Below are 57,671 nucleotides of genomic sequence, written 5' to 3' on the forward strand. Positions count from 1 at the left end.
TTTGCTAGTAAATCGATAGCACTAAAATTGGAATTAGGAACTTCATGCTGTACATCGTTAATCAACTGCTCTAAAATAATAGACACCTCACTTTCCGGGACATTTAAGGGCACTCCTGTTATTTCTACCGATTCATTTGCGATTTTAGAAAACACAAAGCCCGTATGTTCCAAATCCTCCTTCAATTGTTTAATAATTTCAATTTCTTGTGATGAAAAGTGTAATTCTAAGGCAAACAGTAATTGCTGGCTTACAGCCTCTTTAACCGTCATATTTTGAAGAAAATCTTCGTATAATACACGTTGATGTGCGCGATATTGGTCAATCACCAACATTCCTGATTTAATTGCACTAATGATGTATTTATTGTGAAGCTGATAAGTCATGTTCACCTGTTCATTTGATTCAAATAGTGAGCCATCCGACGCTTCACCTTCAAATTTCATATCACTATTCCCTTGTGGCGTGATATTTTTGGAATCTAATCCCACATACAGACTATCCCAAGAATCTGAAGGTCGCTTATTAAACGACGAGGTCTGTCTTTTAAAAGACTCCGAATCTTGAAAAGGATTATAATTTCTATCTATTTCAATCTTAGGTGCACGAACTGTAGATTTAGAGTAATTATAGGGCGTATCTAAATTTGAATCACGTTCAAAATCAAGAACAGGAGAAATATTAAACTGCCCAAGGCTATGCTTTACTGCAGAACGTAAAATAGCATAAAGTGTATGTTCATCATCAAACTTTATTTCCGTCTTTGTAGGATGAATATTAATGTCTATCGTTTGAGGGTCTACTGTTAAATTCAAAAAATAACTAGGATGTGTTCCCGTTTTTATTAATCCTTCAAAGGCTGATAATATGGCATGGTTTAAATAGGCACTTCTTATAAATCGATTGTTAACAAAAAAATATTGTTCTCCTCTCGTCTTTTTGGCAAACTCAGGTTTCCCGACAAAACCAGAAATTTTTATTACTTCGGTTTCTTCTTCTACAGGCACCAATTTTTCATTGGTTTTACTTCCAAAAATATTCACGATGCGTTGCCTGTAATTACTAACAGGTAGATTGAAGGTTTCACTCCCATTATTATACAGTAAAAAATGCACCTTGGGATGCGCCAATGCTACCCTGTGAAATTCGTCAATAACATGGCGCAATTCAACAGTATCAGACTTTAAAAAATTACGTCGTGCAGGAATGTTGAAAAACAAGTTTTTTACAGATACAGAAGTACCAATAGGGGTAACAACAACCTCTTGAGATACCATATGACTTCCTTCAATGCAAATAGAAGTTCCAGTTTCAACCTGCTCCTGCCTGGTTTTAAGTTCGACATGAGCAATAGCTGCAATGCTTGCCAATGCTTCTCCTCTAAACCCTTTGGTATTTAAATGAAATAAATCGTCAGCTGTTTTTATTTTTGAAGTGGCATGGCGTTCAAAACTTAAACGGGCATCAGTTGTACTCATACCCTTACCATTGTCTATTACCTGAATTAAAGTTTTACCTGCATCCTTGATAATTAATTTTATCGTTGTAGCCTCTGCATCTATTGCATTTTCCAAAAGTTCCTTTACAACTGAAGCAGGACGTTGCACCACTTCTCCCGCGGCAATCTGGTTGGCAACATGATCGGGTAATAGCTGAATGATATCTGCCATGAATTACTTTGAAAAGAATATGGAAAGATCGAAATCAATGATAATTAGAAACACTAAAATCAATATAGCTATTATAATTAAAATGCGTCTATTTGCATCTCGATCAGGATTATTTTTAAAATCATCGAAAGCATTATTAATCTTCGTCTTTAAACCGGAGTTACTACCTACGGTTTTCCTGTAGGCATCAAATTTATGTTTCATTTGGAAAGGACTTCCCTCACCCTTATCGTCATAAAAACGCGGTGTATAATTATACCTTTTATTCTTGCGCAACTTTAAAAGTCCCATAATGTAAAAGTTTCGGTTTACATGTATTTCTTGTCCAACAAATACATACAAAGCAATAATAGTACCAAAAGTAAAATTAAAATACTCAGTTTCATACCACCTTTAAACTTGCGTTTACCCCTGGCTTGGGCTTCTTTCCACTTAGGGATAAAATCGGTTTCTTTCGAAGCGTTTAAATGCGATTCGTCTTCCTTATTTTTTATAAACCTGGGCTTATATTTAAAGGTTTTATGCCTGCGTTGTTTGAACAAAGTTTAAGTAATGCTTATCTCTCAAAAATACAAACTATAGTTTGAAGTTAAAAAGTTTAAAGGAATAAGTTATCAAAAACACATCTATCTATCATACGAAGTTTAAGCACGGAGAATGAGTAACTTTCAACTTAATAGTTAGAATAACAATAAAATAACTATAAATCAAATGATGCTAACTGTTCTTACGCAGCTCTGCCATCTTAATTGCTGCAATGGCAGACTCTATACCTTTATTGCCATGTTTTCCGCCTGAACGATCCAAGGCCTGCTGCATGTTATTATCGGTAAGGACACAAAAAACTACAGGTGTTTCACTGTTTACATTGAGGTCTTTTATACCCTGTGCAACAGCTTCACAAACAAAATCGAAATGCTTAGTTTCTCCCTGAATAACACTTCCTATAGCTATAACCGCATTAACCATTTGCTTCTGCATCTTTTTACAACCATAAATAAGTTCAAAACTACCGGGCACATGCCATGTGATTATGTTTTTAGGTAAAACCCCATGTTCTAAAAGGGTGTTATACGCTCCTTCATAGAGATTTCCTGTGATGGTATCGTTCCATTCTGAAACAACAATCCCAAACCGAAATTTATTCGCGTTTGGGATTGTTGATTTATCATAATTCGATAAATTTTTATTTTCAGTAGCCATGTTATTTGCTTGATAGCACCTGGGCCTTACCTATAAAAACCTCTATATTAGACGCTTCTGAGGCATCAGGGTAGTCGTTCTTTATTCTTTCAAAATAATCTAATGCTTTATTTGCCTGACCTAGGTCTAGGGCAATCGTTCCAGCCTTGAATAAATACATTGGGGTGGTATAGGTATTATCCCGCATTTCAGCAGCTTCCTCATAATAATCCAATGCATCTTCCGGTTGATTTAACTGGACAAATGCATCACCTATATTCCCTTTGGCCAAAGGTGCCAATATTTCATCATCACTATCAAAATGACTCAAATAGGCCACAGCATTTTTATAATCCTTTAGTCTTAAATATGCAGTACCCGCATAATAATTGGCCAAATTTGCCGCAGGGGTTCCATCATATTCATTTACAATATCCAACATGCCATACTTTCCTTCACCACCATTCAAAGCCAAATTGTATAAAGAATCCTTTTCTACTCCATTCACAGCTTCTTCAAAATATTTCTGGGCCTGAAACATTTCGTTCATTGCTTCAACTTGTTTAGGTTTAGCAATGAACTCGTTGTAGCCCAAGTATCCCAAAACAACAACAGCAACAATACCAATAATTATAAAAATGAACTTTTGGTTTTTTTCAACAAAAGCTTCAGTCTTGGACGCCGTTTCGTCTAATGTATTAAAAACTTCTGCAGTAGTTGATCCCTCCTCAATATTGTGTTGCTTTTCTGCTTTAGTTTTTGGTTTGAAACCCTTTTTATTATAAGTTGCCATATGTATTAAATTAATGCGCCGCAAAAATATGATTTTTCTTTATAACTAAAAGGGTATTTATTTGATAATTTTCAATATTTTGCGCATCTTAAAGATTTTCGAAATACCAGGATTAAATTCTTTTTAAGTTACTATTTTATATGGTTTTGAAATCCCTTTCCTTAGTCAATTATAAAAATTTGGGCAATAAATCCTTTGAATTCAATACCAAAATAAATTGTATTGTAGGAAATAATGGCATAGGTAAGACAAACATTCTAGATGCGATCTATCATCTGTCTTTTGGTAAAAGTTATTTTAACCCTGTTGCCACACAAAACATAAAACACGGTGAAGATTTTTTTGTTATTCATGGAGACTATATCAAGCAAAATAAACCGGTGAAGGTAGTAGTTAGCCTAAAACGCGGGCAAAAAAAAATAATGAAGTGTAATAATAAACCTTACGATAAGCTTAGTGATCATATTGGCTTATTACCGTTGGTCATAATTTCGCCTGCCGATAGGGATTTGATTATTGAAGGTAGCGATACCCGCCGTAAATTTATTGATAGCGTTATTTCGCAAAGCGACAAATCCTATCTTTCGGCATTAATTAAATATAACAAGGTGTTAGCACAGCGGAATGCCCTTTTGAAATATTTTGCGTTAAACCATACCTTTAATCCAGACACTATTGCCGTTTATAATGAACAACTAAATCAATATGGTTCAGTAATTTTTAAAAAGAGACATGAATTTTTAAAAACCTTTATCCCCATTTTTAAAGTGCGATATCACACCATTAGTAATGGTCATGATGATGTCGATTTGATTTACAACAGTGATTTATTTGAAAAGGATCTTAAGGTTTTACTCGAACAACAGATACACAAAGACAAAACACTACAGTATACTAGTGTTGGCATCCATAAAGATGATTTAACTTTTAACATAGGGGAACATCCCATTAAGAAATTTGGAAGTCAGGGGCAGCAAAAATCTTTTTTAATAGCATTAAAATTAGCGCAATTCGATTTTATAAAAATGCATAATGGCACTAACCCCATTTTGTTATTAGATGATATTTTCGATAAATTAGATGAGCATCGTGTAGCACAAATCGTTAAATTAGTTGGTGAGGATAGTTTTGGACAAATTTTTATTAGTGACACCCATGCTGAACGTACTGAAAGCATAGTAAAACAAGCACATCAATCTTATGAGATTTTTAAATTGTAAATACAGACATCGTGCCTAAGAGACATAACGAATATATAAGTATAAAAGAAGCATTAAAAGAATTTGTAGAGACCAATAAATTAAATAAAGGGCTAAACAAAGTTAATGTTGCAGAGGCTTGGGCCAAACTTATGGGTAAGGGTGTAAACAATTACACAACTGGAATTCATCTGGAGCGTCATACGCTTTATATTCATTTAAGTTCCAGCGTACTGCGTGAAGAATTAAGTTATGGAAAACAAAAGATTATTCGTATGCTCAATGAAGAACTGGGTGAAGAAATTGTTACAAAATTGATTTTACGCTAGTTTCATTTTTTTCCAAAAAAAAGAAAAAAGACATCCAAATCCAAAAAAATATAATTATTTACATTACCTTTGCAACTTAATTATTTTAATACAAATACAATGAGTAAAGGTACAGTTAAGTTCTTCAACGACTCCAAAGGATATGGGTTTATTGTTGAAGAAGACAACAACAAAGAGCATTTTGTTCACATTTCTGGATTAATTGATGAGATTCGCGAAGGTGATGAAGTTGAGTTTGATTTACAGGAAGGTAGAAAAGGTTTAAACGCAGTAAACGTAAAAGTTATTTAATCTTAATTATATATACTTTAACATTACAAAAAAAGCCTATCAAATATTTGATAGGCTTTTTTAATTGATATATACTTGATTATAAAGTTTAAAACCATATCGAATTCCTTTCAAAAAACTTCTGTTATTCATTGAAAACCTTATATGTAACCGTATAAGAACTGTATTAAAACATTTCTCTACCGGAAAAATGAAATGCACTTTCTATTGCAGCATTTTCATCACTATCACTACCATGAACCGCATTTTCGCCCATTGAAGCGGCAAATAATTTACGTATTGTACCTTCTGCAGCATCAGCAGGATTCGTGGAACCAATTAAAGTTCTAAAATCCTCAACAGCATTATCTTTCTCCAATACGGCTGCCACTATAGGTCCACGTGTCATATATGCAACCAATTCCCCAAAGAAAGGACGTTCATTATGAATAGCGTAAAACGTTTGTGCATCCGCTTTAGACATTTGGGTCAATTTCATTGCCACGATCTTAAATCCAGAAGCAATAATTTTTTCTAATATTGCGCCAATGTGTCCTTTTTCAACCGCATCCGGCTTAAGCATAGTAAATGTTCTGTTTGTTGCCATTTCTCGTTTAAATTTTGTGCAAAAGTAATTTATTTCCATTTAAAAACAAGCCTTGGCAATTTTAAAAAAATTGTATCTTCGTTTCTTATGAATAGTCAAGAAATAGAAGGCTTAAAGCAATTGCTCTCAACATCAAAAAAAATAGTAATTGTATCCCACTTAAACCCCGACGGAGATGCGGTCGGCTCAACCTTAGCACTTTATCATTATCTATTAAAATACAATCATGATACAACCGTTATTTTGCCTAATAATTTCCCTAACTTTTTAAAATGGATTCCAGGAGCTGATAACATCTTAATCTACGATTACCTATCTGATGTTTCTAATGTCAAAATAAAAGAAGCAGAAGTTATTTTTACTTTGGATTTTAATGCGTTACACAGAACCGGTAATATGGAAAAGCCTTTAAAAGAAAGTCAAGCATTAAAAATAATGATTGATCATCATCAAACTCCGGAGGGCTATGCAAATTTTACTTTTTCTGATGTAAGTATGAGCTCCACCTGTGAAATGATTTATCATTTTTTGGACATGTTGAAAGACACCGATAGTATAGATTCTACAATTGCCACATGCTTGTATGTGGGTATTATGACAGATACCGGTTCTTTTAAATTCGACTGTACTTCAAGTACTACTCACCATATTATTGCACAACTTATTGACAAAGGTGCCAATAATTCAGAAATTCACAATTTCGTATACGACACGAACAGCTACGAACGTTTGCAGCTCTTGGGCTGCGCCTTGAAAAACCTTAAGGTATTACCTGAATATAGAACAGCATATACCAGTTTGTCGCAAAAGGAGTTAAATCGGTTTAACTATAAGAAAGGAGATACAGAAGGTGTTGTAAATTATGGTTTATCCATAGATAATGTAGTACTGGCAGCTATTTTTATTGAAGACAGCCAGGAAGGAATTATTAAAATTTCGTTGCGTTCTAAAGGACAACTTTCAGTTAACGAATTATCCAGAGACCATTTTAATGGTGGTGGACACAACAATGCTGCTGGAGGAAAGAGCTATTTATCATTAAAAGATACCATTGAAAAATTTATTAGTATATTGCCTAGTTATAAAAAAGCCCTGAACAATGAATAAATTAAAACCAATTATTTGGGTAGCGCTCTTGGTTTTTTGCTGTAAAACTCCAGAAGCCCGAAAGCCCATTTCTGTAAAAACAGGTTCTTTTATTGATGCTTCTGTAGAACGCAATAAAAAACTAAATGCACAGGAACAATCACATATTCTTAAAATTATTAAACAACAACCCGATAAAAGCTTCATCGCTTCTGAAAGCGGTTTCTGGTACTATTACAATACAAAAACAGACGTTGATTCGTTGCATACACCTCACTTTGGAGATATCATAGATTATAATTACGATGTAAAAAATCTAAGTGGAAAGACGATTTATTCCAAGGAAGACATTAATGCACAACGCTATGTTATGGATCAACAAGAGTTGTTTACTGGATTGAGAGAAGGACTAAAACTTATGAAAACCGGGGAGACAGTCACATTTCTATTTCCTTCCCAAAAGGCATATGGTTATTACGGCGATCAGAATAAAATAGGGAGTAATACCCCTTTAATTTGTGAAGTTACAGTGTTTTCAATAACCGAAAACAATAATTAATCATTATATGTTATCAAAAAGAGCTTACTTAAAGTTTTTTGCAATCGTATTACTCATTTTTAACTTAACGTCTTGCAAAGTTCAATACCCTGAATTAGAAGATGGAATTTATGCAGAAATAATTACCGAAAAGGGTAACATGATTGCCAGGTTAGAACTCGAAAAAACACCGGTTACTGTAGCTAATTTTGTGTCGCTTGCTGAAGGTAACAATACCATGGTCGATGAAACCTATAAAGACAAGCCGTTCTACAACGGACTAAAATTCCATCGGGTAATTTCCGACTTTATGATCCAGGGTGGTGACCCCAAAGGTGACGGCTCAGGAAATCCAGGTTATCGATTTGATGACGAATTTGATATCCGTTTATCGCATGATAAAAAGGGTATTTTGGCCATGGCAAATTCGGGGTATGGAACCAATGGCAGTCAGTTTTATATCACTCATAAAGCAACACCCTGGTTGGATGCCTATGATGAAGAAGGAAAACTTAAAAATTGTGAAAATAGACGCGTGAGTTGTCATACCGTATTTGGCGAAGTCATTATGGGACTTGAGGTTATTGACTCTATAAAACAAAACGATATTATTGAAGCAATTAACATCATTAGAAAAGGAAGACCTGCAAAAAATTTTGATGCCCCAGCTATTTTTAAGGATCATTTTATTGAAGCCAAACGTATCAAGGAGGAAAAAGAAGCCAAAGCCCATGCCATTATAAAATCAACCCTTGAAAAATTCGAAAAGCAACGATCTAGCGCCGTAACTCTTCCTTCTGGATTACAATATGTCGTGACCGAAAATGGTAATGGTGCAAAAATATCTGAAACCTCCAAAGTATTAGCACATTATGCGGTATACTTTGAGAATGGAAAGCTAATACAAACCAGTAAATTAGAAATTGCTAAAGCCTTGGATGCTATAGATGAACAACAAAAAAATGCGGGAAGATATGAACCTATTACCTGTGATATTGGTCCTGATGCCAGAATGATTCCTGGGTTTAAAGAAGGGTTAAGACAATTACATGTTGGTGATAAGGCCACCTTGTTTATTCCTTACCATTTAGCCTATGGTGAAGCCGGCGGTAATGGTATTCCTCCAAAATCTAACATTATCTTTGAAGTTGAAATTCTTAAACTTGTAAATTAGTTAACTAAAGACACGCATATGCACGTATTAAAATTCGATTGGAACCCCATTACCGGGATAGACATTGTTGGCAACTTCAAACTCCATTTCTATAGCCTTATGTGGGTAATCGCTTTTATTGTGGGTTGGTACATAATGAAGCGCATTTTTACTAAAGAAAAAGTGTCACTAGAATATCTGGATCCACTTTTTATTTATACAGTACTCGCTACCATGATTGGTGCCCGCTTGGGTCATGTCCTTTTTTATCAATCAGAATTAATAACCCAAGATTTTTTCAGCATATTTCTGCCCTTTAAATTTAAAGGAGGCTTCCAGTTTACCGGTTTTCAAGGTTTGGCAAGTCACGGTGCGGCAATAGGGATTATTATAGGCATGTATTTATATCGAAAAAAATACCGATACAAATCGCTACTCTGGGTTTTGGACCGAGTTGTAATTTCAGTTGCATCCGGGGCCGTTTTCATAAGGATAGGAAACTTCATAAATTCAGAAATTATTGGAAAAACATCGGGTGATTTCCCTCTTGGAGTTCGTTTTGTCCAGGATTACTATAGTAAATATGAAATTGTAAGGGAAACGGGTATAAAGAATGTACAGAAAGCCTATAACGCTGTGATTGATAACCCTCAATTTTCTGAATTATTAGAAGTCGTACCGTATCGTCATCCAGCTCAGTTGTACGAGTCGTTTTGTTATATTTTTGTCTTTTTAATACTGTGGTATGTATACTCTAAAACGTCTAAAAAGGATCAAGGTGGATTCCTATTTGGATTGTTTTTAGTACTGCTTTGGACGATACGCTTTTTTATAGAATTTGTAAAGGAACCTCAAGGAGAAGAATACATTAACTGGTTGGGCTTGCAAACGGGTCAATGGCTAAGTGTTCCTTTTATTGGGATTGGTCTATACTTTATGTTTGTTTATAAAACAAAATCCAAAGTGGGCTAAAATGTGGTTTAGACGAATTGCTTTTTTATTTCTGTGTTGTAGTTTCATTATTGCTTCCTGCAAGAATGAAAAAAGAGTCATCAAACAAACTGAAATCACATTTAATAAAGAAGGGGAACTAACCATAATTAAATCTGATTCTTCCTTAGTTGTACTGGACATTGAGATTGCAGATACTGAATTTGACACCCAAACGGGATTGATGTATCGAAATAGCATGGAGGATTCCCAAGGGATGCTCTTTATTTTTAAGGATGAAGCCCCTCGTTCATTTTATATGAAAAATACGCATATCCCCCTGGATATCGTATTTATATCGGAAAATAATAAGATTGTTAGCTTTCAAAAAAATGCCAAACCATTTGACGAATCCTCTATCCCATCACATGCTCCTGCAAAATATGTTTTAGAAATTAATGCGGGCCTGGTTGATAAATGGGATTTAAAAATTGGTAATACCATTAATTACACGCAGTAAAGGAAGACTCTTATGATAAGACTTGTTGTACTATACATGTTTCTTATGTCCATAATTGGTTATGCACAGGACAAAAAGTATAATGTTTTGTTTCTTATTTCTGATGACTTATCGGCAACGGCTGTTTCCGCTTATGACAATAAGGTCTGTCATACCCCCAATATAGATCAATTGGCTTCTGAAGGCATTCTTTATACTAAAGCTTACAGCCAATTTCCCGTTTGCGGTCCTTCAAGGGCGTCCTTCATGTCCGGATACTACCCCAGTGCCACAAAAACTTATGGGTATGTCAGTGGGCGCAAAAATATTGGTCCTCAACGCCAAACTTGGTCCCAATTATTTAAGGATAATGGCTATTATACGGCTAGGGTGAGTAAAATATTCCATATGGGAGTTCCTATAGACATAGAAACAGGGTCTAATGGTCAGGATGATCAGGCTTCCTGGACGGAACGTTATAATAGTCAAGGTCCCGAGTGGAAAGCCATCGGTGAAGCCGAATTGGTTCAAAACAACCCTAATGGAACGATAGATCGTAAAGGGGGTAATGTTATGACTATTGTAAAAGCTGATGGAGGGGAACACATTCATTCTGACGGTAAAACCGCGATAAAAGCTATAGAACTCATTAAAACCCATAAAAATGAACCATTCTTTCTAGCTGTGGGTTTTGTGAGGCCACATGTCCCCTTCGTGGCCCCAAAGTCTTATTTTAAACCTTACCCTTATGAAAACATAACTTTGCCAAAAAAAATAGAAAATGATTGGGACGATATTCCTGAACGCGGTATAAATTATGTGACAAGCGTAAACGGTGAAATGTCATTAGAACAACAAAAAAAAGCTGTTGCGGCTTATTATGCGAGCGTATCCTACATGGATTCTCAGGTTGGTAAGGTATTACAAGCACTTAAAGCTGAAGGATTAGAGGATAATACCATAATTGTGTTTACATCCGATCACGGGTTTCATTTGGGTGAACATGACTTTTGGATGAAGGTAAGTCTTCATGAGGAATCCGTGCGTGTACCCTTAATTATAAAAGTTCCGGGTAGTCCTCCAAAAATATGCCATTCATTTGTTGAGTTAATAGACCTTTACCCCACCATTTCTGAATTGGCTGGACTAGACTATTCGAAACACCTACAAGGTAAAAGTTTGGTTAAAACCCTTAAAAATCCTGAACACCAAGTTAGAAATATGGCCTTTAGTGTGAGTCAGGGAGGACAATCATTTTTATTGAGAAGCAACAAATGGGCCTATATTCAATACAACGAAGACGCCTCGGCGGGCATAGAATTATTTGACATGCAAAGCGATCCTAAACAGTATACCAATTTAGCCAATGACAAAAAATATGGTAAAACGGTTACCTATTTTAAAAGGCAACTTAAAAAGAAATTAAAACTGGTTAGAACCAATGATTTAGGAATTCAATATGATTAAATTTGCTTATTTTTAAATCGATTAACGACGTTCCTCTATCCCCCAAAGGATTGAACGTTTCGTATATTATGAATCCTAACTTTAACATAACAGAAAGACTTCTATCCTAAATTCCAGCTCCCTTTTTTAGCACTTGGAATGGATAAGGGGAAAACCCATTAATTGTTTGTTTACTATAAAAAAAAGCCTACCAGCTAGATGCTAATAGGCCTTTAGAAAAGAAAAAAATTTGAGTTAGTTATTTTTCTTCTTTTTATCATCCAATTTTTGCACCGAATCGAACATTATGGGTGTGGCAATAAACAATGATGAATATGTACCAACAATAACACCGATTATAAGAGCGAACATAAACCCTCTAATTGAATCACCACCAAATATAAATATAGCCAAAAGCACTACCAAAGTCGTCAACGAAGTGTTTAAGGTCCTACTCAGAGTGCTGCTTAAAGAAACGTTAACCACACGGTTAAATTCCCAACTGGTATGCTCATTAAAGTATTCCCTAATCCTGTCAAAAACCACCACAGTATCGTTAAGTGAATACCCAATTACAGTTAATATGGCGGCAATAAAGGCCTGATCAATTTCCATGCTAAAGGGCATGAACTTATAAGTTAATGAGAATATCCCTAATACAATTAGCACATCGTGAAACACTGCTGCAACTGCTCCCAACGAATATTGCCATCTTTTAAAACGCATTAAAATATAAAGGAACACCACGATAAGAGAACCTAAAATCGCCCAAAATGAAGCCTGTTTGATGTCATCCGCTATAGTAGGACTCACCTTAAAAGATTCCAACAAGCCAACTTGCTTATTCTCATCATTTAAATCGATAAACTCTTCATACGTCTGTCCTGACAATTGTGGTTGTAAGGTATTATAGAGCATTTCCCTAATTTCCTCATCAACCTCCGTGCTTGCTTCATTTACTTTGTACTTCGTAGTAATTTTCAATTGATTGGCACTACCAAAAGTCTTCGCATCTGCACTGCCAAAAACATCAGCTAAGCCTGCAGAAATTTCAGTGGCGTTTACATCATGTTCAAAACGCACCTGATAGGTTCTTCCTCCAACAAAATCGACACCTTGATTCAAACCTACGGTAAATAAGGACCCCAAACCAACAACTATCATGGCACCGGATATTACATAAGCAACTTTACGCTTTTGCAGGAATTCTATACTAATATTTCTGAATAGATTTTTAGTAATTTTTGTTGAAAAGTCTAATTTACCACCTTTATTCACATACCAATCGACTAACAATCGCGTAATAAAAATAGCCGTAAACAAGGATGTACCAATACCAATCAGCAAGGTTGTGGCAAACCCTTTAATGGGTCCTGTTCCAAATATAAATAATATTAATGCGGTTAAGCCCGTTGTAATGTTAGCATCCAAGATGGAGGATAATGCATTACTAAATCCATCCTGAATGGCTTCTTTCTGTCCTTTCCCTTTTGCTATTTCTTCACGAATCCGTTCGAAAATAAGGACGTTGGCATCAACGGACATACCAATGGTTAATACAATACCGGCAATACCGGGTAAGGTTAATACAGCTCCTAGTCCAGAAAGAATTCCAAAAATCAAAAGGATATTCAATAGCATTGCAATATCTGCAAAGCCTCCGGATTTACCGTAGTACAGGATCATCCACAATAATACCAATATCAATGCAATCATAAAGGACATGGTACCGCTCTCAATGGCTTCCTGACCTAAAGAAGGTCCAACAACTTCACTGGATATAATATCTGCCGACGCGGGTAATTTACCTGCACGTAATACATTGGCTAAATCTTCAGCTTCATTTAATGTAAAACTACCAGAAATGGATGAGTTGCCACCGGCAATTGGTCCAGAGGTAACTCCCGGTGCAGAATAAACAATATCATCGAGAACAATAGCAATCTGGCTACCTTGTGAAAAAGCCTCGCCAGTCATTTGCTCCCAAATCTTGGCTCCTTTCGAATTCATTTGCATGGAAACTTCAGGTTTTCCTGTTGGACCAAAATTTACACGAGCATCGGTTACAACCGCCCCACTAAGTTGAGGAATATTATCTCTGTTACCTTCTAAGGCGTATAAGTCAACAATTTCACTATTACTTTCTGGTTTACCAAAAACAAACTTTGCATAACGTTGCTCAACCGGCAACAATGCCCTGATTTCCGGTTTGTTTAAGTATTCTAAAACCGTTTCCTTATCCTTAAGTTCAAATCTTGCAATTATGGGTCCTCCCTGATACCCCGGACCTCTTATTAAATCCAATAGCGGATTGACCGTAGCTACAGTAGTTGAATCTGTCTCAGCTTCACCCAAGAGGTCATCAATTGCGGAATCTTGGGCATTTTCTTGGTCTTGTGGTTCAGTATCGGCAACTTCTTGAGAATCTTCTACATCGACCAATTCTTTTAAAGTCTCATTAGCTTGAGATAAAAACCCGAAAAATTGTTCACCCTTATAAGCATCCCAGAATTCTAATTGGGCTGTACTTTGCAATAAACTTGTTGCACGTTCTACATCTTTTACACCAGGTAATTCTACTAAAATACGTCCTGAAGTTCCCAATCGCTGGATATTCGGAGAGGTTACCCCAAATTCATCTATACGTTTACGTAAAACCTCAAAAGCAGAAACGATGGATTCATCAATTTTGGTTCCAATAATATTCTGAACTTCCTCATCAGACATATTACCATCTATTTCACCATCTAGTGCCTTAGTGTAAAATATATCCGGAGATGCCAATTTGGTATCCCCTTTTATTGCATCAAAAGCAATGAAAAAATCCTCTAAATAGGTATTCTGACTGTTTTTTTGAAGCTCGGTAGCATCTTCTAATGCCTTATTGAACACCGGATCTTTGGTGTTATTTGCTAAGCCCTTCAAGATATCTTTTACCGAAACTTGAAGAATAACGTTAATCCCACCTTTTAAATCCAACCCAAGGTTCATGGCCTTTTCCTTCACCTCATTATAAGTGAATTTGGCTATCCCTATATTAAATACGGTATCCGTTGCAATAGACTCCAAATAATCGGCTTCTTCTTGACTTCGCTTAGCCCGGTAATCATCTTCGGTATCAGGAATTTTATTAATGGCCAACTCCTGAGCTTCCTCTTCTATTTGATTGGCCTTAAATGTAAATGATAATTGATAAATACTTACCAATCCAAATAACAGCGCAAATAGTTTTACTAATCCTTTATTTTGCATTTTTTATTATTTTTAATTTCGTATAATTTGAAAATTTACGGCATAATTAAATTTACCGCTTGAAAATTAAGTATGTTATGATTTTTTTTTGATGAAAGTTAATTAAACATGAGTCCATTTGAAATTTGTTTCATCTCATGAAATTCTTAAATGATTTTTCGCTTAAATAATTTTTAATCACCCGCGAGAGTTGTAAACAAATAAAATTGAATAAACTTTAAACCCTTTATGATTCTGATCAGCAAAAAGGACCAGCTCTCACTTCCGGAATAATGTGTAAAGGGTCTTGTATTTCAAGTACAAGTTGTTGATATCGTTTATGGTTAACACGACAATCTTCCGCATTACATGGTTTCCAATAATTGCAGAAGTTATAAAAATCCGGACAATTATAGCGATCTCCTTTATAATTGACTGTCAGGACTGATTTTCCACTAAAATCGGATGCTGAACCATCATCATTATGTATTTCGTATATATCAAGATTACAGCTAACTTTATGGTCTTCTGAAGGTACATGAGACCCTTTTTGCTCTGATCCGTTCGTAGAATATTCAAATACGAAGGCATTGTTCTTGGAAAGCGCATTTTTTACTTTTGTGACATTAATGGCGCTATGATAACTTATCCTTAACTTTCCTTGCCGGCCTTCCTTAACTTGAATGTTTTTCGCACCTAAACTCTGCAATTGGTCCTTTACCAGGGCAATGGTACTTTGAGTATCGTTCGGGGTTATTTCAGAATCTGTGAATTCAAGCACAATTTCTTGATTAGGCAAGATAGATTGCTGCTGAACAACAACACCTAAAAAAGTAAGAAATACTATTAATGCTCCTACGTACTTTCTAAAATTCATGCGCCAAATATATAAAAATAAAGACTGTATTGCTACAGTCTTTACATAAATATGATTTATGGCTACCCATCCTTAAAATTCAAGTAATCCATTTGTTTTCCGCACACCTTCGGCACTGGCCTTCATGTGTTCTTTTTCGGCCTCGCTAATTGGGACATTTACAATGTCCTCAATACCGTTCTTACCCAAAATTACGGGTACACCAATGCAAATATCGTTCAACCCATATTCGCCCTCTAAAAAAGTTGAACAAGGAAACATTTTCTTTTGGTCACAGGCGATTGCTTGCACAAGGCCACTTACCGCAGCTCCGGGAGCATACCACGCCGAAGTCCCTAAAAGTTTTGTAAGTGTAGCACCTCCAACTTTGGTGTCTTCCTTAACTTGATTTAACCGTTCTTCACTTAAAAATTCCGAAACCTTTACACTGTTTCTTGTGGCATGACTGGTTAGTGGTACCATACCGGTATCACTATGACCTCCAATTACCATACCATCTACGTCACTTATTGGAGCCCCTAGAGCTTCAGCTAATCTGTATTTAAATCTTGCCGAATCTAAAGCTCCTCCCATACCGATTATTCGGTGCTTGGGTAAATTCGTCGATTTATGAACCAAATAGGTCATGGTGTCCATCGGGTTACTCACCACTATTAGTATCGTATTAGGAGAATGTTCTATTAAATTGGTTGCTACCGTTTTCACAATGCCAGCATTAATGCCAATCAATTCTTCACGGGTCATCCCAGGTTTACGGGGTATTCCTGAAGTAATCACGCAAATATTACTATTCGCGGTTTTATTGTAATCGTTTGTTACTCCTGTAATTTTGGTGTCAAACCCATTTAAGGAGGCACATTGCATAAGATCCATGGCCTTACCTTCGGCATAGCCCTCTTTTATGTCCAACAATACAACTTCGGATGCGAAATTCTTAATAGCAATGTATTCAGCACAGCTTGCACCAACTGCTCCTGCTCCAACGACGGTAACTTTCATAATGTTATTTTTAAATTATTTTTTTATACGTTTTATTTTGGCAAAATTCTGGAAAACCAGTGGTTTAAAAAATGATTTCTGTTGGTTTTTCTTAAATATTTTAAATAGCAAATGTAAGAATAAATTGCACTTAAATAAAAAAGCACAAGGATTAATTCCCGTGCTTTTTTAAGGATGTGTGATTAAACGTATTTTATCTAAATCCAAAATTTATCCCCACGGAAAAGGCATTAAAATCCGACAAGTGATATTCAGCATTAAGTCTAAAAAATCCCAATTTTAATTTGGTGCCTATGGTTCCACGCACATTTGAAACTTTACTGGACACTGTAAATGGATCTACAAGGGTTTCATTCAAAAGAGGTCCGCTAGAAATAATATACGTCCCCAACAAATCGGATTCAGATTTTCCTTTAATGTAGCCTAAACCTCCATAAAAGTTAATCACCGGTAATTTGGTTGAAGCAATCAATTGGATTAACCAAGTATTGGTGTCCGACTCTAACCGTTGATTATCGCCGTCTATTCCAGAATCTTCAAGGTTATAGGTGCCATTTAAATGCGTGTAAGCCACTAATCCCGATATAGCAACAGGCAAGACCTTATCTGCGGGTAACCATTTGGTGAACTCCATTTGCAAACCCGCACCGTACATGCTTATGTCAACTTCATCCGTCTTAATTTCAGGCACAAAACGTGCTTTTATTTCAAACCCTTTACTCAATCCCAATGCCCCTTGTATAAAAGCGGTTGGCAATAAATTTGCTGTTGCATCTCCAATCCCGGAGGGCAAAGTAATAGTCTCTTGCTGCTGTCCTAAAATAGGGTCATCATAAGTAACAACAATATCTATATCTGAATCATTTTCACCTAAGGCAGAGGCTACCCTTTTTTCACTGGATTGGTCGGCGAATTCAACCGTAAAATCCTGACCGGGATCACTATTATAATCGGCAATATTCATTAAAAATGATTTATGCTCATTCTTAACCGATGCTGCATTTGCTATAATGGAAATTTCAAAACCGCCTAAAGGTTTAGCATCAGCTGTGTTAAACCAATTGGCATTCATACTATGCATTAAACCGCTTGTACCCGACATTAAATAATCGTTAGCAAATTTTTCAGCATTATCAACTCCTGCCTCCAATAGACCATCGATATCTTGGGCGGATGAGATTATTGTTGCTAAACATAGCAACATAAGTGAGGTTTTCCTTTTCATTTTTATGTTTTTAATAAATTTGAGACACACAAAGCTATAAAATATTTCATACAAAAATACTTTTAATCGTATATTTTTAACTTTTAATCGATTAATTGACTAATATTGTAGCATATTTAGGCCTTTAGTTGTTTATATTACATATTAAACCACTATTTAAATTAAAACCTGTTATTGCGTTATTTTGTTAGTGAAAAAATAATATCATATGCTTAGCCCCATGCTTAAAATTAAAATCCTGTCCCTGATCTTTGTTTTCTTTTTAACCAGTGCGTGTTCAAAAGATGAATCAGTTGACCCGAACGATTCTAATAACGTTAATGTATTCGATAACAGACAAAGTACAGGAAGTTCTGCTCACGATATATTATCAGACAATACCTTTACTAGTATGCGTATTGAATTGGTTTATGTTGAGGGATATGAACCAACAGAAACTGCGGTCAATAATTTTATTTCGTTTTTAACAGATCGTATTCATAAACCTCTAGGTATTAGCTTAAACAAACGTGCCATTACTTCCCCCGGGAAAACCACCTATTCCATCGAAGACATTGCCCAAATTGAAAGAGAACAGAGAGAGATCTATAACAATGGCAGCATAATTGCCATTTGGGCTTATTTTACTGATGGTAAATCTGATAAGGACACTGCAGATAATATCACACTAGGCACTGCTTATTGGAATACTTCCTTTGTGATTTTTGAAGAAACCTTAAGAGGATTGAGCAATAGTCCCCTGGAACCCAATCGAAATCTTTTAGAAACCACTGTTATTAATCATGAGTTCGGACATTTACTGGGTCTTACGAACTTAGGTTCTCCAATGCAAACGGCACATGAAGACAGCGAACATGAAAATCATTGTAACGTTAACAATTGCCTCATGTATTGGGCCACGGAATATGCCGTCGGTATTGGCAATATGACTGGGGTACCACAATTAGATGCCCAGTGTATTGCTGATTTAAAGGCTAATGGTGGCAAATAAACTTTATGCCAAGCTAAAAGAATTACAATAAAAGATGCAAATTACACCAACTTATTTGTTTTAAATGGGCATACGAAAGTTATGCGTCAATATTGGCATAAACGGCATTTTTCTCAATAAAATCGCGCCTTGGAGGCACCTCATCTCCCATAAGCATGGAGAAAATCCTATCGGCTTCTGTACCATTATCTATTTGTACCAATCTTAAAGTTCTAAACTCAGGATTCATTGTAGTATCCCATAGTTGTTCTGCATTCATTTCTCCTAAACCTTTATAACGCTGTATACTGGCACTGCCACCGAAAGATTCTACAACTACATCCCGTTCCTTATCGGTCCACGCATATTGTTTTTTGTTTCCTTTCTTTATCAAATACAATGGCGGTGTGGCAATATAAACATGCCCTTCCTCAATAAGTTCTTTCATATAACGAAAGAAGAATGTGAGTATTAAGGTCGCAATATGACTTCCATCAATATCAGCGTCACACATAATTACAATTTTATGGTACCGTAATTTCGACAGGTTTAAGGCCTTACTATCATCTTCGGTTCCAATGGTTACCCCTAAAGCCGTAAATATATTTTTGATTTCTTCATTTTCAAAAACCTTATGGGTCATGGCCTTTTCAACATTTAATATTTTCCCCCGAAGCGGTAAAATAGCCTGAAATGCGCGGTCTCGTCCTTGCTTAGCCGTACCACCTGCAGAGTCACCCTCTACTAAAAACACTTCGCATTTCGCAGGATCTTGTTCAGAACAATCACTTAACTTACCAGGTAAACCGCCAATACTCATAACCGTTTTACGCTGAACCATTTCGCGCGCTTTTTGAGCCGCATGACGTGCTTGTGCCGCCAAAATAACTTTTTGCACTATGATTTTTGCGTCGTCCGGATGTTCTTCCAGATAATCCGTTAGCATTTCTGAAACGGCCTGGCTAACACTTGCAGACACCTCCCTATTACCCAATTTGGTTTTGGTCTGTCCTTCAAACTGTGGCTCTGCAACTTTAACAGAAACAATAGCGGTCAGACCCTCACGGAAATCGTCTCCTGAAATCTCAAATTTTAATTTATCCAACATTCCAGATTCATCCGCATACTTTTTTAACGTATGGGTCAATCCACGACGGAATCCCGTTAAATGCGTCCCTCCCTCATGGGTATTGATATTGTTCACATAGGAATGTAGATTCTCTGCATAAGATGTATTATAAGCCATAGCCACCTCTACGGGAACTCCATTTTTATCTCCTTCAAAAGCAATGATATCTTTCATTAAGGGTTCTCGTGTAGCATCCAAATACCGTACAAATTCCGTTAAACCTTCTTCCGAATAAAAGGTTTCTCCCTCAAACTCACCTTCATCATTTTTAGACCTTTTATCAGTTAAAACTATAGAGATTCCTTTATTTAAGTAGGATAACTCACGCATACGACTGGCTAAGGTATCATAGTTATATTCTAAGGTTTGGGTAAATATCATTGGATCAGGTTTGAAAGTGACTATAGTTCCCCTTTCGTGAGTCTCCCCTATTTGTTTCACAGGATAAAGAGGCTTTCCGCGCTCATATTCCTGTTCCCATATTTTTCCATCGCGATGAACGGTGGCCCTTAAATGTTGAGATAGCGCATTAACACAGCTTACACCAACACCATGCAGTCCACCAGAAACCTTATACGAGTCCTTATCAAATTTACCTCCAGCCCCAATCTTTGTCATTACCACTTCCAGGGCTGAAACACCTTCTTTTTTATGCAAATCTACCGGAATACCACGTCCATTATCTTCTGTGGTTATCGAGTTATCTTCATTTATAGTCACCTTGATCGTATCACAATGCCCTGCCAGTGCTTCATCTATGGAGTTATCAACCACCTCATATACCAAATGATGCAATCCTCTGGTTCCTACATCTCCAATGTACATGGAAGGACGCATGCGCACATGCTCCATACCTTCCAACGCCTGTATACTATCTGCCGAATAATTCTGTTTTTTTGCCTCGTCACTCATAAATTATGATTTGATTTAATATTATTTTTTACCTTAATGGTTTCTGTATTCAATTAAACTTTGACAATGATTTTAATTGACTTTGACTGTCCTTGTGAATTTCAAATTTCTCTTACATAAAAAAATGACGCATCAGCATCATTTTTCAGTACTAACAAATATACGAAATATTAGGGCCGTTAAAAACCATTTTAGTGCGTTTACTTAATAATTATCAACAATTGTTAATTAATTGAAAGTGTCTTAAATCGCCTAAAAACCGCCTTAAAATCGATTTTACATGTTTTAAGGTGTCTTTAAAACTGGATAAAATACACAAAGGTCTTAAAATCGATATTCTTTGCTTTAATCCTTAAAATTTTTTTATAAAAAGCAGGCCCATTTTACATCTGAGAAACAGTTTTTCAACAAAAAAATAGTACAACAAAGCATAAAATTTAAATAACATCAATCATTCACCTCATTTTTTAATAATTTGACAATACAGCAAACGATATGGAAAAAAATAGTGTTTAGTTTGTTATTTCTCTATATATTTGGGGCATATAATTTTTATGGCAAGTAATAATAACAATAATAATTTCAATAATCCTAGCATATAGGACTGGAAGGTTATTGTTTAAAAATATGATTTAAGCCTTCCGATTTCGGAAGGCTTTTTTTAATTAAAACCTATTATGACATGAGTAAAATTATGACGGTCGACATTTTGTCTAGTATTAAAGGGGCACAGCCCAGTAAGGCTGTAAACAAACTTTTTGAAGTTATTAAAAAGGCTAATCCATCCCACAATAATGCTTTTAACAGTACCCTTAATAGTGTTGCGTCATTGGATCATTTGAGAGACGATGTGGTTATTGAAAGTTCTGAGTTGGAAAAACAAATTATCATACAAAACTTTCCGAAATCCAAGAATAACTACCTGGTCGTTTCTAAAGTCATTGAAGAATAATTATGGACTCTCAAATAGAAAAACTCCACCAGCAATTGGTAGACCAAGACATATCCTGTAAATCATTGGTACAGGAAAAACTGGATGTTTTAAAACCGAATACTCACAATACGGTAAACACCTTGTTAGATAAAATGGCACTGGATTTAGCTGAAAAGGTTGATGCCAAAATTGCCAGTGGGGAGCCAATCGGTTTGCTCGAGGGCATTCCTTTTGGTGTTAAAGATGTATACATGGTTCAAGGGACAAAGACTACCGCGAGCTCCAATTTATTGAAACACTATACATCGGCATATACGGCGACAGCCATCCAAAAATTATTGGATGCAGGGGCTATTCCTATTGTAAAAGAAAACTGTGACAGCTTTGGTCATGGTTCTTCCAGTGAAAACACCATTTTTGGTGCGGTTAAAAATGCGATTAACCCGAATTTGGTAGCCGGTGGTTCCAGTGGAGGCTCTGCCGTAAATGTTGCCAAAGATTACACCGTTTTTTCTATTGGTGGCGATACCGGTGGCTCGATCCGTCAGCCCGCAGGTTATAATAGCGTTTATGGTTTGAAACCGACTTACGGTCGCATTTCAAGATATGGTTTAATGGCTTACGCATCGTCCACAGATTGTGTGGGTCCCATCGCAAGATCTCTTGAAGATATTCGTATTGTGCTAAATACGATGAGTGGAAAAGATCCAAAAGACCAAACGACTTACGCTTCGGTACCAATTTCAAAAGAAAGCCTGTCCCATATAAAAACTATAAAGGCCGTTGGTTATTTTAAAAATTTTATTGAAAACAAAGCCATCGATCCAAAGATTAAATCCGATTTTTTGATGACCATTGAAAAGATAAAGGCCAATGGCTTTGAGGTGAAGCCACTGGATTTTTTTGAGTCGGAAACTTTAGTTTCAACTTATTACACCTTAGCTATGGCTGAAACCGCTTCAAACTTATCGCGGTTGGATGGCACGAACTACGGGAGCCGGGTTGAAGCCGAAAACTTAAAGGAAACCTATTCCGTTACTCGGTCTCAAAATTTTTCAGAAGAGACCAAACGACGGATAGTTGGTGGGAACCAAGTACTTTCACAAGGGTTTTCTGATGAAATCTATTTAAAGGCATTAGCGATACGGGATCAAATTTCAGAGAATTTTGAAAATGATTTTAGCTCTGTTGATATTATCATTTCACCCGTTACTCCAAATACGCCTCCTCAGATTGGAAGCAGCCTAAAGGACCCACTGGCCATGTACCTTTCTGATGCCTTTACCGTCGGTTTTAGTTTAGGGCAACTGCCAACCTTAACCGTACCTCAGGGGACTGCTACAGGTTTACAAATTACAGCAGCCAAGGACAAAGATGGTCTCGTACTAACCTTTGCTAACTTTTTAAAAGATATGATGTAATGAAATACACAAAAGGAAAATTTTTGAAACCAGCAAGGACATTCATTGGTGTATGGCATCTGAACTCTAAACATATAATGAACAGATGAAACTGGAACAATTAAATGAGCTGTTAAAGGCTCACGAAATAGAATTAGTTATTGGTCTGGAGACCCATGTTCGACTGAATACCAAAACCAAGTTATTCTGTTCCTGTGCCAACCAAGAATCGGAGATTCCTAATACCAATATTTGTTCGGTATGTACCGGACAAATGGGCGTTCTACCGGCGGTTAACAAAGAAGCTGTTAAAAAAGCTATCTACTTTGGCAAAGCCGTGAAATCAACCTTTGAAAATGACGTGATTTCTTGGGATCGAAAGCATTACGAATATCCCGACAATCCTAAAAATATTCAAATAACACAATTCCATAATCCTATAATCCCTGATGGGCAAGTATCGTGTTTTAGAAATGATGGTTCTCAATTTACCGTTAATCTGACGCAAGTTCATATTGAAGAAGATGCCGCTAAATTGATGCACGAGAAAACAATCTCCTTGGTAGATTTTAATAAGGCCGGAGTGCCTCTCATAGAAATTGTTACAGAACCTTGTATTCGGCATATTGAAGACGCCTCAACATATGCGCAATACATTCAACGGATAGTCCAAAACTTAAAAATATCTGAGGCCAATCTGGAAAAAGGTGAATTTAAAAGTGATGTCTCGGTATCACTCAGAAAAAAGCACAGCTATAACCTGAATCCCCGTACCGAAATAAAGAACTTAAACTCCTTTAAGTTTATGGTGGAGGCCCTAAAAGAAGAGGTTGAAAAGCAACTGCATTATTATTTGGAGCACAAAGATTTTAGGCCAGAGCAAACTACTGTTCTCTTTGACGCCGATTTGAAGCAAACCAAAACCATGCGTAAAAAGGAATATGAAGCGGACTATCGTTTTATTTCGGAACCCGATTTGCCTTTTGTAAACATTAAAGCGGTTGTAGATACTATCGATGTCGATATTAGTGCTTTACCCTTTGCTGTAGAATCCATATTAATTAGAGGCGGCGTTTTACCCCAGGATGCAAAATTCTTTACAGCCGACGCTTTACGTTCTGAAACGTTTGTAACCATTAATAATATCATAAAAGACCCGTCCTTTGTTGCAAAGACATTAACCAATAACATTAAGCCCGAAGACTATTCTCAAATTAAGAACGTCTCGGATTTTATAGCGATTTTCAATTTATTGAAAGACGAAAAAGTAACGCCTGTATTAGCGCAACATGCCATTAAATCGCTGTTGAAAGATTCTCGATTTGACTACAAATCCTATTTTGAGTCCAATTCCATTTCCGAAGAAAAAATCCATGATGCGATACAACAGGTTCTTTCAAAAAATGAATCTGTGGCTAACGATATATTAGCCGGAAATCAAGGAAAAGCCGGAATTCTCGTTGGAAAGGTGATAGCCATTATTGGAAAGGGTGCCTCAGGCAAAGTCATACGCGAAGGCATTATTAATCAATTGCAAAGTAGGGCGACCATAGCACCAGGTAGTTCGATTTCTGTTGAAAAACCAACATCCCCTAAAAAGGAGCAATTAACAAAAGTACAGGAAGAAGAGAACTTACCTGAAATTCCTATTGTTGTAAAGGACAATTATCGTACCCACAAGGCTTCACAGCTTTCTGAACGTTCAATTTCGGAAAGGGTAACCCTAGCAGGGTGGGTATCCAGTGTTCGTGATCACGGCGAACTGATCTTTATTGACTTAAGGGATTCCAGTCATGAAACGTTTCAGGTGCGATTAAGCAGGGAATCATTTCCAAATCTGGATGAACTGGTAAAATTGAAACCCGAATCGGTCATTACCGTAACCGGTGTTATTGTAAAGCGACATGCCGATGATTATAATCCAACCCTTAGAACGGGAACCATTGAATTAGAAACGTCTCATTTGGACATTCTTAACTTGTCGAGAACCCTGCCTTTTGAAATCAAACGTGCCCATAAAACGAACGAAACGGTCCGTTTTCAATATAAATATCTGGATCATAGAAATGATGACGTACGTCGCGCTATTGTAAACCGTCATAAGGTCATTAAGTTAATGCGCGATATCCTGGATGAACAAGAATTTTTGGAAGTAGAGACCCCAATTCTTACTGCTGGAACCGATGAAGGTGCCAGGGAGTTTATTGTTCCCACAAGAAAGAAGGCAGGATCTTTTTATACCCTTCCTCAGGCTCCTCAACAGTTTAAACAAATGTTAATGGTGAGTGGTTATGAGAAATATTTTCAGATAGCACGCTGTTTTAGGGATGAAGATTCTCGTGGCGATAGACAACCGGAATTTACCCAATTGGATATTGAAATGGCCTATGCCAGTATGCAGGACATTATCGATTTAAATACCAATTTATTTAATGCCATTGTCAACAAAATTTATGGTAAAAAATGGATGTTATACCCATTTGAAGTCATTACGTATCAAGAGGCAATGGATAAATATGGTTGCGATCGCCCTGATTTGCGTTTTGGTTTACCATTACAGGATATTACGGATATTGTTAAAGAAACCTCTTTTCAGGTTTTTAGCAAGCCCATTGACGATGGTGGTATTGTAAAATGTATTAAAGTTACCGCGAAAGAGCAAGGCAAAAAACGGTTGTCGAAAGGACAAATTGAAAACCTCACAGCTATTGCACAAGAGCATGGCTTGGGAGGTCTGGCCTATATTATCGTGAATGAGCATGATCTCCAATCTCCTATTATCAAATTTTTAGGTGAGGCCATTGCAGAAAATATTATTACAACCACCAATGCCCAGGTTGGTGATATCGTATTTTTCTCGGCTGCCGATTACGACACCGCCAATAAAGCTTTAGACGCGGTTAGACAGGCATTGGGCAGGATGCTTAAACTGATAAACCCCAAAGAATTACGCCCCGCTTGGGTAGTTGACTTCCCCATGTTTGAAAAAACGGATGAAGGTCGCTGGACCTTTACACACAATCCTTTTTCCATGCCGGTGGTTAGCGATATTCAAAAGCATATTGATGGCAAAGAGGAGGAAATAGGGGCTATTATTGCCCAACAATATGATTTAATCCTAAACGGTTACGAAATTGGTGGAGGATCTATAAGGGCTCATAAGCCGGAAATTTTGGAGGCCACCTACAGAAATATGGGTTACAATAAACAAGACATGCTTAAAAGTGTGGGAACCATGTATAAAGCCTTTCATTATGGAGCTCCTCCTCATGGTGGTATTGCCTGGGGTGTGGATCGATTAATGATGATACTGGAGAAAAAAGCGTCCATTAGAGAGGTCATGGCATTTCCAAAAACCGGTACCAGCGAAGATTTGTTATTTGGATCACCATCACCGCTACCCGACAAAAAAGTTGAGGAAATGAATGTAAAAGTGATTAAAAAATAAGCCATAATGGATCTCTCTAATTAATTTTTCCAAACCATAATTTTAAACTTTAACATTCTAATACCTTATTTTACCATAATATTAACACCATTTTCTTTTAACTTTAGACTTTGTAATTAAAAAACCCTTCTAATGAAAAAATCGACACTTATTTCAACCATCATCTTTGCATTTATTTTGGTATTATCAACAACTGTCACCGCTCAGGATTTTGCGGGCTTGGATAAGAGTCCTATGGATGCAGCCTTATATAAAACGTCTCGAAATGCACCTGTTATTGCAAAAGTCATTTACAGTAGACCCCAATTAAAAGGACGTTCATTAGGCAGTTTGGCTCCTAATGGGAAGGTTTGGCGTACTGGAGCTAACGAGGCTGCTGATGTCATTATTTACAAAGACGTTGAAATAGGTGGAAAAGCAGTTAGTGCTGGTGAATATTCACTTTTTACCATTCCAGGAGAAAATGAATGGACCATTATTTTAAACAAAGACATTAACGTTTGGGGTGCATACTCATACAATGCAGATAACGATGTTATTCGAGTGAAAGCACCGGTTAGTTCGGGACCCGAATTGGAAGCCTTTTCCATAGCTTTTAGCAATGGCACCATGCATTTAGGTTGGGGTACGGTAAGGGTTAATGTTCCTTTTAGCAATTAAATTTCATATACCTGTTATAGAAAAGGCTAAAAATCAAATTTCTTTTTAGCCTTTATTTTTATGGGATATTTAAATATTTATGGGTTTGTAAGGACACTTTCCATTTTGGGTTTTTCATCACATAATCTACGATGTCCGGAATGACCTTTTCCCTTCTACTCCATTCGGGCTGTAAATATAAAATGCAGTTTTTATTTACCTTGGCTGCCTGCTCTTCGGCAAATATGAAATCGGCCCTGTTATAAACAATAACTTTTAGCTCATCTGCTTTATCATATATCTCCGGGGTTGGAAGTTTTAATTTTTTTGGCGATAAACAAATCCAATCCCAAGTTCCTGTTAACTTATAGGCTCCCGAGGTTTCGACGTGCACCTGCATCCCTTCTGCTTTAAGTAATCCCGTTAAGGGTGCCATATCCCAAGTTAAGGGTTCGCCACCAGTTACCACAACCGTATCACTGTATTGTTTTGCATGGTGTACGATCTCCGTGGTGCGAGTTGGAGGATGTAAATCGGCATTCCAACTTTCCTTTACATCACACCAGTGGCACCCTACATCACAGCCACCAATCCGCACAAAATAAGCTGCTGTCCCCTTATGGTAGCCCTCCCCCTGTATGGTATAAAATTCCTCCATTAAGGGTAGCATTTCTCCTCGATCCACCAATTGCTGTATCTCTTTTTTCATCGTTGGCAAAGATAACGCATTTGCAAGGGAAATGTTCAAAAGATTTTATATATCTTGTTCATTTGAATTGTCGTATAATGGTTATTTTTAGCAAAATATCGCACGTATGAGCAAAAAGGAAACTTTTTTTAAACATATCACTGAAGGCTATACTACTAAAGGTGATTTTATCCCCATTGGAGCAGCCATGTTAAACGGTGAAACGATAACCGGGGCCCATGTAAAGATTCCCTTGAAAACCATGAATCGCCATGGCTTAATAGCAGGGGCTACAGGCACGGGGAAAACCAAATCATTACAAATATTAGCTGAACATCTCAGTGATAAAGGTATCCCTGTTTTATTGATGGACATTAAAGGTGACCTAAGCGGTCTGTCCAAGCCAAGTCCCGGACATCCAAAAATTGATGAACGCCATGAAAAGATAGGCCTTCCATTTGAAGCGAAGGACTTTCCTGTTGAAATTTTAACGCTATCCGAACAGGATGGTGTGCGCCTAAGAGCTACAGTGAGTGAATTTGGTCCGGTTCTCCTATCAAGGATTTTAGACTTATCGGACGCTCAAACTGGTGTTGTTGCTGTTCTTTTTCAATATTGTGATGACCATAAATTACCTGTATTGGATTTAAAGGATTTTAAAAAAATCCTGCATTATGCTACCAATGAAGGTAAAGAGGAATTTTCCCGGACCTATGGCAGAATATCTACAGCATCAACGGGAGCCATTCTAAGAAAAATTATTGAATTGGAACAACAGGGTGCCGATTTATTTTTTGGAGAAACGTCGTTTGAGGTTGATGACCTCTTGAGAATTGACGAAGATGGCCGGGGGTATATTAACATCTTAAGGTTAACTGATATCCAGGATCGGCCTAAATTATTTTCCACCTTCATGTTGAGCTTATTGGGAGAAATTTATTCTACTTTCCCGGAACAAGGCGATAGTGATAGACCGGAACTTGTTCTGTTTATAGATGAGGCCCATTTAATTTTTAACGAGGCCTCCAAGCCTTTATTAAATCAAATTGAAAGTATAGTAAAATTAATTAGGAGCAAAGGTGTGGGCCTATACTTTGTAACACAAAACCCCTCTGATATTCCCGAAGCGGTTTTAGGCCAATTAGGACTTAAAATACAACATGCCCTTCGGGCGTTCACTGCCAACGATAGAAAAGCCATAAAACTCACTGCCCAAAACTATCCGGATTCCGAATTTTACGATACCACAGCGGTTTTGACATCACTGGGTATTGGCGAGGCTTTGGTCTCAGCTTTAGATGAAAAGGGACGTCCCACGCCTCTGTCCGCCACCATGATGCGTGCCCCTATGAGTAGAATGGATGTGTTATCCGATACCGAATTAAGTGAGTTACTTTCCCAATCTAAATTGGTGGCAAAATATAATGACACTATTGACAGGGAAAGTGCCTATGAGATGTTAAATGAAAAAATAGAACGTGCAGAGGCTAAAGAAGCCAGGGAAAAAGCACAGAAAGAACGGGAAGCAATGATAAAATCGGCATCGAAAAAAAGCACTTCAACATATAGAAGGAGTACGAGAATGCATCCCGTTGTTAAAGTTTTGACCAGTGCCACATTTATTAGAAGTGTGTTCGGGATATTAACAAAAATGATGAAAAATTAATCTATATATAAACCTTCAAATAAATCAAAAAATTAATGAACAGACTACTTTTAAGCCTTCTAATAGCCATTTATGCCACCAGCTGCAACTATGAAACAAAGGATTTTGAGATTGGCAAATATCATGTTGGTCACTTAACGGATTCAACCCAAGTTAAGGATTTAAAGATGATTTTTAGCAATGATTCCATATCACATTTTGATAGTGATAATGCCCTTTCCAGTAATATCAAGGCTATTGAAATCTTTGATAAACAAGGCAATAAACTGTTAGTGCTTTCACCGAGAATATTTTCCGATTCAACTTCGGTTATTAGTAATGTACAAATCATGGATTCCAGATATAAGACTAAAGAAAACATATCCACTTTAAGTACTTTTAAAGATATTGCTGATGCCTATAAAATTACCAGAATTAATAATTTGATAAATTCAATAGTCGTATCTGTTAATACAATTAATGCCGCTTTCACCATCGATAAAAAAGAATTGCCAGCCAATCTAAGGTTTGATAGAAAATTAAATATAGAAGCCACCCACATTCCGGATAACGCAAAAATCAAATATTTTTTCGTAAACTGGAACAACAAATAAATAGGTAATAAATGAATCCGTTTCTTTCTAAAATATTGGTCGATATTGCCCGCAAAAGAATAGCGCATAAACGTCCTAACCAACCTGTTAGAAAGAGGGAGATTGTGCCTGTAGTCAGGAACCTTCAGGTTGAATTGGCGCACACCATAAAAAAATATATTTTTATAACCATTGGTATCTTTTCAGCTGGATTTGGCTTAAAAGGATTTTTGTTACCCAATAGATTTATAGATGGCGGTGCCACAGGGATTTCCCTGTTAATAGAGAATATTACTCATATTAAACTGGAGTTCTTACTCGTTATCATCAACCTCCCTTTTATATTGTTGGCGTCCAAAACCATAAACCTAAGATTTGCCATTCGTAGCATAATAGCCATTCTGTTTTTGGCTATTGTAGTGCATTACGTGGAATATCCAATAATAACAGAGGACAAACTTCTTATTGCTGTTTTTGGGGGTTTCTTTTTAGGTCTTGGCATAGGGATGTCCATGCGAGGCGGAAGTGTTATTGATGGTACAGAGGTATTGGCTATTTACTTAAGTAGAAAATTGTCATTAACGGTTGGAGATGTTTTATTATTGATAAATATCATTATATTTTCTTTTGGTGCCTATATCCTGTCCATAGAGGTTGCATTATATGCTATCCTTACCTATTTGGCTGCCTCTAAAACGGTTGACTTTGTTGTTGATGGCGTTGAAGAATATGTTGGGGTAACCATAATTTCCGAAAAGCATGAAGCCATTCGGTTAATGATCATTGAAAAATTACAACGGGCCTGTACCATCTATTCCGGAAAGGGAGGCTATGGAGCCGGTAAGACCTCCTTCACCAAAGACATTATTTATACGGTAATGACCCGACTTGAGATATCCAAACTTAAAACTGAAATTGATAAAATTGATAAAAAAGCATTTTTGGTAATGGGCATAGTTAAGGATATTAAAGGCGGTACGATAAAGCGAAAGCCCTTAAAAGATTAAGAATGAAAAAATACCAAATTCAAGACAACCCAATTATTATTCCAACAAGTGATGGTAAACTTATTAAAGAGCACTTTGGCCTGTTAAGTGATGTTAATTCGAAAATAAGTATTGCCCACATGATAGCACCCGCCGGTTGGCAAGAACCGTTTCAAAGACCTGAATTTGATGAGTATACATTTATTATTAAAGGAAAAAAACAATTTATAATTGATGGCGATACAGTTATTTTGGAAGCTGGCCAATCCATTAAAGTTCAAAAAGATACCCGGGTTCAATACTCAAATCCATTTAATGAAGCCTGTGAGTATATTGCTATATGTCTGCCTGCTTTTAGCATGGAATTGGTTAATAGAGAAAATGAATGAAATTGGTTGTAGCAAAATGCATTGGATTATATATTAACCTCCTCGGCTATATTGCACCAAATGACGCTGCTCGCCTGGCCATTTCACTGTTTTCTAAACCAAGAAAAGGCAAACACACCCAAGAAGCTCATGATTTTTTAAATACTGCATTTCAAGAGGAAGTCTTTTTTAATGGAACCTCCATAATGACCTACAGATGGCCCGGAATCCATGAGACCATTTTATTGGTTCATGGGTGGGAAAGCAATGCCTTTAGATGGGAAGCATTAATTAACAGGTTAAGATTAAAGAACCATAATATAGTTGCGGTTGATGCTCCGGGTCACGGTAAATCTGGAAGCAAATCCTTCAATATTATTGACTACTCTGAATACCTAAAGGTTGTAACTTATAAGTTTAATGTCCAAGCAATCATAGCACACTCATTTGGGGGAATGGCCACAATATTCTTTCAATATAAATATCAGGTCCCTTTATTAAAAAAAATTGTTTTACTAGGAGCACCATCTAATCTAGAAGATGTTATTAAACGCTACACAAAAATGATGGGATTTAATACCATCGTTACCAACGCGTTAAAAGCCTTTTACCTGCAGCATTTTGGACATTCGCCCGAATATTATCATGCCGCTAAATTTACTAAAGCCATAAAAACTAGGGGTCTGATTATTCACGATCCAGAAGATCATATTATTCCGTATCGCGATGCATTGGAATACCAGGCCTTCTACCCTAATGTTAAGCTAATCACAACGGAAAATTTAGACCACAGTTTAAAATCTGAAGCGGTTGACCAGCACATTTTAGAATTTATTGCCGACTAGATTATTGTATTTTTGTACTATGGAAAAAGCATTAAAACGAATTAATAAGTTTTTAAGTGAGATTGGCTACTGTTCACGACGTGAGGCCGATAAGCTTATTGAAGCAGGTCGTGTTACTGTTAATGGCAAAATTCCAGAAAAAGGCACTAAAATTGCGCCCACCGATGAAGTTGCTATTGATGGAAAAACGGTTGAAAAAGCTAAAAAAGGCTTTGTTTATCTTGCCTTTAATAAACCTGTAGGCATTGTTTGCACCACAGATACCCAAGTGGAAAAAGACAATATCATAGATTACATCAATTATCCCAAGCGCATTTTTCCGGTGGGCCGATTAGACAAGCTTAGTGAAGGACTTATTTTGCTCACTGACGATGGTGATATCGTAAATAAAATTCTTCGGGCCAGTAACAATCATGAAAAAGAATATGTGGTACAGGTAGATAAACCCATTTCCCAGACTTTTATTGAACGAATGTCCAAAGGGATTTATCTAAAAGAACTAGGACAAACCACAAAACCTTGCAAGGTCGAAAAAATAGACAGGTTCCACTTCAAAATCATTTTAACCCAAGGCCTAAACAGACAGATTAGGCGAATGTGTGACTATTTGAGCTATGATGTCATCGCATTAAGACGTACTAGAATAATGAACATAGTACTGGATACTCCTATGGGAACATATAGAGAATTGACCCAAAAAGAATTAACCACTTTGAACGATCTTTTGAAATTATCATCCAAAACATTTAAACCCTCTAAATTTTAAACTTTTAGAAAAATGAAAAACAAAATCAGCCCTTTCCATCTGGCAATTCCGGTTAACAATATAGAAATCAGCCGTAAGTTCTATCAGGAAATTCTTGGTTGTGAGGCAGGTAGGAGCAGTACTAGTTGGGTGGACTTTAATTTTTTTGGTCATCAAGTAGTTATCCATTACAAACCTAAATCTGAACACTCAGAGTTACATACGAATCCTGTAGACGGGAAAGATGTCCCAGTACCGCATTTTGGAGTTATATTACCTTGGGATAAATTTCATGGCTTGGCAAAACACTTAAAAAACAAAAACGTGACCTTTATTATTGAACCCTATATTCGTTTTAAGGGCATGGTTGGCGAACAAGCCACTATGTTTTTTTATGATCCATCAGGAAACGCTTTAGAGTTTAAGGCCTTTAAGGATATTAATCAATTATTCACCAAATAATTCCAAACTTAAATCAACATCCCAAACCCCCTTCAATACAACTGGCTAATTACGCCTTTTTCTTGCCAACAAGGTGTTTTTAAGCAACATGGCTCTGGTCATAGGCCCAACGCCCCCAGGAACCGGAGTAATATACGCTGCTTTGGGACTTACACTTTCAAAATGGACATCGCCAGCTAAACGGTAGCCCCGCTTTTTTGTTTCGTCAGGAATGCGGGTAATACCCACGTCAACAATAGTAACTCCGTCTTTAACCATATCTCCCGTTAAAAACTCCGGAATACCTAAGGCTGCAATAATAATATCTGCTTGCCTGGTAAGGTTCTCTAAATTTGTAGTCCTACTATGCGCAATCGTTACAGTTGCATTCCCAGCCTTCCTTTTTTGACTCATCAAAATACTCATGGGGCGTCCTACTATATGGCTTCTTCCTATCACTACAACATGCTTACCTGAAGTTTGTATTTGATATCGTTCCAACAGCTCCAAAATGCCAAACGGAGTTGCTGATATAAAGGCAGGTAAATCTAAAGTCATTTTTCCAACATTCACTGGGTGAAAGCCATCGACATCTTTATCTGGATTAATAGCCATTAACACCTTTTGCTCATTGATATGTTTAGGCAACGGTAATTGGACGATAAAGCCATCAATATCATCATTTGTATTCAGATCCTGAATAATTTCCAATAACTTTTCTTCCGTTGTTTCTTCGGGTAAATCAATTAAAGTAGAACCAAAACCAACCATTTCACAATCCTTCACCTTCGAATTCACATAAGTCATACTGGCCCCATCGGTCCCAACCAAAACTGCTGCCAAATGAGGTACTTTCTCTCCTTTGGATTTAATTTGAATGACTTCCTCGGCTATTTCATCCTTAATATCTTTACTGATTTTATTCCCGTCTAGTATGGTCATGGTTTATATAGGTATATTACGTTTAAGATCCTTTGACTGCACTTGGCATGACACTTTTAAGATGTAACAATTAACGCATATTTTTCATCATCTGCATCATCTTTCTACCACCTCCACCTTGCATCATCTTCATCATTTTACTCATTTGAGTGAACTGCTTTAACAGTTGATTGACTTCCTGCACTGAAGTTCCGGATCCCTTCCCGATTCTCCTTTTTCTGCTGGCATTGAGAATGGATGGATTAGAACGTTCTTTTGGTGTCATAGAATGAATAATGGCTTCAATTCCTTTAAACGCGTCATCATCAATATCGATATCCTTCATCATTTTTCCGGCACCGGGAATCATTCCAATGAGGTCTTTCATATTTCCCATTTTCTTTATCTGCTGAATTTGTTTTAGGAAATCATCAAAACCAAATTGATTTTTAGCTATTTTCTTTTGAAGTTTTCTTGCCTCTTGTTCATCAAATTGCTCCTGTGCACGTTCCACTAAAGACACAACATCCCCCATGCCTAAGATACGATCGGCCATACGGGACGGGTGGAAAACATCTATGGCCTCCATTTTTTCACCAGTACCAATAAACTTAATGGGTTTATGGACCACCGATTTAATGGATATGGCTGCACCACCTCTTGTATCCCCATCCAATTTGGTTAGGATTACCCCATCAAAATTCAATACATCGTTAAATGCCTTTGCCGTATTCACCGCATCTTGACCAGTCATAGAATCCACAACAAAGAGCGTTTCTTCAGGATGTATGGCCTTATGAATATTAGAAATTTCAGTCATCATGACCTCATCTACTGCCAATCGGCCAGCGGTATCAATAATAACCACATTAAACCCATTGGCTTTAGCATGAGCTATCCCTGCTTTTGCTATGGCAACAGGATCATTGTTACCTTTATCACTAAAGACATCGACATTAATTTGATCCCCTACAATATGTAATTGGTCAATTGCAGCCGGACGGTATACATCACATGCGACTAATAAGGGTTTCTTCGTTTTTTTATTTTTAAGATAATAGGCAAGTTTACCGGAAAAGGTTGTTTTACCAGAACCTTGGAGACCAGACATTAAAATAACGCTTGGTGATCCCGTAAGGTTAACATCCACAGCTTCACCTCCCATAAGTTCAGTTAACTCGTCCTTTACTATTTTAACTAATAATTGACCAGGCTGTAAAGACTTTAACACATTTTGTCCAAGTGCTTTTTCTTTTACGCTATTGGTAAATTCCTTTGCTATTTTAAAATTAACATCAGCATCTAAAAGGGCTCGCCTTACTTCTTTTAAAGTCTCTGCTACATTTACCTCAGTAATGCTCCCATGGCCTTTAAGAACGTGTAAGGCTTTATCTAATTTGTCACTTAAATTACTAAACATGTGTTCTCTAAATTTTAGGAAGTGCAAAGTTAATGAATTGAAGCATATAATTGAAACCTGATATTATAAAGAAAAAAAAAGCTGTCAATTTATCATTGACAGCCCAAAAAGGATTACCTAGCTAACTAACCTAGTTAAAATCGATTTATGAAGTCTTCCTTTTTTAACCAAAACATAATTATACTTTCTTTTCGAGAACCAAAATACGTTCTACTTCACCGTTGGAATCCAAATCTTTCAATTCAATTCTACCTTCTGTTATTTCAACTAGTTTCCATCTGTGGTTTAATGCACTAAATGGCGCATTATCCGCGAAATACAACCCCAAGTTTAATCCCGACTTTCTGTAAGATAACCATGATCCGCCAAAGGTGCCGTTATTTGGATCTGTAACTTTTACCCTGCCTGATTCATAAAAGCTTAAGGTGTACATATAAAAGTCGTTATCCTTTTCCAATTCTCCTTCCACTATGAAATACCTAGCCACTTCCCAATCACTACTTATTAAAATATCATCTACATAATTCAAATCATCATCCGTATTTGGGCAATGTCTTTCCAAAACCATTTTATTGTCCGGGTTACCTAAACTTTCAAGTTTTATCAATCCGGGTTCAAGGAATGTAATGAGCCATTCCAGTTGTAAGTTCGGTCTTCCTTCCAATTGTATTTGAAGTACAAATCCAGTATTGAATGCCAAAACGTCATATGTTCCTTGAACAAATTCTCCGTTAACACGTATTTTAACTACATTATCCGGGAAGAATTTTAAAGGGGTACCGATATAATCTTTTTCATTATCCACACCATCAATACGCAAACGGGTTACTCTCCATAAACATTCTTGCAAATAATTAAGAACACGTTCCTTAGTTACATCAAAAGTAATATCACAGTTTTTCTTTAGGATAATTCGGTTACCACCAGCCTGATACAATTTAATTCTTCCATGTTCTATATCGTATACAAACCATTCCAATGTAAAATCTACTAAGGTGTCGAATTCTAATTTAATTAAAGCGCCTCTATCTCCTACTCTGGTTGTCCAGGTTCCTGTCAAAATATCACCATTTCTTTTTCGAACTTTAACCACATTTTCAGCTTTAAATACCATTACATATTCAAAGTAATTATCCGCCAAACTCACAGCGTCTCTTTCAAATTCATGAACCACCCATGGACATGACATCAACAGGTTATCCAAGCGCTCTTTAGTAAAGTCATCATCTCCATAATCATTATCATCATCTTCGTCACATGTATCTTTGGCTTCTTCTATGGTTTGTTCCAACTCCAAATTATTGTGAACTACAATTTGTGTTCCATCGGCAAGTACCATAGTCACCGGGAAATTTAAACTGGCCAATACTTCGGCGTCAATAACGCGTTCTATGAAACGGTGCAATTGCCTGTCACTTTCAATAGAAACAACATCTATAACCTGGAAGTTTCTATCATAAACTGAAAATGAAATCGGATATTTAAAATCTACACACTCTATATCGTCATCTGTCTCGTTTTCACCCTTACAACTGGCCACAAATTCTTCTAAATGAGCTGCATTTTCAATAACTATCTCTTCATGGTTTTCGGTAATTATGGTAATGGGAAATATTATTTCCAAATGATCATTATCATCCTCGAATTCATCAAAAATAGCTTCAATAGTTTTAAAGTCTTCTTCTGAATCAATACTAATTTCAAGATTATTGACCACCACCGTAACAGGAAGTTCTATTGACAAACAACTCGCTTTATCAATTATATTGTCTTTAGAACCATCCCGTTGTGAAGTAGCACTAACCAAAGCAGTTAAATTAGAATCGGCAACAAGTGCTTCAGTTTCATTGGGGTTTGTAATTTCGGTTACTTCATCCTGACATGAAGTAAACATTAAGAGGGCAAAAAAAGGAAGCAGGATTAAGAATTTGATTTTTGTTTTCATGATATTTAATTTTGGGTTCAACATAGCATTTTATTGATAAAACAGCATAACTTCAAAAATTCCTACCCTCCTACAAAAAAAAATATGAAAAATTGCAAAACCTAAATTCCAAAAAGCCTTATTTTAGAGGCACCAACTACCAAAACCCATGGCAAAACCACTGCATGACAACATTTGTGAGGAACATATTTTTTCATCCATTTTCAATACCTATTCCAAAGACCTGCACGATTTTTTATATTACAAATTTGGAGATCGTTTAAACCCTAAGGACAAGGTTCAGGAAGCTTTTATAAAGTTGTGGCAAAATTGTGCAAAAGTCACACCGGATAAAGCAAAAAGCTTTGTGTTTACCACTGCAAATAATTTAATGCTAAATGAAGCAGCACACCAAAAAGTGGTCCTGAAACATCAGCAGAATAAGCCGAAAAGGCATACTAATGAAAATCCTGAATTTTTAATGCAAGAGAAGGAGTATAGCGAAAAATTACAAAGAGCCCTGGAAAATTTAACGGAACCGCAGCGTGTCGCTTTTATGATGAACCGTGTTGAAGGTAAACGATTTAAGGAAATTGCAGAGCTCCTGGAAATATCCACTAAGGCAGTCGAAAAAAGAATTTATGGGGCCTTAGAAAAGTTAAGGAAGGATATAAAGGAAATATAGATTCAAGACTCAAAACTTATATTTTGAAACTTGAATTTTAAATTTTTTTAAAATAAGGGTAGGAAAAAATTAAAACTAAGTGTTATATAGTTGAATACAGAAATGATGAATCGAGAAAAACTCATATCAAAATGGTTAGATAACAACCTAAACGATCAGGAACTTCAAGCATTTAAAGCACTTGAAGACCATGATGATTTAGTGAGGTTAAACACGCATCTACAAAGGTTTAAAGCTGATGATTATGAGGTTTCTGAAGAGTTACATCATGTTTTAACCAACATTAGAAGGGAACCACAGAAACCACGGATGCACTGGTTAAAACCAATAATGCGTGTTGCGGCTGTATTGGCTATTTGTTTTAGTCTTTACTATTATACGACGACATTAGATACGACCATTTCAACTGATATTGCAGAAAAATCGATGGTAGAATTGCCTGATGCATCTCATGTTATACTTAATGCAAAATCTACACTGGTATTCAATAAAAAAAATTGGAAAAAAGTACGTGATGTTGAACTAAAAGGAGAAGCCTTTTTTAAGGTTTCAAAAGGTTCCTCATTTAATGTACTAACAGCATCCGGATCCGTAACGGTGTATGGCACCCAGTTTAATGTCAAACAAAGAAATAATTATTTTGAAGTTATATGCTACGAAGGTTTAGTTGGGGTTACCTATAAATCTCATGAAACTAAATTAAGACCTGGTGACAGTTTTTTAATTATAGATGGGGAAATTATTGCTAAAGAAAAAGAAAACCTCACAACACCTTCGTGGCTAAATAATGAAAGCCTTTTTAACAGTATTCCTTACAAAGTTGTTATTGCCGAATTTGAACGACAATACCATGTTGATTTTACACTTTTGGGTGTTGACAGCACTCAATTATTTACAGGTGGTTTTTCTCATGACAATATAGATGTTGCATTACAATCTATTACCTTACCTTTACACTTAACGTATAGTAAAGAAAATAATTCCATTATCTTAAGGGGTGACTAGAAAAGGTATATTTTCCGTTTTTATTGTCTTATTTTTTTTGAACATTTTTCTTACCACAGCCCAAACGGTTCAAAAAGAAAAACTCAGTCTTACTACAATTTTAAAGACCTTAGAAGACCTGTATAACGTTAAATTTTCATATGTGGATGAAACCCTAAAAGACCTATCGCTTGTCTTACCGGATAGGGACTTTACTTTGGTAGATATACTGAACTTTATTAGTACAAAGACTCCATTGAATTTTAAGTTACTGGATAACCGTTTTATTGTTGTTACTTCCGAAACCCTGAGTAATGATTCAAATTTTATAACCCAACAATTGGAAGAAGTTGTCGTTGTAAATTATCTAACCTCCGGTTTAACCAAACTCAATGACGGAAGCCTTACTATAAAACCTGAAACTTTTGGCATATTACCGGGGCTAATTGAGCCCGATGTGCTCCAAACCATCCAGGCACTGCCTGGAATTTTTAGTGTGGACGAATCCGTCTCAAACATTAATGTGAGAGGAGGTACCCATGATCAAAATTTATTGCTCTGGGATGGCATTAAAATGTACCAATCCGGCCATTTCTTTGGATTAATTTCGGCTTTCAATCCATATACTACGAAATCGGTTAACGTATCCAAGAATGGGACTTCTGCGAAATATGGCGATGGCGTTTCAAGCATAATAGATATGCAACTTTCAAATACAATAGACCAAAAATTTGATGCTGGTCTGGGATTCAATTTGATTAATGCCGATGGTTTTGCTAAAATTCCATTGTCAAGTAAAACAGAATTACAATTGTCCACAAGGCGTTCGCTTACCGACTTATTGGTTACTCCAACCTACGATCAATATTTTAAAAGAGTGTTCCAGGATTCCGATTTAAACCAAAACAACGACGCCTTCATTTCTAAAAACGAAAATTTCTTTTTTTATGATGTTACGGCAAAATTGTTATATGATATTGGCCCTAAGGATAAACTGCGCTTCAATGTTCTGGTTGTCAATAATTCTTTGGATTATGATGAACAATCCACAAGTAATGACAGAAATGAGGCCTTAAATAGTAAACTCTCCCAACAAAATTTAGCAACGAGTTTGATGTACCTTAGAGACTGGAATACCAAATGGTCTACCAGTGTACAATTATACGTTTCCAATTACGACCTCGATGCCACTAATTTTGACATTATTAATAACCAGAGATTAGTTCAGGAAAACGAAGTGTATGACAGTTCGGTAAAATTGGATATTAATTATAAGCATAATCAAAACTTTAATTTCAGCTCAGGCTATCAATTTACCGAGGTTGGCATTAGCAATCTGGAGGACGTTAACAACCCTGTATTTAGAAGTTATATCAAAGAGGTTGTAAGGAGTCATTCGATTTACGGTGAGGGTGGGTTTTTATCCAATAATGCCAAAACCAAATTAAATTTTGGTACCCGACTTAACTACTTTGCAAAATTTGATAAGCTATTGGTGGAACCGCGTTTAAGCTTTAGCCAACGTTTTTTAAATTACTTAAGGCTTGAAATTTTAGGTGAGTTAAAAAGTCAGACGACATCTCAGATTATCGATTTACAAAACGATTTTTTAGGTATTGAAAAAAGGCGTTGGGTCTTATCGAACAATAATACCGAAGTGACGGTCAACAATAACGTTACCGTATTTCCCGTTCCCATCCTGAGAAGCAAGCAAGTTTCTCTGGGGCTTCACTATACCAAAAACCAATTTTTGATAAGTGCAGAAGGATTCATTAAAAAAGTAGATGGTATTACCAGTAGGAGTCAAGGATTTCAAAATCAATACCAATTTGTTTATGATACCGGCAGTTATCGTATCACAGGAATTGATCTCCTTTTCAATAAACAGTTCGACGCCATTTTTAGTACTTGGTTAAGTTATACGTTAAGCAAAAATGACTATACCTTTTCCACATTAAACGGAGGTAAACCATTTCCCAATAACGCCGATGTAAGACATAATATGAGCTTCGGTGGCGTTTATACCTATAAGGACATAAAATTAGCGCTTGGTATTAATTGGCATACAGGTAGACCGACAACACATTATTTAGGTGTTAATGATAGTTCTACGGATCGCGAAATAATATACGATACGCCGAACAGTAATAACTTAAAAGACTATCTAAGAACGGATTTTTCGTTATTGTATAATTTTGATATTTCAAAAACGGTAAAAGCTTCCATTGGAGCTTCAGTTTGGAATGTATTAAATCAAAAAAACATATTAAACACGTATTACCTCCTTAACGACAATAATACCATTTCTGCCGTAGAAAACCAATCCTTAGGAATAACGCCAAATGTTAGCTTTCGTGTAAATTTTTAATATATTCCACTGCAGGGATACCCCTAACTTCTGGGATCAGTAACACTTGATTGCTATAAAATATTTCACTACAATAAGATCAAAACAAAAATATGAAAATGAAAAACCATTTGCTTTTAGTACAAATCGTTCTTACTTTAACTATTCTTAGCACTAGCTGCCGTAAAAATGTCAGGGAGGCTGAAACAGGGGAAGCCGAAACCGTTACTGCTGCCAGGACATATTCAGAAACTTATAAGGCTTTACCTTCCGAATCCACGATTACGTGGTCTGGTTATAAGCCTACAGGGTCGCATACCGGAAGCATAGACCTAAGCCATGGTGAATTTACCATAAACGATGGTACTATTGAAAGCGGCACATTTACTATAGATATGACAACGATTAAAGACTCGGAACGCAATGCAAAACTTGAAAAACACTTGAAAAGTGATGATTTTCTTCATGTAGAGAAGCACCCCGTGTCAACATTCAAAATTACCGACATTGAAGACATTAATGGAAAAACATTTTTATCTGGAAATTTAACCTTAAAAGACACTACCAATAATGTGTCCTTTCCAGTATCTGTAATCCATAAAGGCGATTCCATTATCCTCAACAGTGAAACATTCACCATAGATCGCTCCAAATGGAACGTTAAGTATGGATCAAGAACCTTTTTTGATAATTTGGGTGATAAATATGTTAATGATGATATAGAATTGACGATAGTCGTAAAAGGGACAAAGGCTTAATTCAAGCTTTATCTTTTGAAGAAGAGGAAATAATCACTGCATGTTAACGGTGCTGTATTTGGCATTTATAACAATGCTCTTACCGGAATTCAAATCACCTATTGAAAATGAGGTATCGTTCTCCTTGGTCAATTTTTGAGGGTGACTAAATCGTGTGCGATCCCCCTTATATTGAAGACTATATCCCACTTTGGGAAGTGAAATAACCGCATTGGTATTGTGCAGAATGGCATTTAAATTAGTAAATGTATCCTCGATGTTCAAAATTTGCAAATCGCCAATACTTCCATTTATAATAGCATTGCCTTTCAGATTGTCAATTTTAATATTGGATGAGTTAGCATTGAGGACCATTTGTCCTACATTTTCCAAATTGGCATGCGCTACATAGTTTAAGTTAAGCTCCCCGATATCCCAGTGACTCACTCGAACTGGGGAATAGGTAGCATTAATGGAAGTTCGACTTCCATTAATGCTTTGGGCAATAAAATTTGTATATGACAAATCCGCTTTTAAATTATTGATGCTTGTTGCCAATTTTAATTCGCCATGTTTCACATTAAGTTTTAATTGGGCCCCTTTGGGCATTTTAATCCTAATGGTCTTTTTAAACTTTGAATGTGATTCTCCATGAACCAATCGCTCTATTTTAATTCGCCGTTCATCGGCTAGTTTTGCACGTTTTTCATGCAGTTTTTCACGTACCTTTTGACGTTCTTTCATTATTTCTGCTTCGTGTTCTGAACGAGATTCCTTAAGTTTTTCACGAGCCTTTTTCTGTTCTTCCCTCAGTTTTAAACGCTGCTCGGCACGTTGTTCCATTTGTTCCGCAAACCGTTCCCCCCAGGCTTCCATTTGCTTGCCATAGTGTTCTCCAAACTGCTCTCCCCAGGCTTCCATTTGCTTAGCATATTCTTCTTCCCACTCCTTACCGAACTTTTCCTCCCAGATTTCCATTTTCATTTCAAAATCCTTACCAAATTTTGATTCGAATTGTCTGGTATATTCCTCTAAGTATTTATCTCCGTCTTTTTGATATGCTTGATAATCAAACTGAAAATTGTTAATTCCCTCCGGCAATTCCGGTAACTCGGGCATTGGCGGCATTGGCGGGACCGGTGGAACGTCTGGCATTTCGGGTATTTCAGGCATTTCAAAATTAAAATCGAAATCTATTTCTGGTAAGTCTGCCAATTCAAACTTCAGTTCTTCTAAGATGGCTTGGACTGCCTCACCATCCGGATGATTAAACGGATGGTCCCATGGGCCATGTGCCTTATCTCTAGTATTTATGGTAACCGATCCCGTTGAGGCATCCACCTCAACCACCCAGTTTTCCAACGCTTTTTCTAATGCTTCCCTGCTCAAATCGTCACCTTCAATATAGGCCTCGATCTCTACCGTATTCTTATTCCAGGTATCAAATTCTATATTGCAATAGCTCGTATTTAAATCAATAGTAACATCTTTATCCACCTTTATGGATTGAGATACTTTGATTAATTTTTCCTGTGCCGATAATGTAGTGAGCATAGAACAGCACAGTAGTAATAGCTTTAATAATATAATTGACTGTTTCATTTTGTGATTGATGTTTTAAACTGATTGTGTTTGTAAATCAGCATCAGTTTCTGTTGTTTTTAAGACATTTAATTGTTCTTTAAGACGATACAATAAGTTTAAACGAAGTTTCAAATTATCTATAAGGGCATTAACCGTTAACTCTGTGGGCCCTAATTCGGTCAACTCTTTTGATAATTGGTTGTATTCTTTATTGAGTTCTTCGAGTTGCTTTAAGTAACCGTCAAATAAATCTCTGGTTTCCGGAGTATATTTTATTTTTGAAAGTTCTAAATTGATACTGGCTAAATAATAATCCTCAACCTTTTTTAATCCCGGCGACACATCACCTAAAGTTTTGATTTTAGAGGGTTGACTTCCATGGGTTAAAGAACCTTCATCAGATGAAAAAAAATGAGTAAAAGCACCATAACCTATGCCCAAAAGCAATACCACACTGGCCGCTATATTGTACCATTTAAATGGCTTTCGCCTGGCTTCCGGTAAGGCTTTGTCCAATTTTTCAAGAAACCTTACCTGGTGATTATCTGGCATTTTTAAGCTCGAAATTTTATCGTTTTTAAACATTTTCCTTATATCCTGTGCCATAGCCTTTGCGTGTTAACAGTTCTTTTAATTTTGATTTTCCCCTGGATAATTGCGTTCGGGATGATACCTCAGATATGTTCATAATTTCCGATATTTCCCGGTGATCATAACCTTCAATTAAGTAAAGCATAACCACATACTTGTATTTATCTGGTAACTTGTTTATTGCACCCTTAACATCTTCTAATGTTGTTGCATCGTCTACAAACCATTTGTCGTCTACATTAGCGTCAATAACTTTTAAGTGCACGTCTTCTAATTCAACCATCCTTTGTTTTTTAGATTTTAAGAAATCGATGCTTTTATTGACAACAATACGTTTTAACCAAGCTCCAAAAGTAACCTCAGCCTTATACTGATTCAATTTGGTAAAAGCCTTAATAAAAGCTTCTTGTACCACATCCTCAGCATCATTTGGATTGTTCAAAAACCGCATAGCCACAATATACATCCCATCGCAGTACTGGTTGTATAACTGCAGTTGTGCCTTGCGATTATTTTGTTTACATTTTTCAATAATCCCAATGTGAAACATGCTTTGGTCTACTTTTTGATTTCAGTTAGTTCGTATTAAAAGACGACACAAAAATGAATGTGTTGCAAAAACAGTGAATTTTATTTAAAATATAACAAAGCTAAATAAATATGCCCTTGTAATTTATAGATTGCGTCTAATTAAAGTATATTTACAGCTCCAAAAATTGCTCAATATGAATACCCTTTTTAAACGACTAATGGCAATATTAATTATTGTTGCTGTTGGTATTTTTGTTTACTCCTATCTCAACGACGGGTTCCAAAAAAGAAAAAGTCCCAAAAAAACAGTTAGTTTTAAAGTCGATGATTTAAAACTTGAAGTATTTTACAACAGGCCTTCAAAACGAGGGCGAGAAATTTTTGGAGCTTTAGTGCCCTATAACGAAGTATGGCGAACCGGTGCAAATGAAGCGACAACATTTGCTACCAACAAAACCCTTAAAATAGGAACCGATTCACTAAATGCCGGTAAGTATACATTATGGACTATTCCAAACGATACAGCGTGGCAAGTCATTTTTAACTCCAAACAATATGAATGGGGCGTAGACCACGAAACCTTAAAAGCCCTTCGTGAACCTAAATATGATGTCGTAAATGTTGTTGTACCGGTTGAAAAAATAGATAACACCGTAGAACAATTTACCATAGCTTTTGATAATTCTACTGATAATTTATTTTTAACTATGGCATGGGATAATGTTAAAATTGAGGTTCCCCTGAAATAACCTTGAGTTTTGCACAAATCTTGGAAAACTCAAAGGAATTATGGATTTAATCCACTATAGAACACTAACTATTAAATCCTGATACAAACTTTAAAACTAAAATTGTAAATTAGTCAAACAATCGATTTCAGGTGGCTAAAAAAACAACATCGGTTTCAGAAGATAACAATAATGGCTTTTCTGAACAAGAAAATTCCAAAGCAGCATCGATCAACTCTTTAAAGAATAAACGAAAAACCTCTTTAGATGTAGATGCGCTAATTACAGATATTTTAAACCGGAAAATTGTAGCATTAAGTAGAGGGATCACGCTTATTGAAAGTAAAAACCCCGAGCACCTTAAACGAGCTAAACAAGTGATTAAGGCCTGCTTACCACGTGCGAACAAGTCTATTCGCATTGGTATTACTGGAGTACCGGGTGTCGGAAAAAGTACTTTTATTGAAACCTTTGGTAAACATTTAACCGCTCTTGGAAAACGGGTTGCAGTGCTGGCTGTAGATCCTAGTAGTTCAATTACCAAAGGGAGCATATTGGGAGATAAAACGAGGATGCAAGACCTGGTTAAAGATAAAAATGCATATATAAGACCATCGGCATCGGGAAATACGCTTGGCGGGGTTGCCAGAAAAACAAGAGAAAGTATAATTCTATGTGAGGCTGCCGGGTTTGACGTCATTATCATAGAAACCGTTGGAGTTGGGCAAAGCGAGACCACCGTGCACAGTATGGTCGATTTTTTTCTGCTTTTAAAATTGGCCGGAGCAGGTGATGAACTACAAGGTATCAAGCGAGGTATTATTGAAATGGCAGATGCCATAGCCATTAATAAATCGGATGGAGACAATTTAAAACAGGCTAAGTTGGCTAAAATGGAATTTAGCAGAGCACTTCACCTTTACCCTAAAAAAGTTTCAGGTTGGCAGCCCAATGTTACCACCTGCAGCGCCTTGCACAATGAAGGCATTGATGCCATTTGGGATAACATTTTAGAATACGTTCATTTTACCAAAAGGAGCGGCTATTTTAACAAGAAACGACAAGAACAAAATAAGTTTTGGTTGGTTCAAACCATAGAATCACAGTTAACTTCCAACTTTTTCAATTTAGACATCATCAAAACGGAATTAAAAAAACAACTGGATTTAATCGAACAAAACAAAACAACTCCTTTTGCTGCAGCGGATTATATGCTTGGAATTATTAAATCCTAACTTCTCTATAAACTCTAATTTTATAAAAAATTTTCCTTGTACCACCCTACCTGATACTTCACAGCATCCAAAAGCGTTGTTGTCGGATTGTAGTCGAGCAGCGTTTTAGCTTTATCTATAACGGCTCTGGTTCGAAATTGATCTCCAGCCCTTCTGGCATAATGTTCAATTGAATGGATTTACCAATAGCCTGTTCCACGGCCTCAATACCTTGTTGTGAAGTATACTCTTTATCGGTTCCCAGGTTAACTATTTCTCCATTTAAAATCGATTCTTTTCCAATAACACTTACTATGCCTTCCACTATATCTCCAACATAGGTAAAACTTCTCAAATGTTTGTCACTACCTTCAAACAATGGGAATGGTTTTCCTTCTAACCCTAAAGCAATTAATTTGGCAAACATCTTTTCTGGGCGTTCACGGGGTCCAATTACAGAATATAAACGCAAAGAACACGATCTTAGCTTTTCTTCTCTGCTTTGCTGAAGCACCAATTGTTCTGCTGCCAATTTAGTTACTCCTTAAAAGGAGGCCGGCTTTGGGGGAACATCTTCTTTAAAAGCAGCCTCAAGGCCATATACTGAAGAGGTCCCAATGTTTATAAACAATTTTAAATTCGACAATCCCAAGGCATAATCCACTAATGCTTTTGTGGCCAGAACATTATTCTCCAGATAATCATTAAATGTAGACGTTGTTGAAATTCCGGGTTGAGCAGCAAAATGAAATATATAATCTAAATCTTTCGGTAACCTTTCGGCAAGATTGGAATCATTTAAATTTTTGTGTATTATGGGAATATTTTGTGCTTTTAGACTAGCAGCATTTAACTTCTTCAACGCCACGTCATAGTGCGATGAAAAATTATCCACACCCAGGATCATGACCTAAAGCATTAAGTGCTTCAGCAGCATGGGAACCAATAAAACCAGCTGCACCGGTTACTAAGACTCTCATCAGTTAATATTAATTTTAGGTCTATTCAAAAGCAATAATAAATAGCTCGCTAGTTTATAAAATAGGATTCCGGAAATCACACCGAACAACAATCCACAGCATACATCCAATGGGTAATGAACTCCTACATAAATTCTACTATAAGCAACCAGTAAACTAATGCTCAGCAACACATAAATAAGCTTTTTATGTTGCGGTCTAAGCAACAAGCCTCCAAAAACGGCAACTGCCATGGAATTAGAAGCATGCCCTGAAAAAAAACCGTATAATCCGCAACGTACGGCAATAAACCGCATAGACTCCATGACCCCTTCGGTCCTACAAGGTCGTGTACGTTCAAAGCCACGTTTAAAAATATTCGTGACCTGATCTGTAAATGTTAGCATTAATGCCGCCACGACAACTAAAAGAATTACGGATTTTAAACCGAACTTTTTGTAAAAAAAATACAACAATAACACCCCATACAGACTACCAAATATCAATTTATTGGTGATTAATAGCCATAGGTTATCCCAGGTTTCAGATCCTAGATTATTTAGGTATAAAAAAAGTTCGGTGTCGTACTCTAAAATGTGGTCAAGCATAAGATAATTTATTCTTCATATTTCGCTATTTCATCATCATAAAACTGGGTAGCCAGTCGGATCGCATACTCTGTTTCGGTATCGAGTTCCTTTTTATCATCTTCATCAAAATCTTCAAACCATTCCACCTCATCATTTTCCAGATTGATAATAAATCTCGGAAATTCGGTATGTATTACAAAAATAGCATTGGGGTATTCAGTGTTATCCCCTAATATAAATTTTGGTAAGGCCATTCATTCTGAATTAGTTGTTGGACAAAATTAACTTTTTAGTCAAATAATTAAACCGAATATACAATAAAATAGCAGCAGTTGTTAAACCGGCCAGCAAACCCATCCAAATTCCAAAACTACCATAGGCCTCTTCCTTTCCAAAAAACCAACTCACCGGAAATCCAATCAGCCAATAAGAAATAAAGGTTATTATGGTCGGTATCTTAACATCTTGTAATCCTCTCAAGGCCCCTAATACAATAACCTGTAGACTGTCACTGATTTGAAAAATAGCTGCTGCAATTAACAATTTTGAGGCAATTTCTATTACGGTGGTGTTATCACTTAAATTTTTAAGGTCATCAAAATCAACATACAGTTTAGGGAGTTGATTATGAAATGCAAAGAAAAGCACCGCAAAGCTTATGGCAAACAAGGTTCCCATAAAGAATAGTGAAAATGCTATTCGCCGTAACTCAAAATAAGCCATTAATCCCTTTTGATTTCCCACTCTAATCATGGATGCCACGCTCAAACCCATTGCAACCATAAAGGTCATAGAAGACAAATTTAGTGCAATTTGATTGGCAGCTTGCGGATTCTTCCCCAACAGGCCACTTAACCATATGGCTGCTGTAAAAATGGCAACTTCAAAAAACATTTGCATGGAACTCGGTGCTCCTAAGTTTATTATTTTTCTCAGCATTAATTTGTTTAAAACAAAAAATTTAATGTGAGTAACAAAATCTTTCGATTTTTCCTTTCCTTTTAATAAATACCATAAATACCCTACCATAATAAATCGAGATACCAAGGTCCCATAAGCAGCTCCAACAATACCCAATTCCGGGAAACCGAACTTTCCGAAAATGAGAACATAATTCAGTAACACGTTAACGATGTTTGCCAAAATTGTAGCATACATGGGATATTTAGTCATGGACAAGCCATCGCTAAATTGCTTAAAAGCTTGAAAAACCACTAATGGAATTAAAGAAAAGGCCACCAAGTCTAAATATGGAATGGCTAACACTACCACTTCAATTGGTTGATTCATTAAATACATCAAGGGTTTGGCAAAAAAAACCATCAAAAACAACAATACCCCTAAAACCGTACACAAAAACAGTCCATGTTTAAAAGCGGATTTTCCCTTTAAAAAATCTTTGGCCGAATCTGCTTCGGCAGTTAAAGGTGTAATGGCCGTACTAAAACCAATACCCAAAGACATAGCAATAAACATAAAACTATTGCCCAAGGATACCGCTGCCAATTCCGCAGTTCCTAATTGCCCCACCATAATATTATCTATAAAACTAACAAAGGTATGCCCTAACATACCTAGCATAACTGGTGCTGCCAGTTGCCAATTATATCTAAACTCTTTGGTGTAATTTTTTATAAGCATCAAACAAAAATAAACTTTACACCTTGGTTATAACCAAGTTTTAATAAAAGATTTGACCGATACCCATTACGATTTGTTAATAAATTTTTGCAACCCACTTAAAACCAAAGTTTTATTTTTATAAATTTGACAATAGTTAAGATTTCCCCAAGTTTTTAAGAACGGATATTTATTAAAATATATATAGAAACATTTAGCTTTTATTTTATAGGGATTAAAAATAATACTACAGCTTAAAGGTTTCGATATTTAAAAAGGGGAAGTAAAATTTTCCCCTTTTTTGTTATCTTTAGCCATGGTTAGAGCAGTTAACATGAACCCAATAAAAGATGACACACTTGAATCTATTAGGTATACTATTGATCAATAGTATTGTCTTTTCTCAATCACAACTAGCGGAACCATATTTACCAGGATATCTAAAGGAATTTCCCAATGTCAGAGACTTGACCATGTCGCCCGACGGGAATGAAATTATGTTTACCGCTCAAAGCGTAATGGGAAATCTTTCTGCTATTATTTCTTTGAAAAAAGAAAATAACGTCTGGGGGAAATTACAAATTGCACCTTTTTCCGGAAAGTATTTTGATTTAGAACCTTGTTTTTCCAAGGACGGGTTAAGGCTTTATTTTGTGTCCACACGACCTTTATTTTCACACTATAACGACCCCAAAGATTTTGATATTTGGTACACAGAACGTCAATCCCTAAACTCCGAATGGTCTGAACCAAAAAACATGGAATTTCCAATAAACACAGAGCATGGCGAATTCTACCCGTCCCTTTCGAAAAATGGAAATCTTTACTTTACACGGGATAACACTACTTTAAAAAGAAAGGATGATATTTATTTTAGTGAATATGATAACGGGGGGTATTCTGAACCCGTGGCATTATCGGATAGTATTAACTCGGAGGGCTACGAATACAACGCCTTTATAGCCCCAGATGAATCTTATTTGATATTTGGTTGCTATAACAGGACTGATGGTTATGGTAGTGGTGATCTTTATATTAGTTATAATATTGGAAATCAATGGACAAAGGCTAAAAATATGGGCGACACAATCAATTCTGACAAAATGGATTATTGCCCGTTCGTTGATACCAAAACCAATACCCTCTATTTTACAAGTAAACGGGATAACACCAATGCTCAATTTGATAACCCAGTGAACCTTGAGGAACTGCTGATCGAATTAAACAGATATGATAACGGGTCCAGCAGACTTTATAAAATTGACTTTAGTCCGGATGACCCACATGAAGTCCTTAAAAAGGATGATTGAGAAACATATTCTGTCGCTGTTATAAACCATTCTTCGCCCAATTTTCCAGCCATATTAAAAAAGCTTGCTAAAGTTCAAGAACCCGACTTTTTGCTGCTTCAAACTCTTTTAACAAGTCCTCAACAATTTGTGCTACAGGTTTAATATCGTGGATTAATCCGGAAATTTGACCTATCTCCAACTCTCCTTCATCCAAATCGCCTTCAAACATACCTTTTTTGGCTCGGGCCCTTCCAAGTAGTGCTTTAAGTTGTTCGACCGTCGGTCCCGTTTTATAGAGCTTCTGGATTTGATCATAGAACTTATTTTTAATCAAACGCACCGGAGCCAATTCTTTTAAGGTCAATTGGGTTCCACCTTCTTTAACCTCAACTATGGCTTGCTTAAAGCGTTGATGCGCAGAGCTCTCTACGCTTGCGGCAAATCGACTCCCTATCTGGACACCATCTGCCCCTAATATCATTGTAGCCAAAATGGCTTGTCCCGTGGCAATACCTCCCGCTGCAATTAAGGGAATATGTATTTGCTCTTTAACCATAGGCAGTAATGTCAATGTAGTAGTTTCATCTCTCCCGTTATGACCCCCCGCTTCAAAGCCCTCTGCTACAATCGCATCAACTCCCGCTTCTTGCGCTTTTAATGCAAATTTTACACTACTAACCACATGTACAACGGTTATATCTTTTTCTTTTAACCAAGTCGTCCAAGTTTTAGGGTTTCCTGCCGAGGTGAAGACTATTTTCACACCTTCTTCAACAATAATATCCATAATCTCTTGAATATTGGGATATAACAGAGGCACATTAACACCAAAAGGTTTATGTGTGGCTTGTTGACATTTTTGAATATGTTCTCGAAGTACTTCGGGGTACATAGATCCCGATCCAATTAGACCCAAAATACCTGAATTACTAGCCGCAGAAGCTAAACGCCAGCCGCTGTTCCATACCATTCCGGCTTGAATTATGGGATATTTTATCTTAAAAAGTTGGGTAATCCTGTTCGTCATAAGGTGGTAAACTTCTAAATTTGAAATTTAGGGATTTTATAACTAGGATAAAAATTATGGTCAAATCCTTAATGAGAAATTTTTATACAATAGGCATGGGATCGAATCGCCCTTCAAATCCTATGAGATTACGCCGGATCCTATAAGCTCATCATGTAAGTACCAGGCCACAAATTGTCCTTCGGTAATGGCAGATTGATAATTTTCGAATTCAACATAAAGTCCGTCTTCTACTTTATACAAGATTGCCTTTTCCAAGGCTTGTCGGTACCGTATTCGCGCTAAAACGCTCATAGTTTCATTAGTTACAAGTGCCAGATCTTCTCGAATCCAGTGTAATTCATCATTGCTCACAAATAAGGCTTTTTTTAATAAGCCGGGATGTTCCTTACCTTGTCCTGTGAAAATAACGTTTTCAACTACATCCGTATCGATAACAAATAAAGGATCAGGTGTTCCTCCTACGGCCAACCCTTTGCGCTGTCCTTTTGTAAAATAATGCGCTCCTTGATGTTTTCCTACCACTTTGCCATCAGTCACTTTATATTTTAATTTCCGTGATAAATATTCTAATTTGTGCTCCTCAGAGTCAAAACGCATTTCCATGTTTTTAAACATAGACTGATCTTTTGGAATTTCAACAATGAGTCCTTCTTTGGGCTTTAATTGCTGTTGCAAAAAATCGGGCAACTTAACTTTCCCAATAAAACATAATCCCTGGGAATCCTTTTTTTCAGCAGTTACCAAATCCAATTTGGCAGCGATATCACGAACTTGGGGTTTAGTCAATTCACCAATGGGAAATAGCGATTTCGCCAATTGGTCTTGTGATAGTTGGCACAGAAAATAGGACTGGTCTTTATTTTTATCCATACCGGCAAGCAATTGATAAATAGGCTGGCCATTTTTCATAAGGGTCCCTTTTCTGCAATAGTGACCCGTAGCAACATAATCCGCACCTAGCTCCATGGCTATTTTCATGAATACATCAAATTTAATTTCTCTGTTGCAAAGAACATCTGGGTTTGGCGTTCTACCCCTTTCATATTCATGAAACATGTAATCGACAATGCGTGCCTTATATTGTTGGCTTAAATCAACGGTCTGGAAAGGAATCTTTAATTTTTCGGCCACCAGCATCGCATCATTACTGTCATCTAACCACGGGCATTCATTGGATATCGTCACCGAATCATCATGCCAATTTTTCATAAATAGGCCAATGACTTCGTAACCTTGCTGCTTCAGTACATAAGCCGCAACGCTAGAATCTACCCCTCCCGAAAGTCCTATTACTACCCGTTTCATAACCAAATTTGACTGCAAAGATACAGATATTATAGGAAAAATGTATTCCAATAAAAGGGTATAGAAAAACATTAAATTATATTTTTGTTTAATTTTAAGTTAATTTTAATAAACAAAATTTGGATTATTGTTTAACTTTTTATTATTTTTGTTGAACAATTTAAATATTCAAACTATGAAATCTATTAATGTACTTAAAATTATCCTGCTCTTTTTCTCACTTACTGTGTTACATGTTTCCTGTAGTAATGATGATGCTCCCGAGCCTATTAATACGGAAGAATTAACCATTACAGAAATTGCACTTCTCACTCCGGATTTTAGCGCGCTGGTTGAAGCTCTTGGCCATGCCGATGGAAATTTGGCGACCCTTTTAAATGGTAATGGACCATATACACTTTTAGCTCCTACCAACAGCGCATTTCAGGCTTTACTTGCCAGTAATCCTAACTGGAACCAAATTTCTGACATCGATTCTTCAATTTTGCAACAGGTCCTATTGAACCATGTGATTTCTGCTGATGTAAAATCAACAGATTTAATTTCAGCCAGTAAAGGATATGCCAAAACGAATGCCGATGGTTCAGGAGGCCAGAAAATGAGTATTTATTTCGATACAAGCAACGGTGTAACATTTAATGGATCGTCATCCGTGTTACAGGGCGGTGCCGATATTTTAGCTAAAAATGGTACAATTCATGCCGTAGATCAAGTTATTGGATTGCCCACTATTGCCACATTTGCAGTCTCAAACCCTAGTTTTAGCACTTTAGTAGGGGCGCTTACACCTGATTTAACCGATGCATTAAGTTCTTCAGGGACCTATACCGTCTTTGCGCCGGACAACGATGCCTTCGCAGCGCTGTCCAGCATACCTACCGGTGATGACCTCGTCAATGTGTTGTTAAACCACGTTTTGGATGCAGTGGTTTTATCCACAGACCTTGTAGGATTGGGATCAGGTTATACGACTACTCTGGCCACAGGACCTGGCATGAACAATTTGAGTCTGTATTTTAATACTACCGATGGTGTCGTATTTAACGGTGTTTCTGAGGTTACAGAAGCCGATATTGTAGCGTCTAATGGTGTTATTCACGCCGTGGACCAAGTAATCACTTTACCTACTATTGCCACATTTGCCACTTCAAATGATGCTTTATCTGTTTTAGTGGATGCCTTGGTCTATGCCGACACCGGATCCCCTACAGTTCCCTATATAAATACCGTCTCCGATTCCCAAGCGGGTCCATTTACGGTTTTTGCTCCAACAAATGCGGCTTTTGGTTCAGCATTGAATTATCTAAATGAAACGGCACTCACAGATATCCCCACAGGCACGATCGATGCGGTATTATTATATCACATTGTTAATGCCAACGTACAATCAAGTCAGTTGCAATCGGGAATGGTTTCAACCCTTGGAGGGGATGTTACTGTTGATACCAACAATTTTACCATTACCGATGCCAATAATCGTGTGTCGAATATTGTTACAAGTTTAGTTAATATTCAGGCTATCAATGGAGTGGTACATGTTATTGACGAAGTCATTTTACCACCGATGCCTTAAGAGTTCATTTTTTAGTTTGGTTTGTTGATGATCATAGACAATTTAATTGTTCTCTCAAAATTGTTTATGAAAAAGAAGCTCCTCATTAGTGAGGAGCTTTCTTGTATTTACCATCTACTTTAATGTATTTCGGCTTATAGTTAAAATCTTTTTCTTCAACCAACTTTCCTTTTTCGTAAAATTTCCAAATACCTGTTTTCTTTCCTTTTTTATATTCTCCCTCAGCGATAAGTGCTCCTTTTGGATCAAAATACTTAGCCGGTCCATGAAGTTCTCCATTAACATAAATATATTCCTTTAAGACTATTTGGTCTTCCGAAAACCACTTTGATTTACCATCTAATAGTCCTCCATTATAATGTTGAATTTCGGCCACCTCTCCATTATCATAGTATACCAAACGTTCTCCATTCAATTTCCCATTATGGTCATAATGTTCTACGGTTAAAAGATCTTGTCCATTATTTTGATAATAAGTCCATGTTCCTATATAAGCTTTACCTTTCATGATACCTTCACTCAGGAGTTTGCCATGATCATTAAAAAATTGTACTGAGGCCTTATTATCCGAGTCATTAAAAGTCTTTGTAGCTGCTAAAAGAGGTTTTCCTTCATCATTCTTATAGAATTTAAAAGTCCCAATCTCTTTTCCATGAAAAAACTCACCTTCATATCGTAACACTTTAGTACCATCATAACGTTTTAACCACCGGCCATGTCGCTCACCATCGGCATCAAATTGGTTTATACTTTGAGCCCAGGACATACCAACGTTCAGTAGCGTAAAAATGATAATAATGTTTTGATAAGTCATACGAAAAAGATTTACATACAAGAACGTGAAAAAGATATTTAAATTATTTGAAACAAAAAAGCTGTCAAATAAATGACAGCTTTTGGTTTCTCTTCTGTTATTATTTGCGTTTTTGTACCTGCTTTTGTTTTTCCGCCTGCTCCATCATCTCTTTCATTTTTCGCTGAAACCGATTTTCCTTTTTAGGTTTCTTTTTATTTTCTTGAATCTTAGCATGAATTTTATCCTCATCAATAATGTAATTCTTAATTACCAACATAATACCTATTGTAATTAAGTTCGATATAAAATAATACAAACTCAAACCGGAAGCATAATTATTAAAGAAAACCAACATCATTAGGGGTGAAAAATAAATCATATATTTCATCATCTTACCCATATCCGGCATCCCTTCCTGGGTAGGTTGCGAAGCCATTTGTTGACCGGTTGTCATGCGCATGTAAAAGAAAATTGCCAGTGATGCCAATATGGGGAACAAACTTACGTGATCTCCATAAAGTGGAATACGAAACGGTAATTCAGCAATGGTATCATAAGACGACAAATCCTCCGCCCATAGGAAACTTTTTTGTCTTAAATCGAAGGCTGAGGGGAAAAACTGAAACAAGGCATAAAATACAGGTAACTGCATTAAAGCCGGCAGACAACCAGCCATAGGACTCACTCCGGCTTTATTGTACAAGGCCATAGTTTCCTGCTGCTTTTTCATGGCATTATCCTTATACTTTTCAGAGATCTCAGTAATCTCTGGCTTGATAACTTTCATTTTAGCTTGCGAAACATAAGACTTGTAGGTCACCGGAGACATCACAATTCTAACCAAAATGGTCATAACAATTATGGCTATACCATAAGGTAAAAAACTACCCAGAAAACCAAATAATGGCATAAAAACGTAGCGGTTTATCCAACCAAAAATACCCCACCCAAATGGAATGAGTTCGTCTAAATTTCTATTAAATGTTGTTACTACTTTATAATCATTAGGGCCATAAAACAAGTCCATGTTTTGGTTGAACTCTCCCCCTTCCAATTCTAAGGG

General features: G+C 36.6%; 55 protein-coding genes and 1 pseudogene (2 of these 56 cut by a window edge). 29 read left to right on the forward strand and 27 right to left on the reverse strand.

The window, feature by feature from the left end; all coding sequences use genetic code 11:
* The 5 genes from mutL to MR054_RS10575 all read right to left on the reverse strand — a co-directional run.
* A protein-coding gene (mutL, locus tag MR054_RS10555) for a DNA mismatch repair endonuclease MutL (protein ID WP_242157836.1) crosses the window boundary here: on the reverse strand, positions 1 to 1,670 show its 5' portion. The gene continues 169 nt to the left of window position 1, outside the view; the window shows 1,670 of its 1,839 coding nt (coding positions 1-1,670); the start codon lies at positions 1,668 to 1,670; its stop codon lies off the left edge, out of view.
* 3 nt (positions 1,671 to 1,673) lie between these two features.
* Positions 1,674 to 1,961 carry a riboflavin synthase subunit beta gene (locus tag MR054_RS10560; RefSeq protein WP_242085294.1) on the reverse strand — a complete coding sequence of 96 codons (288 nt, stop codon included), beginning with the start codon at positions 1,959 to 1,961 and terminating at the stop codon, positions 1,674 to 1,676.
* Between the two features lie 17 nt (positions 1,962 to 1,978).
* A complete protein-coding gene (locus tag MR054_RS10565; protein WP_242157837.1) occupies positions 1,979 to 2,212 on the reverse strand; it encodes a hypothetical protein in 234 nt (77 codons plus the stop codon).
* 175 nt (positions 2,213 to 2,387) lie between these two features.
* A complete protein-coding gene (ribH, locus tag MR054_RS10570; protein ID WP_242085296.1) occupies positions 2,388 to 2,873 on the reverse strand; it encodes a 6,7-dimethyl-8-ribityllumazine synthase in 486 nt (161 codons plus the stop codon).
* A gap of 1 nt (position 2,874) precedes the next feature.
* Complete coding sequence (locus MR054_RS10575; RefSeq protein ID WP_242085297.1) at positions 2,875 to 3,645, reverse strand: tetratricopeptide repeat protein; 771 nt, start codon at positions 3,643 to 3,645, stop codon at positions 2,875 to 2,877.
* A 140-nt stretch (positions 3,646 to 3,785) separates the two neighbouring features.
* Here MR054_RS10575 and recF point away from each other — a divergent pair, with 140 nt between their 5' ends.
* The 3 genes from recF (at position 3,786) to MR054_RS10590 (ending at position 5,464) form a co-directional block, all read left to right on the forward strand.
* Positions 3,786 to 4,865 (forward strand): DNA replication/repair protein RecF, encoded by a 1,080-nt coding sequence (gene recF, locus MR054_RS10580; protein WP_242157838.1) that lies wholly within the window; start codon positions 3,786 to 3,788, stop codon positions 4,863 to 4,865.
* An 11-nt stretch (positions 4,866 to 4,876) separates the two neighbouring features.
* The gene (locus MR054_RS10585) at positions 4,877 to 5,173 is read left to right on the forward strand and encodes a DciA family protein (RefSeq protein ID WP_242157839.1); all 297 of its coding nucleotides are present in this window, start codon (positions 4,877 to 4,879) and stop codon (positions 5,171 to 5,173) included.
* Positions 5,174 to 5,272: 99 nt separating this feature from the next.
* On the forward strand, positions 5,273 to 5,464 hold the full coding sequence (locus MR054_RS10590) for a cold-shock protein (protein WP_242085300.1): 192 nt from the start codon (positions 5,273 to 5,275) through the stop codon (positions 5,462 to 5,464).
* A 166-nt stretch (positions 5,465 to 5,630) separates the two neighbouring features.
* On the opposite strand, the gene MR054_RS10595 is transcribed toward MR054_RS10590, so the two are convergent.
* On the reverse strand, positions 5,631 to 6,050 hold the full coding sequence (locus MR054_RS10595; RefSeq protein ID WP_242085301.1) for a nucleoside-diphosphate kinase: 420 nt from the start codon (positions 6,048 to 6,050) through the stop codon (positions 5,631 to 5,633).
* An 87-nt stretch (positions 6,051 to 6,137) separates the two neighbouring features.
* On the opposite strand from MR054_RS10595, the gene MR054_RS10600 reads away from it, so the two are divergent.
* The 6 genes from MR054_RS10600 to MR054_RS10625 are packed head-to-tail and all read left to right on the forward strand — an operon-like array spanning position 6,138 to position 11,723.
* Complete coding sequence (locus MR054_RS10600; RefSeq protein WP_242085302.1) at positions 6,138 to 7,157, forward strand: DHH family phosphoesterase; 1,020 nt, start codon at positions 6,138 to 6,140, stop codon at positions 7,155 to 7,157.
* Positions 7,150 to 7,695 (forward strand): gliding motility-associated peptidyl-prolyl isomerase GldI, encoded by a 546-nt coding sequence (gldI, locus tag MR054_RS10605; protein WP_242085303.1) that lies wholly within the window; start codon positions 7,150 to 7,152, stop codon positions 7,693 to 7,695. The genes MR054_RS10600 and gldI overlap by 8 nt, the downstream gene beginning before the upstream one ends.
* 7 nt (positions 7,696 to 7,702) lie before the next feature.
* On the forward strand, positions 7,703 to 8,848 hold the full coding sequence (locus tag MR054_RS10610; protein ID WP_242157840.1) for a peptidylprolyl isomerase: 1,146 nt from the start codon (positions 7,703 to 7,705) through the stop codon (positions 8,846 to 8,848).
* Positions 8,849 to 8,866: 18 nt separating this feature from the next.
* Positions 8,867 to 9,799 (forward strand): prolipoprotein diacylglyceryl transferase, encoded by a 933-nt coding sequence (lgt, locus tag MR054_RS10615; protein ID WP_242085305.1) that lies wholly within the window; start codon positions 8,867 to 8,869, stop codon positions 9,797 to 9,799.
* A gap of 1 nt (position 9,800) precedes the next feature.
* Positions 9,801 to 10,277, forward strand: coding sequence for a DUF192 domain-containing protein (locus MR054_RS10620; RefSeq protein ID WP_242085306.1), 477 nt, complete (start codon positions 9,801 to 9,803; stop codon positions 10,275 to 10,277).
* Positions 10,278 to 10,322: 45 nt separating this feature from the next.
* Complete coding sequence (locus MR054_RS10625; protein ID WP_242157841.1) at positions 10,323 to 11,723, forward strand: sulfatase; 1,401 nt, start codon at positions 10,323 to 10,325, stop codon at positions 11,721 to 11,723.
* 234 nt (positions 11,724 to 11,957) lie between these two features.
* On the opposite strand, the gene secDF is transcribed toward MR054_RS10625, so the two are convergent.
* The 4 genes from secDF to MR054_RS10645 form a co-directional block, all read right to left on the reverse strand.
* Positions 11,958 to 14,954: a protein translocase subunit SecDF gene (gene secDF, locus MR054_RS10630; protein WP_242157842.1), complete on the reverse strand. Its 2,997-nt coding sequence runs from the start codon at positions 14,952 to 14,954 to the stop codon at positions 11,958 to 11,960.
* Positions 14,955 to 15,192: 238 nt separating this feature from the next.
* Positions 15,193 to 15,810: a hypothetical protein gene (locus tag MR054_RS10635; protein WP_242085309.1), complete on the reverse strand. Its 618-nt coding sequence runs from the start codon at positions 15,808 to 15,810 to the stop codon at positions 15,193 to 15,195.
* A 72-nt stretch (positions 15,811 to 15,882) separates the two neighbouring features.
* Complete coding sequence (locus MR054_RS10640; protein ID WP_242157843.1) at positions 15,883 to 16,809, reverse strand: malate dehydrogenase; 927 nt, start codon at positions 16,807 to 16,809, stop codon at positions 15,883 to 15,885.
* A gap of 193 nt (positions 16,810 to 17,002) precedes the next feature.
* Positions 17,003 to 18,034, reverse strand: coding sequence for a DUF6588 family protein (locus MR054_RS10645; protein WP_242157844.1), 1,032 nt, complete (start codon positions 18,032 to 18,034; stop codon positions 17,003 to 17,005).
* 220 nt (positions 18,035 to 18,254) lie between these two features.
* Between MR054_RS10645 and MR054_RS10650 the strand changes: the two genes are divergently transcribed.
* Positions 18,255 to 19,025, forward strand: coding sequence for a membrane metalloprotease (locus MR054_RS10650; protein WP_242085312.1), 771 nt, complete (start codon positions 18,255 to 18,257; stop codon positions 19,023 to 19,025).
* 79 nt (positions 19,026 to 19,104) lie between these two features.
* Here MR054_RS10650 and gyrB read toward each other — a convergent pair whose 3' ends face one another.
* Entirely contained in the window at positions 19,105 to 21,045 is a 1,941-nt protein-coding gene (gene gyrB, locus MR054_RS10655) for a DNA topoisomerase (ATP-hydrolyzing) subunit B (protein ID WP_242085313.1), read from the reverse strand.
* A 682-nt stretch (positions 21,046 to 21,727) separates the two neighbouring features.
* On the opposite strand from gyrB, the gene MR054_RS10660 reads away from it, so the two are divergent.
* From MR054_RS10660 to MR054_RS10675, 4 genes are all read left to right on the forward strand, one after another.
* Positions 21,728 to 21,997: an Asp-tRNA(Asn)/Glu-tRNA(Gln) amidotransferase subunit GatC gene (locus tag MR054_RS10660; protein ID WP_242085314.1), complete on the forward strand. Its 270-nt coding sequence runs from the start codon at positions 21,728 to 21,730 to the stop codon at positions 21,995 to 21,997.
* A 2-nt stretch (positions 21,998 to 21,999) separates the two neighbouring features.
* The gene (locus MR054_RS10665; protein ID WP_242157845.1) at positions 22,000 to 23,400 is read left to right on the forward strand and encodes an amidase family protein; all 1,401 of its coding nucleotides are present in this window, start codon (positions 22,000 to 22,002) and stop codon (positions 23,398 to 23,400) included.
* 85 nt (positions 23,401 to 23,485) lie between these two features.
* Entirely contained in the window at positions 23,486 to 26,827 is a 3,342-nt protein-coding gene (gatB/aspS, locus tag MR054_RS10670; RefSeq protein WP_242157846.1) for a bifunctional amidotransferase subunit GatB/aspartate--tRNA ligase AspS, read from the forward strand.
* Positions 26,828 to 26,959: 132 nt separating this feature from the next.
* Positions 26,960 to 27,487: a DUF2911 domain-containing protein gene (locus MR054_RS10675; RefSeq protein ID WP_242085317.1), complete on the forward strand. Its 528-nt coding sequence runs from the start codon at positions 26,960 to 26,962 to the stop codon at positions 27,485 to 27,487.
* Between the two features lie 58 nt (positions 27,488 to 27,545).
* Here the strand turns inward: MR054_RS10675 and MR054_RS10680 are convergent, their stop codons facing one another.
* A complete protein-coding gene (locus MR054_RS10680; protein WP_242085318.1) occupies positions 27,546 to 28,175 on the reverse strand; it encodes a 7-carboxy-7-deazaguanine synthase QueE in 630 nt (209 codons plus the stop codon).
* Positions 28,176 to 28,281: 106 nt separating this feature from the next.
* On the opposite strand from MR054_RS10680, the gene MR054_RS10685 reads away from it, so the two are divergent.
* From MR054_RS10685 to MR054_RS10715, 7 genes are read left to right on the forward strand one after another with little or no spacing between them, the layout of a single operon-like run.
* A complete protein-coding gene (locus MR054_RS10685) occupies positions 28,282 to 29,820 on the forward strand; it encodes a helicase HerA-like domain-containing protein (protein WP_242157847.1) in 1,539 nt (512 codons plus the stop codon).
* 35 nt (positions 29,821 to 29,855) lie between these two features.
* Positions 29,856 to 30,413, forward strand: coding sequence for a hypothetical protein (locus MR054_RS10690; protein ID WP_242157848.1), 558 nt, complete (start codon positions 29,856 to 29,858; stop codon positions 30,411 to 30,413).
* 11 nt (positions 30,414 to 30,424) lie between these two features.
* Positions 30,425 to 31,399 (forward strand): YitT family protein, encoded by a 975-nt coding sequence (locus MR054_RS10695; protein ID WP_242157849.1) that lies wholly within the window; start codon positions 30,425 to 30,427, stop codon positions 31,397 to 31,399.
* Between the two features lie 2 nt (positions 31,400 to 31,401).
* Positions 31,402 to 31,767 carry a cupin domain-containing protein gene (locus MR054_RS10700; protein ID WP_242157850.1) on the forward strand — a complete coding sequence of 122 codons (366 nt, stop codon included), beginning with the start codon at positions 31,402 to 31,404 and terminating at the stop codon, positions 31,765 to 31,767.
* On the forward strand, positions 31,764 to 32,591 hold the full coding sequence (locus MR054_RS10705; RefSeq protein WP_242157851.1) for an alpha/beta hydrolase: 828 nt from the start codon (positions 31,764 to 31,766) through the stop codon (positions 32,589 to 32,591). The genes MR054_RS10700 and MR054_RS10705 overlap by 4 nt, the downstream gene beginning before the upstream one ends.
* 19 nt (positions 32,592 to 32,610) lie before the next feature.
* On the forward strand, positions 32,611 to 33,357 hold the full coding sequence (locus MR054_RS10710) for a pseudouridine synthase (protein ID WP_242157852.1): 747 nt from the start codon (positions 32,611 to 32,613) through the stop codon (positions 33,355 to 33,357).
* A gap of 12 nt (positions 33,358 to 33,369) precedes the next feature.
* Entirely contained in the window at positions 33,370 to 33,798 is a 429-nt protein-coding gene (locus MR054_RS10715; protein WP_242157853.1) for a VOC family protein, read from the forward strand.
* Between the two features lie 45 nt (positions 33,799 to 33,843).
* On the opposite strand, the gene folD is transcribed toward MR054_RS10715, so the two are convergent.
* From folD to MR054_RS10730, 3 genes are all read right to left on the reverse strand, one after another.
* Positions 33,844 to 34,719, reverse strand: coding sequence for a bifunctional methylenetetrahydrofolate dehydrogenase/methenyltetrahydrofolate cyclohydrolase FolD (gene folD / locus MR054_RS10720; protein WP_242157854.1), 876 nt, complete (start codon positions 34,717 to 34,719; stop codon positions 33,844 to 33,846).
* 70 nt (positions 34,720 to 34,789) lie between these two features.
* Positions 34,790 to 36,118: a signal recognition particle protein gene (ffh, locus tag MR054_RS10725; protein WP_242157855.1), complete on the reverse strand. Its 1,329-nt coding sequence runs from the start codon at positions 36,116 to 36,118 to the stop codon at positions 34,790 to 34,792.
* Positions 36,119 to 36,296: 178 nt separating this feature from the next.
* Positions 36,297 to 38,063: a hypothetical protein gene (locus tag MR054_RS10730; protein ID WP_242157856.1), complete on the reverse strand. Its 1,767-nt coding sequence runs from the start codon at positions 38,061 to 38,063 to the stop codon at positions 36,297 to 36,299.
* A 148-nt stretch (positions 38,064 to 38,211) separates the two neighbouring features.
* Here MR054_RS10730 and MR054_RS10735 point away from each other — a divergent pair, with 148 nt between their 5' ends.
* From MR054_RS10735 to MR054_RS10750, 4 genes are all read left to right on the forward strand, one after another.
* Positions 38,212 to 38,727 (forward strand): RNA polymerase sigma factor, encoded by a 516-nt coding sequence (locus MR054_RS10735; protein WP_242157857.1) that lies wholly within the window; start codon positions 38,212 to 38,214, stop codon positions 38,725 to 38,727.
* A gap of 102 nt (positions 38,728 to 38,829) precedes the next feature.
* Entirely contained in the window at positions 38,830 to 39,732 is a 903-nt protein-coding gene (locus MR054_RS10740; RefSeq protein ID WP_242157858.1) for a FecR family protein, read from the forward strand.
* A gap of 37 nt (positions 39,733 to 39,769) precedes the next feature.
* On the forward strand, positions 39,770 to 42,079 hold the full coding sequence (locus MR054_RS10745; RefSeq protein WP_242157859.1) for a TonB-dependent receptor plug domain-containing protein: 2,310 nt from the start codon (positions 39,770 to 39,772) through the stop codon (positions 42,077 to 42,079).
* 98 nt (positions 42,080 to 42,177) lie between these two features.
* A complete protein-coding gene (locus MR054_RS10750) occupies positions 42,178 to 42,816 on the forward strand; it encodes a YceI family protein (protein WP_242157860.1) in 639 nt (212 codons plus the stop codon).
* Positions 42,817 to 42,849: 33 nt separating this feature from the next.
* On the opposite strand, the gene MR054_RS10755 is transcribed toward MR054_RS10750, so the two are convergent.
* Genes MR054_RS10755 through MR054_RS10765 form a run of 3 tightly spaced genes read right to left on the reverse strand, consistent with a single transcriptional unit; the run spans position 42,850 to position 45,520 of the window.
* Entirely contained in the window at positions 42,850 to 44,397 is a 1,548-nt protein-coding gene (locus MR054_RS10755) for a hypothetical protein (RefSeq protein ID WP_242157861.1), read from the reverse strand.
* Positions 44,398 to 44,412: 15 nt separating this feature from the next.
* Positions 44,413 to 44,931 carry a flagellar basal body-associated FliL family protein gene (locus tag MR054_RS10760; protein ID WP_242157862.1) on the reverse strand — a complete coding sequence of 173 codons (519 nt, stop codon included), beginning with the start codon at positions 44,929 to 44,931 and terminating at the stop codon, positions 44,413 to 44,415.
* Between the two features lie 25 nt (positions 44,932 to 44,956).
* Positions 44,957 to 45,520: an RNA polymerase sigma factor gene (locus tag MR054_RS10765; protein WP_242157864.1), complete on the reverse strand. Its 564-nt coding sequence runs from the start codon at positions 45,518 to 45,520 to the stop codon at positions 44,957 to 44,959.
* Positions 45,521 to 45,695: 175 nt separating this feature from the next.
* Between MR054_RS10765 and MR054_RS10770 the strand changes: the two genes are divergently transcribed.
* Entirely contained in the window at positions 45,696 to 46,250 is a 555-nt protein-coding gene (locus MR054_RS10770; protein ID WP_242157865.1) for a DUF2911 domain-containing protein, read from the forward strand.
* Between the two features lie 131 nt (positions 46,251 to 46,381).
* A complete protein-coding gene (gene meaB / locus MR054_RS10775) occupies positions 46,382 to 47,464 on the forward strand; it encodes a methylmalonyl Co-A mutase-associated GTPase MeaB (RefSeq protein ID WP_242157866.1) in 1,083 nt (360 codons plus the stop codon).
* A 115-nt stretch (positions 47,465 to 47,579) separates the two neighbouring features.
* Here the strand turns inward: meaB and MR054_RS10780 are convergent.
* The 5 genes and pseudogenes from MR054_RS10780 to MR054_RS10795 all read right to left on the reverse strand — a co-directional run bounded on the left by MR054_RS10780 (position 47,580) and on the right by MR054_RS10795 (position 50,633).
* A pseudogene (locus tag MR054_RS10780) lies at positions 47,580 to 48,350 on the reverse strand (NAD-dependent epimerase/dehydratase family protein).
* Complete coding sequence (locus MR054_RS16740) at positions 48,331 to 48,423, reverse strand: NAD-dependent epimerase/dehydratase family protein (protein ID WP_338081519.1); 93 nt, start codon at positions 48,421 to 48,423, stop codon at positions 48,331 to 48,333. Before MR054_RS16740 ends, MR054_RS10780 begins: the two are co-directional and overlap by 20 nt.
* Positions 48,423 to 49,010 (reverse strand): phosphatase PAP2 family protein, encoded by a 588-nt coding sequence (locus tag MR054_RS10785; RefSeq protein ID WP_242157867.1) that lies wholly within the window; start codon positions 49,008 to 49,010, stop codon positions 48,423 to 48,425. The genes MR054_RS16740 and MR054_RS10785 overlap by 1 nt, the downstream gene beginning before the upstream one ends.
* Before the next feature lie 8 nt (positions 49,011 to 49,018).
* On the reverse strand, positions 49,019 to 49,246 hold the full coding sequence (locus MR054_RS10790; RefSeq protein ID WP_242085340.1) for a hypothetical protein: 228 nt from the start codon (positions 49,244 to 49,246) through the stop codon (positions 49,019 to 49,021).
* Positions 49,247 to 49,256: 10 nt separating this feature from the next.
* The gene (locus MR054_RS10795; protein ID WP_242085341.1) at positions 49,257 to 50,633 is read right to left on the reverse strand and encodes an MATE family efflux transporter; all 1,377 of its coding nucleotides are present in this window, start codon (positions 50,631 to 50,633) and stop codon (positions 49,257 to 49,259) included.
* A 329-nt stretch (positions 50,634 to 50,962) separates the two neighbouring features.
* On the opposite strand from MR054_RS10795, the gene MR054_RS10800 reads away from it, so the two are divergent.
* Entirely contained in the window at positions 50,963 to 51,922 is a 960-nt protein-coding gene (locus MR054_RS10800) for a TolB family protein (protein WP_420868340.1), read from the forward strand.
* Positions 51,923 to 51,989: 67 nt separating this feature from the next.
* On the opposite strand, the gene MR054_RS10805 is transcribed toward MR054_RS10800, so the two are convergent.
* Together MR054_RS10805 and mnmA are read right to left on the reverse strand one after the other, a co-directional pair.
* Positions 51,990 to 52,931, reverse strand: a complete 942-nt coding sequence (locus MR054_RS10805; RefSeq protein ID WP_242085343.1) for an NAD(P)H-dependent flavin oxidoreductase — start codon at positions 52,929 to 52,931, stop codon at positions 51,990 to 51,992.
* Between the two features lie 120 nt (positions 52,932 to 53,051).
* Positions 53,052 to 54,239, reverse strand: a complete 1,188-nt coding sequence (mnmA, locus tag MR054_RS10810) for a tRNA 2-thiouridine(34) synthase MnmA (protein ID WP_242157869.1) — start codon at positions 54,237 to 54,239, stop codon at positions 53,052 to 53,054.
* A gap of 175 nt (positions 54,240 to 54,414) precedes the next feature.
* Between mnmA and MR054_RS10815 the strand changes: the two genes are divergently transcribed.
* Complete coding sequence (locus MR054_RS10815) at positions 54,415 to 55,812, forward strand: fasciclin domain-containing protein (protein ID WP_242157870.1); 1,398 nt, start codon at positions 54,415 to 54,417, stop codon at positions 55,810 to 55,812.
* 85 nt (positions 55,813 to 55,897) lie between these two features.
* Here the strand turns inward: MR054_RS10815 and MR054_RS10820 are convergent, their stop codons facing one another.
* Entirely contained in the window at positions 55,898 to 56,626 is a 729-nt protein-coding gene (locus MR054_RS10820; RefSeq protein ID WP_242157871.1) for a toxin-antitoxin system YwqK family antitoxin, read from the reverse strand.
* A gap of 100 nt (positions 56,627 to 56,726) precedes the next feature.
* Positions 56,727 to 57,671 carry the final stretch of a membrane protein insertase YidC gene (yidC, locus tag MR054_RS10825; RefSeq protein WP_242157873.1) on the reverse strand. Its footprint extends 945 nt past the window's final position, so only the last 945 of its 1,890 coding nucleotides appear in the window; its start codon lies off the right edge, out of view; it ends in the stop codon at positions 56,727 to 56,729.

This window comes from Aestuariivivens sediminis (assembly GCF_022662105.1).
Classification (GTDB): Bacteria; Bacteroidota; Bacteroidia; order Flavobacteriales; family Flavobacteriaceae; genus Aestuariivivens; species Aestuariivivens sediminis.

Bases quoted from the DNA above. Each gene is read 5' to 3' on its own strand.
- MR054_RS10675 (WP_242085317.1), top strand. From the start codon at position 26,960: ATGAAAAAATCGACACTTATTTCAACCATCATCTTTGCATTTATTTTG.
- MR054_RS10710 (WP_242157852.1), top strand. From the start codon at position 32,611: ATGGAAAAAGCATTAAAACGAATTAATAAGTTTTTAAGTGAGATTGGC.
- MR054_RS10665 (WP_242157845.1), top strand. From the start codon at position 22,000: ATGGACTCTCAAATAGAAAAACTCCACCAGCAATTGGTAGACCAAGAC.
- MR054_RS10700 (WP_242157850.1), top strand. From the start codon at position 31,402: ATGAAAAAATACCAAATTCAAGACAACCCAATTATTATTCCAACAAGT.
- MR054_RS10660 (WP_242085314.1), top strand. From the start codon at position 21,728: ATGAGTAAAATTATGACGGTCGACATTTTGTCTAGTATTAAAGGGGCA.
- MR054_RS10560 (WP_242085294.1), bottom strand. From the start codon at position 1,961: ATGGGACTTTTAAAGTTGCGCAAGAATAAAAGGTATAATTATACACCG.
- MR054_RS10820 (WP_242157871.1), bottom strand. From the start codon at position 56,626: ATGACTTATCAAAACATTATTATCATTTTTACGCTACTGAACGTTGGT.
- gyrB (WP_242085313.1), bottom strand. From the start codon at position 21,045: ATGAGTGACGAGGCAAAAAAACAGAATTATTCGGCAGATAGTATACAG.
- MR054_RS10750 (WP_242157860.1), top strand. From the start codon at position 42,178: ATGAAAAACCATTTGCTTTTAGTACAAATCGTTCTTACTTTAACTATT.
- MR054_RS16740 (WP_338081519.1), bottom strand. From the start codon at position 48,423: ATGAGAGTCTTAGTAACCGGTGCAGCTGGTTTTATTGGTTCCCATGCT.
- MR054_RS10685 (WP_242157847.1), top strand. From the start codon at position 28,282: ATGAGCAAAAAGGAAACTTTTTTTAAACATATCACTGAAGGCTATACT.
- MR054_RS10705 (WP_242157851.1), top strand. From the start codon at position 31,764: ATGAAATTGGTTGTAGCAAAATGCATTGGATTATATATTAACCTCCTC.
- MR054_RS10680 (WP_242085318.1), bottom strand. From the start codon at position 28,175: ATGAAAAAAGAGATACAGCAATTGGTGGATCGAGGAGAAATGCTACCC.
- ribH (WP_242085296.1), bottom strand. From the start codon at position 2,873: ATGGCTACTGAAAATAAAAATTTATCGAATTATGATAAATCAACAATC.
- MR054_RS10575 (WP_242085297.1), bottom strand. From the start codon at position 3,645: ATGGCAACTTATAATAAAAAGGGTTTCAAACCAAAAACTAAAGCAGAA.
- MR054_RS10760 (WP_242157862.1), bottom strand. From the start codon at position 44,931: ATGCCAGATAATCACCAGGTAAGGTTTCTTGAAAAATTGGACAAAGCC.
- mnmA (WP_242157869.1), bottom strand. From the start codon at position 54,239: ATGAAACGGGTAGTAATAGGACTTTCGGGAGGGGTAGATTCTAGCGTT.
- recF (WP_242157838.1), top strand. From the start codon at position 3,786: ATGGTTTTGAAATCCCTTTCCTTAGTCAATTATAAAAATTTGGGCAAT.
- MR054_RS10650 (WP_242085312.1), top strand. From the start codon at position 18,255: ATGCTTAAAATTAAAATCCTGTCCCTGATCTTTGTTTTCTTTTTAACC.
- MR054_RS10610 (WP_242157840.1), top strand. From the start codon at position 7,703: ATGTTATCAAAAAGAGCTTACTTAAAGTTTTTTGCAATCGTATTACTC.
- MR054_RS10790 (WP_242085340.1), bottom strand. From the start codon at position 49,246: ATGGCCTTACCAAAATTTATATTAGGGGATAACACTGAATACCCCAAT.
- MR054_RS10635 (WP_242085309.1), bottom strand. From the start codon at position 15,810: ATGAATTTTAGAAAGTACGTAGGAGCATTAATAGTATTTCTTACTTTT.
- MR054_RS10595 (WP_242085301.1), bottom strand. From the start codon at position 6,050: ATGGCAACAAACAGAACATTTACTATGCTTAAGCCGGATGCGGTTGAA.
- MR054_RS10640 (WP_242157843.1), bottom strand. From the start codon at position 16,809: ATGAAAGTTACCGTCGTTGGAGCAGGAGCAGTTGGTGCAAGCTGTGCT.
- MR054_RS10805 (WP_242085343.1), bottom strand. From the start codon at position 52,931: ATGACGAACAGGATTACCCAACTTTTTAAGATAAAATATCCCATAATT.
- MR054_RS10755 (WP_242157861.1), bottom strand. From the start codon at position 44,397: ATGAAACAGTCAATTATATTATTAAAGCTATTACTACTGTGCTGTTCT.
- MR054_RS10740 (WP_242157858.1), top strand. From the start codon at position 38,830: ATGATGAATCGAGAAAAACTCATATCAAAATGGTTAGATAACAACCTA.
- MR054_RS10785 (WP_242157867.1), bottom strand. From the start codon at position 49,010: ATGCTTGACCACATTTTAGAGTACGACACCGAACTTTTTTTATACCTA.
- MR054_RS10625 (WP_242157841.1), top strand. From the start codon at position 10,323: ATGTCCATAATTGGTTATGCACAGGACAAAAAGTATAATGTTTTGTTT.
- lgt (WP_242085305.1), top strand. From the start codon at position 8,867: ATGCACGTATTAAAATTCGATTGGAACCCCATTACCGGGATAGACATT.
- ffh (WP_242157855.1), bottom strand. From the start codon at position 36,118: ATGTTTAGTAATTTAAGTGACAAATTAGATAAAGCCTTACACGTTCTT.
- MR054_RS10765 (WP_242157864.1), bottom strand. From the start codon at position 45,520: ATGTTTCACATTGGGATTATTGAAAAATGTAAACAAAATAATCGCAAG.
- gatB/aspS (WP_242157846.1), top strand. From the start codon at position 23,486: ATGAAACTGGAACAATTAAATGAGCTGTTAAAGGCTCACGAAATAGAA.
- MR054_RS10715 (WP_242157853.1), top strand. From the start codon at position 33,370: ATGAAAAACAAAATCAGCCCTTTCCATCTGGCAATTCCGGTTAACAAT.
- MR054_RS10735 (WP_242157857.1), top strand. From the start codon at position 38,212: ATGGCAAAACCACTGCATGACAACATTTGTGAGGAACATATTTTTTCA.
- MR054_RS10690 (WP_242157848.1), top strand. From the start codon at position 29,856: ATGAACAGACTACTTTTAAGCCTTCTAATAGCCATTTATGCCACCAGC.
- folD (WP_242157854.1), bottom strand. From the start codon at position 34,719: ATGACCATACTAGACGGGAATAAAATCAGTAAAGATATTAAGGATGAA.
- gldI (WP_242085303.1), top strand. From the start codon at position 7,150: ATGAATAAATTAAAACCAATTATTTGGGTAGCGCTCTTGGTTTTTTGC.
- MR054_RS10795 (WP_242085341.1), bottom strand. From the start codon at position 50,633: ATGCTTATAAAAAATTACACCAAAGAGTTTAGATATAATTGGCAACTG.
- MR054_RS10645 (WP_242157844.1), bottom strand. From the start codon at position 18,034: ATGAAAAGGAAAACCTCACTTATGTTGCTATGTTTAGCAACAATAATC.
- MR054_RS10815 (WP_242157870.1), top strand. From the start codon at position 54,415: ATGAAATCTATTAATGTACTTAAAATTATCCTGCTCTTTTTCTCACTT.
- MR054_RS10600 (WP_242085302.1), top strand. From the start codon at position 6,138: ATGAATAGTCAAGAAATAGAAGGCTTAAAGCAATTGCTCTCAACATCA.
- MR054_RS10730 (WP_242157856.1), bottom strand. From the start codon at position 38,063: ATGAAAACAAAAATCAAATTCTTAATCCTGCTTCCTTTTTTTGCCCTC.
- MR054_RS10590 (WP_242085300.1), top strand. From the start codon at position 5,273: ATGAGTAAAGGTACAGTTAAGTTCTTCAACGACTCCAAAGGATATGGG.
- MR054_RS10620 (WP_242085306.1), top strand. From the start codon at position 9,801: ATGTGGTTTAGACGAATTGCTTTTTTATTTCTGTGTTGTAGTTTCATT.
- MR054_RS10695 (WP_242157849.1), top strand. From the start codon at position 30,425: ATGAATCCGTTTCTTTCTAAAATATTGGTCGATATTGCCCGCAAAAGA.
- MR054_RS10770 (WP_242157865.1), top strand. From the start codon at position 45,696: ATGAATACCCTTTTTAAACGACTAATGGCAATATTAATTATTGTTGCT.
- secDF (WP_242157842.1), bottom strand. From the start codon at position 14,954: ATGCAAAATAAAGGATTAGTAAAACTATTTGCGCTGTTATTTGGATTG.
- MR054_RS10800 (WP_420868340.1), top strand. From the start codon at position 50,963: ATGACACACTTGAATCTATTAGGTATACTATTGATCAATAGTATTGTC.